This is a genomic window from Mesorhizobium sp. SEMIA396 (assembly GCF_024518615.1).
Classification (GTDB): Bacteria; Pseudomonadota; Alphaproteobacteria; order Rhizobiales; family Rhizobiaceae; genus Mesorhizobium.
Window position 1 is genome coordinate 55052 of sequence record NZ_JANIFC010000010.1, and the last position, 52835, is coordinate 107886.

Below are 52835 nucleotides of genomic sequence, written 5' to 3' on the forward strand. Positions count from 1 at the left end.
CACGATATCAAGCCCGGCGTGCTCTCCGACATGGGCGAGGGCGACGATTGGCCGAAACTCAGAGAAAAAATACTGGCGGCCGACATTTTCGTACTCGGCCTCCCGATCTGGCTTGGCCAGCCCTCGAGTGTGGCCAAGCGCGTCCTGGAGCGGATGGATGCGTTTCTCGAGGAGACCGATGACAAAGGGCGCATGCCGGCAGCAGGAAAGGTGGCCTTGGTGGCCATCGTCGGCAATGAGGACGGTGCGCATCACTGCCAGGCGGAATGCTTTCAGGCACTGAACGATGTTGGCTTCACCATCCCGGCCAATGGCGGGGTCTACTGGGTCGGCGAGGCCATGCAGGAGGTTAACTATGTCGATCTGCCGGCGACTCCGGAAAAGGTCTCGGGTGCGATCGAAATGGCAGCATCAAACGCCGCCCATCTCGCTGGATTGCTGAAAGACCGGGGCTACTTGGGCGTCTCGGGGTGACCTTTGTTCGCCTGACATCCTTGAACCTGGCAGCGTCGATGCGGTCTCAGTCGGGAACAGGAAGGCTTGTAGCGAGTTCATAATCACATCAGCCGGCGACCGCCGCTCCCTCTAAGGCGCGAAGCCGCAAACAGGAGAGCAAGTCACGGGTCTCGGCACAATTCTTATCATCATTCTGATCATTGCATTGCTTGGCGGTTTTAGTGGGCTTGGCGGCGGGCCATTCTACGGCACCGGCTATTACGGCGGCGGCGGCCTCGGTCTTCTGCTGCTTATAGTCATTATCCTGGTCGTGCTCGGGCGTCTCTAGCCCTCGCGATGCGGTGGCAGGGTGTATCACCTGCCGCTTGCAGTCCCTTTTGCGGGTTGCTTTGAATCCATAGCAGCCCAGCAATGGCGGTCCGCCCTCTGGAGGGCGGACCACTGCTCGGACATATCAGGTCAAAATCAGGACGATCTTGAACGTATCCGGATCAACGATCACGATCCGGCCGTCCGCAAGCACGAAATACTCGTAGCTTTCGTAAGCGGGAACGATCTTGACGATACGAGCCGGCAAACGATGCAGCCTGACCTTTTGCCGCGGAACTTCGACGCCGACGGTGATGTCAAAATCGACGTTGGACACAGGCTCCACTTTCGTCTCCCGGATGATCTGGGTGACTTCGGTTTTCTGCTCCACCGTCACGTTGTTGATGGAACCGGTCGACGTCGTATCCTGCGTCGAGGCCTTGCCCTGGACCTGCTCGTCGGTTTGCGTCTTGGTCTTGTCCTGAGCCTGCTGGTCGGTGGTGGTGCCGGCCTTGCCTTGAGCCTGCTCGTCGGTTTGCATCTTGGCCTTGTCCTGAGCCTGCTGGTCGGTGGTGGTGCCGGCCTTGCCCTGAGCCTGCTCGTCAGTCTTCAGCTTGGTCTTGTCCTGGGCCTGCTGATCGGTTGTGCCGGCCTTGCCCTGAGCCTGCTCGTCGGTCTTCAGCTTGGTCTTGTCCTGAGCCTGCTGGTCGGTGGTGGTGCCGGCCTTGCCCTGTGCCTGCTCGTCAGTCTTCAGCTTGGTCTTGTCCTGAGCCTGCTCGCCCATCTTGGAACCATTCTGGCAGCCAGCTTGCCCGGAAGCGCAATTGGCGTCTGCGCCAGACTGGCTTTCGGGCTGTTGTGTCTGAGCCATCGCCGTTCCACAGCCGAGCCCGATCGCCAGCATGCTGGTAATGAGAACATGTTTCATGGGGAAATCTCCCTGGGTAAGATTCGTCCCTTCAGTGCGTAGAACCAGCACCCAAAAAAAATGTTCCGAGATAGTTGAGTGAGGGCTAAAAAACGACCTCGCTTGAGATCATACGATCGCGGGCGAAAGCCGCCGCTAAAACGACCTTTTCAACTCTGCCGATTGCCCTAGCTCTCTCCTGAGAGGAGACCGGATATGGCAATTTATAGTCTGAGAGTGGTCAGCTTCATTTTCGTTGTATTGGCTTTCGTTCCGGCCGCCGCGCATTTCTTCACGATGTTCAACAAGATGAAGCTCGACGGGCCGAACTATCTGGCTGCGCAACGCGCCTATGATGGATGGAGCCTGTTCGGCATCGTAGTGCTGGGAGCATTGCTCTCTACGGCCGCCCTGGCGATCCTGCTCTACCGAGCGAGTGCATCTTTCGGCTTGGTTGTTGTCGCCTTTCTCAGCATCGGCGCCACGCAATTTGCCTTCTGGACGCTGACCTATCCAATCAATCAGGCGACCCGGAACTGGACTGTCCTGCCTGAAAACTGGGAGCTGCTGCGGCGGCAATGGGAGTATTCGCATGCCATCGCCGCCGGCCTCAACGCCTTGGCGTTGCTTGTGCTTTTCCTATCGGCGCTTCGCGCTGCGGTGCGTTGAACGACCACGTCTTCACCAGCACGGCCGCCGAGCGTGCAGGAACCACCAATGAACCGAAATCATTGACCCGCCAGATGTTTCCAGCGTGGCCCGAAAATGAAGCGGTATTATTTCGATCTTCAAAACGGTGACGGCGCGATACCCGATGATAACGGGCAGCTGTTCGAATCCCGGGAACAAGCCAGAGCGGAAGCAATTCGTATTTTGCAGGATGTTGCCCAAGACGAAATGCCCGACTGCGATTTCGTCAAGGTAACCGTCAAAGTACGCGATGAGGTCGGTGCGCAGATGTTTGAGGCATCGCTTGTCCTGACCTCCGGATGGAGCGTGTGATGCCGCAGTGCTAGCGGCTATACCGCACCGGGATTTGCACGACATTCTCCGATCCAGGCAGATCGAAGGCCATGGCCAGCTGACGTACGGAGGCCATCTCCACGATCAGTTCTTCGATCGAAAGATCCGGCAGACCGGTCTTCACCCTCTGCCTCACCCTGGCCGCAAGTTCATGAACCCGTACCGGGACGAAAAGCGGGCTGTCGTCCAGCAGCTTGCTGATTTCGATGACCACATCAGCGTCGATGTCTTTCGGCAATTCCCGCATGGGCGTCACCTCCAATCGAAGCAACAGCCCGCCATATCGGTGCGGCGGGCGATCAGGCATTGAGCGCCGGGCAGTGGGATCGGAGAGGGACGTGCTCGGCGCTGGCCGATAGCCAGATTCATAAAGCTGCGGGCATCGGTGTGTCACGAAAAAATATCAGTACGAAAATTACCAAGCGGTTTCGTCCCACGCAATCCACAAGCGCCTTCCCCGAAATCGCGGCTCCGGCAGCGGCTGTTCCCGACAGAGGAGGAACAAAAAATATGGCCCGGAATTGAGACTGACGAATTGGAGGATCTGGCCATGGACAGCAGGGAAGAAAAGATCAAACGGCGAGCCCATGAAATCTGGGAACAAGAGGGCCGGCCGGCTGGCCGCGAGCAGGAGCACTGGGACCAGGCCGTGCAGGAGATCGAGGCTGAGGGTTCGGAGACTGAACGTGGCCCGGTTTTGCCTGATCCGACAGTTGCAGCCGATTCCAATAGCTTGAAGCGTTGATCGTCAGATGCCGTGGCGTCTTGAGAGGACGATCAGGCAACCAAATTGGTGGAACCTCGTTTGCCGGACAGCAACCAGAGGAGGTTTCGATGAAGAGGTTCTTTTCACTCCTGATCCTGGCCGCTGGCCTTACGCTCGGCGCCTGCGACAACAATATCGAGCCGATGAAAGCCAACACCGGCCCCATCAACAAGAACCCACAGGTTGACCAGGCCGCCAGGCCAGAGTCCGCGACTGGTGATGATAAGCCAGCTATTGCGCCTCAGAGCCAATGAACTCCGTCTCACATTGCGACACACCTCTGCTGCGCGTCGCCTATCTCGATGGTGGACCGCAGGACGGCGCCCCGGTTATCCTGCTGCATGGCTGGCCCGACGACGCGACGACATACGCTCGGATTTCGCCGGTCCTTCATGAAGCTGGCTTCCGGACGTTTTCGCCTTGGTTGCGGGGCTTCGGGCCGACATCGTTCCTGTCAAAAGAAATCATGCGCTCGGGCGAGATTGCCGCGATGGCGCAGGATGTGCTGGATTTTGCCGATGCGCTTGGCCTCAGCCGCTTTGCAGTCGTCGGACACGATTGGGGCGCCCGGATATCCTATCTGCTCGCGTCGGTTTTCCCGGACCGCATCAAGTGCTGTGCTGCGCTGTCGCTCGGCTGGCAACCAGGCAAACCAGCAACGCCGGCGCCCGGACAAGCGAAAGCATTTTGGTATCAATGGTTCATGGCGACGGCACGGGGCGCCGAGTTCGTACGAAACAACGGCAAGGAATTCGCCAGATACCAGTGGGACAGCTGGGGTCCATCAGGCTGGTTCGACGACGCTATTTTCGATGGTGTCGCGAGTTCGTTCGAAAATCCTGACTGGGCGGATGTGACGTTGCATTCCTATCGGGTCCGATGGGAAGAGGCCGAGCCCGATCCCCGCTATGCCGAACTCGCCCGCCGGCAAGCAGCGGTCAAGATCATCACGGTGCCGATCCTGACGCTTCATGGTGGCGCCGACCGCGTTGTGTTTGCCCAGTCCTCAGAGGGGCTCGAAGAGCATTTCACCGCGTTCTACAGGCGGGTGGTGCTGGATGGCATCGGACACTTCCCGACGCGTGAGGCTTCTGATCAGGTTTCGCGATTGTTGGCTGCGTTTCTCGACAGCCATGGCAAACGCTGAAGTGGGGTCGTCATCCGACCTCATAGTAGAGGCCGGAACCTGACGCATCGCCGCGCATTTCGTCTCCATGCATGACGAACCGAAATGCGGCCTCGCAATCAATCGGCAGCCAGGGAGAATTTGAATGCAAGCTTCAGACGCAATCTCAGCACACCATGCTGGCCAGCTGGCCATAGTACCGTTTGTCGGCACGGTGACGGTACGATTTTCCGACGCCATAGTCGCTGCTACGGAACGGGCGAAAGTGCTTCAGGAAGAAGGACATGAGCCCGTGTTCTACATCCCTTTCGAAGACATCTATTTCGACCTTTTCGAAAAGACGAACACCACCAGCCGCTCCCCTTCGAAAGGCACCGCGAGCTACTGGCGCGTCCATGCGGTGGGCAGCTCGGCTGACGATTTCATGTGGGCATACGAGACGCCTGAAACCGCGGCGCGGCCCATTGCACGTCATGGTGCATTCGATCCGGAAAAGGCGCGCATCGATGCTGAGCCCGCGGAGGACAGACGGCACACGCCCCACGTCCCGGAGTAGATTGCCCGTTCGCAGCGGGGCGAGTTGATTCAAGGCTGGTGCTGACGGCGCGGAAACTCGTCATCAAGGATGCGTAGTGCCTCCTCATATTTGACAGTCGATGCCCCGACCTGTCGGGCTTGCCAGATATTGTCCGCCAGATCCGCGCGCTTCACCGGCAGCGCCAATGGATTCGATGCCGCTCGTCGCACGAACGCGAAGTAGTCCTCGCCATCCCTGCGCGACATGGCGTCGACGGCCGAAGCGATCGTCGGGCCAAAACCGGCCTCGTCCAACCTGGTCCGGTTCCAGCCTTCGCCCTTTTCCACGACGTCATGGAGATAGGCGACGACCTTCTGGTCCGTGGTTTCGACCGCGTCGACGACCCGGCGGCAGTGCTCGATATACGGTCGCCCGGTCTTGTCGCGCTGTGCTGCGTGGACCTCTTCGGCAATCTTGGCCGCCCGGTAAAACATGCTCATCTGGCTTGCCCTTCAGACATGGTTTCACCATCGCTCCTCGGTATCGTGGTGCGGCAGGTCTATTCCGCAGCAAACCCAGCCAAGTCGCTGCCTCGATCCATAATTGTAGCGCGGCTCCAGGCGAGCCGGATCGTCGAACGTTCCGACATGCAACGCGATCTCTCCGGGCGATGCGTCATAGGCAAGGCTGAGCGGCGATCCGCAGGCGGAGCAGAAGCCCCTCCGGGCAATCGGTGAAGATCTGCGATAGGCCGGCGTCGCATTGGTCCAGGTCACGCTTTGGGAAGGCACCCAGGCCACAACTGCGAAGGCACTGCCGGTCGTTCGCCGGCACATATCACAATGGCAATAATGCACTCTCGGTTCGCTTCCAACGCGGAAGCGGATCGTGCCGCAGAGACATCCTCCGCTTAGTTCCATTTTGGCGCCCCGGCTGACTTGCGGCTCCAACGCCTCTCGCGCGGTCTCATGCGAGCACCTCCATTCATCTCAGCGGAAACGCCAGCCATTTGCGTCGGTTCCTGTGGCTATTTCAGGAACCAGTGCTTGCGCGCGGCGTTGCGTGTCTTTGCCGACAAAGTGAGGAAACAGGGAAATGCATCGTCGGTCGGAGAAGCGCTGATGTCGATGCCGGGGCTGGCATACGGACCTCTCGGCGATCGATGCATGCATGTCTGCGTGGATATGCAGCGGCTGTTTGCCGAGCCGTCTCAATGGGCAACGCCCTGGATCACCCGGGTTCTCCCGCAGATCGAGAGGCTGGTCGAAAGACGCGCGCCACAGACGGTCTTTACACGCTTCCTGCCAGCCGAAAAGCCGGGGCAGGGCGTCGGCACATGGAAGCGCTATTATGAGCGCTGGGCTTCCCTGACGATCGAGACGATCGGGCCCGAAATGACCGAACTGTTGCCGTCTTTAGCCGGCTACTGCCCGCCAGCGGCGATCATCGACAAGCACATCTATTCGCCCTGGTTCGAAGGGCGCCTCAGAGCCCTTCTGGTGGAGCGCGGCATCGATACGCTGGTCATTACCGGTGGCGAAACAGATGTTTGCGTTCTCGCCACCGTGCTCGGGGCCATCGATTTCGGCTATCGCGTGGTTCTCGTCACGGACGCGCTGTGCAGTTCTTCTGACGCAACCCATGATGCACTGCTGACCGTTTACCACCAACGTTTCGCGCAGCAGGTCGAGACGGTTGAGATGGAAACGGTTCTCTCGAACTGGACTTGACGTCCGCTAACCCGGCCCGGGTGGAAGTGTCCATGCTTCCTTGCGCGGTTGGGCTGCCTATCTGTTAAGAGAATGACGGACACCAGAACAGGTAGCAGACGTGACGCAACGATCGGGAAGTGCTGACCTTCCACTCCATGGCGGGCGCGTGCCGAAATGGCTCGGCGACCGCATGACGCGTCTTGGCGCTGTGATGTGCGAGGCGATCATTCATCACTATGGTCGAGACGAGCTGCTGCGGCGGCTGGCGCATCCATTCTGGTTCCAGTCCTTTGGTGCTGTCATGGGCATGGATTGGCACTCGTCGGGGATCACGACCAGCGTCGTGGGCGCTTTGAAGCGTGGCCTCACGCCGCTCTCCGGCGAGCTCGGCATTCATGTCTGCGGTGGTCGCGGCGCGCATTCGCGCAAAACCCCGCATGAGCTGGAGGCCATCGGCCAACGCGTCGGCTTCGACGGGGCGGGCCTTGCCACCGTCAGCCGGCTTGTCGCCAAAGTCGACAGCGCCGCGGTCCAGGACGGTTTCGATCTTTACCTGCATGGTTTCATCGTCACCGATGACGGTCGCTGGGTCGTGGTGCAGCAAGGCATGAACGGTGACAGCAAGGTGGCGCGCCGCTACCATTGGCTCTCCGAGGGCCTCAAGAGTTTTGTCGAGCAGCCGCATGCCGCCATCGAGGGCGTCCATCAAGGTGAGATCGTCAACCTGACCGACAGGCGCGCCGACGCGTCGCGCCAAGGGCAACTGAACCTTTTGCAAGACCTCGGACCCGATCGCATCCTGGGCGAGCTTGCAGCATTGGAGCGTTGCGCGGAGCCGACGCGCCGGCAAGAACCGGAGCAGCCGCTGCTGCCGCATTTGGTCATGCCGGCCCACCATGATGTTCGCGAAAGCGATGTCGTCATGCATCGTCTTCACGGCAATATCGCAGCCGCCGCGAACCGCGGTCCCACCGATTTCGCCGAGCTCCTTCTGGTCCCCGGCGTCGGCGCGCGTACGGTGCGCGCGCTGGCCCTCGTTGCCGAGGTGGTGCATGGCGCGCCTTGCCGGTTTTCCGATCCCGGCCGCTTCTCGCTGGCGCATGGCGGCAAGGACAGGCATCCATTTCCGGTACCGCTGAAGGTCTATGACGAGACGATCGGGGTTCTGAAGTCGGCCGTGCAGAAGGCAAAGCTCGGTCGCGATGAAGAAATCGGTGCCTTGAGGCGGCTCGACGATCAGTCGCGGCAAGTCGAACGATACGTGACCGGCCCCAGCCTGAAGGAAATTGTCGCGGGAGAATTCGACCAGTCGCATCTGCTTGGCGGGCGCAGCGTGTTTGGCTGGGAAGCGCCGCCGGACACAGCATCAACTGAGCGGAACGAGAAAGCGTGAGCACGGGTGGAGGGGCTGGAGATCAATCGTCAAGATCGATGAGTGCGACACCGAGCTCCGGACGCTTGCTGCGACGTAGATGACCGGGTGCTTCCACCAGGGTGATTTCGAGCGTTGGCCGAACGATGCCGTCAAGCAGATGTCCACCCCGAGTGGTGCCGTCACTCGATCCAAGGACCGCATGGACGTGCAGGCTGGGCTTATCGTCGTCACCCAGTGCGACATCGCCGATCGCGCTCAGAACCTCGCACTGTTCGTCGACAGGGATCTTGCGGTAGGTCTTCGAGGCCGGATCGAACCAGCCCACCGTGGCTTTCTCGAAAGCCCCTATGGCGGTCAAGGACGCGCTGCCGATCTCCTGGTCGACCGCGAAGGCGGTCAGTGCCGCGAACGCTTCTTCGCCTGGGTCGAGCACCACGACGAATGTTCGTTGTCCGCCGATCTCATTGACGAGCTGCGATTTCATCCCTGTGCTCCCGCCGCATTCAGTGCCGGCCTCATATCAATGTGCGCGGTGTTCCGCATTGCGCTTGCGGGTCGCCGCAGCTTTCTTTGCCGATTCCGATCGGCTTGCGGCAGACCGTGATGCCGATGCCTTGCCGCCGCTTTTGCCGCCTTTGTGCGCCGCTGGATGGCCCGTGTGTTTGCCGCGGCCGGAACCGCCTTCCTTCTTGCCGCCGCCATCGTCCTTGTTGACGGTAGCCCATGCGCGCCGCTCTGCCTCCTTGTCGGAAACCCCGCGCTTCTCATAGCCTTCGGCAATGTGGTCGGCTTTGCGCTCCTGCTTGTCAGTGTATTTCGATTTCTCGCCTCGTGGCACGGCCTGTTCCTCCTGTTGAATAAGGGCTGAACGTCGACTCGACGCGCTGGTTCCAACAGAAGTCGCGTAGCCAATGGCGCATCGCGATGCATGGCCAAACACCGCCGCGCCGCGCAAGCTAGCGCCTTTCGGGCCGGGGAGAGTGCAGCAGCAAGGCGAGGGGGATTGGTTCAGCCGATTGCCAACCTCACGACGAGGGCCAGGATCACGACGCCGACCAAGCCGGCTATGAAGACGACCCGACGCGTGCGCGTTCGCAGGATGATATCGCCTTGTCTCGCCTGATCCGCAGAGAATACGGGTCCATTGTCACGGTCCTTGCCATGCCGACCATCGCTCATGATCGCCTCCTTCCCGCTGTTGGCACACAACCATCGCTTGACCGGGGAGGTTCCGATTGCGTCGATCCCGCCGACAGAAAAAAGGATCACAGGCTCGTGAGGAGGGAACTTTGCCCTCCGCGAGTGGTTTGGGCCGCTTGAGACCCAGCCAGCCCGGAGCCAGCCATGTCCGATGCCAAGACTTCCAGTGGCCTGAGCAGACGCATGTTCATGACGGCCTCTGTTTCGGCGGCGGCGGTGATGCCGCTTGTAAATTCCCCGACGAGAGCTGCCCAGCCCGCGTCCGCAAAACCGGCCGAACCGCGCGATTTGTCGGCGGTTTCGATGCGTATCAACAAGCAGACCTACAACCTCGCGCTCGACAATCGAACCAGCCTGCTTGACGCGCTGCGCGACCATGTCGGCCTGACCGGCACCAAGAAAGGTTGCGATCACGGTCAGTGTGGTGCCTGCACGGTGCTGATCGACGGAAAGCGGGTACTGTCCTGCCTGAGCTTTGCCGTCATGAACCAGGGCCGAGAGATCACAACGGTGGAAGGCCTGGCTTCGGCGGAAGGGGAATTGCATCCGGTCCAGCAGGCCTTCGTCGACCACGATGCCTTTCAATGCGGCTATTGCACACCGGGTCAGATCATGTCCGCCATCGGTTGCATCAACGAAGGCCATGCTGGGTCGGAAGACGATATTCGCGAATATATGAGCGGCAATCTATGTCGCTGCGCGGCCTATCCCAACATCGTTGCCGCGATCGTCCAGGCACGCGACGAGACCAGGAGGGCTTAGGATGCACCCATTCGTATATGAAAGACCAACCAGCGTCTCCGCGGCAATCGCCATGGCGTCCCGTCCCGATACCGTGCATGTTCCGCCAACCGGTGCCGACACGCAGTTCATCGCCGGCGGCACCAATCTGGCCGACTACATGAAGCTCGGTGTCGCGCGGCCGGAGCGACTGCTCGACCTCAACTCTCTTGCCGAGCCGGCCTTGCGGCAGATCAGGATAGACGATGATAAGATCCGGTTTGGTGCGCTGGTCCGTATGGGTGAAGCAGCCGACAACAATGATGTCAGGCGCCGTTGCCCGGTCCTCGCCGACAGCCTGAAATTCGCTGCCAGCGGTCAGCTTCGCAACATGGCGAGCCTGGGCGGCAATGTGCTGCAACGTACGCGCTGCGAGTATTTTCGAGAGATATCTTGGCCGTGCAACAAGCGCGAACCGGGCTCCGGCTGCGCTGCGATGGAAGGGTCCAATCGCCAGCATGCCGTGCTGGGTACGAGCGATGCCTGCATTGCCACGTATCATGGTGATTTCGCGCAGGCGCTGGTTGCGCTGGACGCCACCGTCGATGTCGAAGGTTCGCGGGGAAGGCGCACGCTCATTTTTGCCAAGCTGCATAGACGGCCGGGCGAGACGCCCGACATCGAGACGGATCTGGCCGCCGACGAGCTTATTACCGCCATCGAAGTGCCGCTCGCACGGTGGGCCAGCCGGTCGCGCTATCTGAAGATACGCGATCGCGAATCCTACGCGTTTGCGCTGGCGTCCGCGGCTGTCGCGCTCGACATGGATGGCGAGACGGTAAGGAGTGCGCGCATTGCGCTCGGCGGACTGGCGACGGTGCCGTGGCGTGCGCGCGAAGCAGAGGACACGCTACAGGGCAAAGTGCTTGACGAAGCCACGGCGCAGGAGGCCGCAGAGGCTGCTTTCGCCGATGCCAGACCGCGCGAGCATAACGCATTCAAGATACCGCTCGGCAAGCGCACGCTGGTGCGGGCGCTGCTCGAAACCCGGGATATGAAGGGCTGAGCCATGAACCAAGCTGCACCCGCTCCAAGGGAAAACCAGGGCGATCCCGTTGTTCGCATTGACGCCCGGCTAAAAGTTACCGGACAGGCCGGCTATCCCGCCGACATCGTCACCGCCAACGTCGCCCACGGTGCCCTTGCCACCAGCAGCATTGCGCGGGGCAAGGTTTCCGAACTTCACACGAAAGACGCCAGGGCCGTACCCGGTGTGCTGGACATCGTCACTTATGGCGATCTGGACAAGACCGACATGCCGAAATTCGGCAACACCGGCGCAAGTTCGATTGGGCCTTTGCACGACAAGACGGTTTTTCACGATGGTCAGATCATCGCTCTGGTGGTCGCCGAAAGCTTCGAGGCGGCGGAGGAGGCAGCGATGTTGATCCGCGCCGACTACGAGGACGAACGGCCCAGCGCCAGCTTTGATTCCAAGGGCGTGAAGATGGAACCGGCTGCCGGCAAAAGCCCGATGTTCAAGGAGGATGCGAAGGCCGGTGACTTCGACGCCGCCTGGGCGGATGCGACGGTGAAGATCGACGAAAAGTATTCGACGCCGACCCAGCATCATAATCCGATCGAGCTGTTTTCGACCACAGCCATATGGCAGGGCGACCAGTTGACGATCCACGAGCCCAGCCAGAATGTTACGGGCTGGAAGGTGGAACTGGCACGCCAATTGAAGCTCGATCCGGCCAATGTGCGGATCGTCAGTCCCTATATCGGCGGCGCCTTCGGCTCCAAGGGGCCGATGACGGCACGCACTGCGATCGTTGCCGTCGCGGCGCGGCGCATCGGCCGGCCGGTTCGCTGCGTCGTCAATCGCATGCAAGCCTTCGGTACGCAGACCTATCGAGCCGAAACGCGGCATCGGATCCGCATGGGCGCCGGCAAGGACGGCCGCATCACGGCGTTCGGACATGAGGCCTGGGAGGTGACGTCACGCCCTGACCCTTATGTCGTCGGCGGCACGTCAGCCACCGCGCGCATGTACAATTACGGCTCCGTTCTGACGCATGTTTCGCTGGTTCATGCCGACCGCAACACTCCTGGCTACATGCGATCGCCGCCGGAGACGCCTTATGTCTACGCGCTGGAAAACGCCATGGACGAAATGGCCGTGGCCCTCGGCATGGATCCTGTCGAGTTTCGTCGCATCAATGAACCGGAGAAGGAGCCGATCGGAGGCAAGCCATTTTCCAGCCGCTCACTCATCAAGTGCTATGACCAGGCGTCCGAGGCCTTTGGCTGGTCGAAACGCGATCCCACGGTCGGCTCGATGCGCGACGGCGATTGGCTGGTCGGGATGGGCTGTGCGACGGCAATCTATCCGACAGCCGCCGCGCCTTGCGCGGCCCGGGTTCGTCTCACCGCCGATGGCGAGGTTCGGGTCCAGTGCGGCTCGCATGAAATCGGCACCGGCGTTCGCACCATCGCCGGCCAGATGGCGGCCGAAAGGCTGGGGGTTGGCATGGACAAGATCAGCGTCGAGATGGGCGACAGTGCCTTGCCGCCGGCTCCGGTGTCAGGCGGATCGATCTCGACCGCCAGCGTCTGCTCCGCAGTCATGAAAGCCTGCGACGCGATACGCGAAAAACTGTTTGCCGCCGCTGCGGGCAAGGGGGCTCCGCTGGCAGGTTCGGCCAATGCGAAGCTGGATTTGAAGGACGAAGAGGTCGTTGCCGAGACCGGCAAGTCCGCCAAGCTGGCCGATGTGTTCAAGGCCATGCAGGTCGGCGCCATCGAAGAATATGCCGAGTTTGCGCCGAAGGGTTCTTCGCCTGAAGCCCTCAGCAAACTCTATGCCGGACAATCGGAGTTTCATGGTGGAGAGAACGACGAAGATTCGGTCAAATATGCCTTTGGCGCCGAGTTCGTCGAAGTGCGCATCAACAGCTATACACGCGAAATCCGGGTGCCACGCATTGTCGGAGCCTTCGCTGCCGGGCGCATCATGAACACGCGCACCGCGCGCAGCCAGTTGATGGGTGGCATGATCTGGGGCATCGGCCAGGCGTTGCACGAGGCCACGGAAATCGATCAGCGACACGCGCGCTACGTCAATCGCGACCTGCAGGACTATCTCGTGCCGGTCAACGCCGACATCAAACAGGTCGACGTTATCCTAGTCCCCGAAGTCGACCACCAGGTCAATCCTGCCGGCGTCAAGGGCTTGGGCGAACTCGGCAATGTCGGAACGGCTGCCGCCGTGGCGAGTGCCGTCTATCATGCCACCGGCAAGCGCATTCGCGATCTGCCGATCAGAATAGATGATTTGATAGGCTGAGGGTCAAGAGCTCTGAGAGGAGGGGCTTCACAAGCCGACATCGTCATCGAAATTGTCGCGGTGGCGGCGTTGTCCGACTGAAAAAGTTTTCGCATGCAGCGATAGCTTAATCGCCTTGGCTCTCGAGTGTCACTCCGGGGCTGTGGCCGGAGCCGTGTAACGGCGGCGTACAGCGTCAAGCACCCGCTTGCGACTATCCTGCGCCGACAGGGTCTTGTCCTCTTCCGCCTCGGCGGTTTCGCGCGCCAGGTCCTTGTCCCTGATCTGATGTCGGAACCATTTGGAATAGTCGCCGGTGCGCAAATGAAACTCCCAGGTCTTGTCGTCTATCCCCTCGGCGATCTGAGCGAAGATCATCAGATTGTGAGCCCTGAGGTTCATCGCATTGTCAGGGCCATGGAAATAGAAGCTGCCGGCTTCGTCGAGCTGGCCTTCGGCATATTTCCGGCTGTGCCGCTTGAGTGACTGACGTGGTTCAACCACCTTGACCGTCTTGACTTTCTTGCCCGACTGCGGCCGCCAGAACAGCACGCGCGCGCCTTTGGGCGTTGGAATGTCCTTTGGCGGCTCAATGCCAGTTTCCTTGCAGAAGACCTTCACCACGTCCTTCGCCTTGGGGCCAAGCGCAATGATGGCTGTGACAAGGCGCAAGGCGTCTGTCGAGATCGCCTCGGGGTGAACGGTGATCAGGATTGTGCCCGGCAATTCCAATGACAGGACCGCCCGCGTATCGTCGCGCCGCTTGGGCAGAAGATGGTGCGCTTCATCGATGACGAGCCAGTGCGGTCTCGCGGTGCGCCGGCGGAAACTGCTCAGGCCAGGCAGCAGGTCGGCAAAGAAATCCGGCCTCTCGTCGACGCGCAGGGCCAATCCATTGACGACAATGTTGCTGTCGGCCTTGGCGATCAGATCCAGCACCTGCGCCTTTGTCGGCGCGCTTGAGCCGTCGCCCAGGCGAACGGCGCCTTCGAGGCCGTCATAGTCGCCTTCGGGATCGAAGACGCAGAACTGAAAACCACTTTCGACGAAGCGTTCCGTCAGCGCGGTGGCCAAGGTGGATTTGCCAATGCCGGAACTCCCGGCAATGAGGATCGTGTCGCTCGGCGACAGGTAGACATCATCGCCGCCAGACGATCCAAGAACGATGCCGTCATGGCGCTTCGGCACTATCGCGTGATCACGCTTTATCAGCTTTGCGATTAATTGCTCCACGCCCTTGCCGCGGGCGCCACGCATGACCAGGTCGGCTGTATCCTTGACCGCCGGAATTGCATTGTCGACGGCGGCGCTGCAGCCACAGGCCTGCAGGAACGCGTGGTCGTTCTCGGCATCGCCGACGCCGACGACGTTGTGCGGCGAAAGTCGAAGGTCCTGAAGGGCCGCAGCGAGCCCGGTGGCTTTGTTGATGCCGCTCGGCAGGATCATCACCGCGCCCTTGTTGAAGATGATTTCCAGTTCGAGACCCATCTTCTTGATGATATCGAGCACGGTCGCCTGATGGGGTTCCCAAGTCGCGACGATCGATCGCCCGACCGAAAGCGGCTTGACGCCCTGCCGCTTCAATCTGGCGACGAATTTGGGCTCGGGCGATGGGGCGATCACCCGTTCTTCCTCGCTTGCCGGCGTGTAGATCATCGCGCCATTCTCAGCGACGACCTTGTCGAAGAGGCTAAGCTCGGGAAAGACGCGCTTGAGATCGGGCAGTTCACGCCCGGTGACGAGAACCAGCTTGCGGCCGCTTTTCTTGAACCGCTCAAGCGCGGCGAGCGTCTTCTTGGCGACGATCCCATCATGAGCCAGCGTGCCGTCATAGTCTGCCGCCAATGCAATGAAATACATTCCGCCGACCCTTCTCGTTCCGGTTACCCGGCTAGAACGTGCGATTGAGACAAAGGCTCCCCACCGACCGGATCGCAGGTCTGGAGAAGGGCGGTTCGCCCTCGGAAATCAGGAACTCCTTCGGTGCCGGTACGTTGACCAGACAAGCCGGGAACCGTCCCGGTCTTTGCTGGCGGCGTGCAAACCCCGTCGCCGAAATCCACACCAAGCGCAATGAAAGGTAAGGCCATGGGCTTCTTTTCGAAGGACATCAAGACACTCGACGATCTCTTCGTGCACACGCTGCGCGACATCTATTACGCCGAAAAGCAGATCGAGAAGGCGCTGCCGAAGATGATCGACAAGGCAACCGACCCGCAATTGAAAGCCGGATTTGAAAAACACCTCGATCAGACGAGAGGCCATATCGAGCGCGTCGAAGAGGTGTTTGAGTTGCATGGCGTCAAGGCCAAGGAGGTCAACTGTCCGGCAATCGACGGCATTCTCGAGGAGGCCGACGATGTGAGCGGTGACGTCGATGACAAGGAGGTTCTCGATGCGGCGCTGATTGCTTCGGCGCAGGCCGTCGAACACTATGAGATGACCCGCTACGGCACGCTCATCGCCTGGGCCAAGCAACTTGGCCGCACGGACTGCGCCAATGTGCTGACCAAGAACCTCAGGGAAGAACAGGCGACCGATCGCAAGCTCACCGAAATGGCGGAAAGCAAGATCAACCTGCAGGCAGCCGAATAAGGCTGCGATCCGGCCGGCTGGTAACTCGGCCGGCCGGATTGCCGGCAGGTTTCCACTCCGTCAGCGAGACGGGTCGACGCCCAAGGCCGCTGATTGCTGGCGCAGCGCCTCATCGTCATCCTGCGGCACATGCCGAGCAGATCCTGCTGTTTCCGTGTAGATGCGGTACGCTACGCAAGCGAGCGCCACCATGAAAAGTAGACGGCCCATCCATCCTACTCCTTGGTTACGGATTTCGTTTCGGCCATCCTCAGTACCCTCCGACGACCGGCAAGATCTCGCCGGTGATGTAGCTCGAGCAGTGCGGCGAAGCGAGGAACACATAGGCCGGCGCGAGTTCTTCCGGTTGCGCGGGTCGTTTCATTGGCGTGTCCGCGCCGAATTTCGAGACGTCGTCGGCTTCCTTGTCCGACGGATTGAGCGGCGTCCACACCGGCCCCGGTGCGACCGCATTCACCCTTATGCCCTTGCCGATGAGATTTCCCGACAAGGCCCGCGTGAAGGCATGGATGCCGCCCTTGGTCATCGAATAGTCGACCAGTTGTTTTGAACCGTCGATACCGGTTACCGAACCGGTGTTGATGATCGCCGAACCGGGTTTCATGTGCGGCACCGATTCCTGCGCCATATGAAAATAGCCGTAAAGATTGGTCTTCAGCGTCGTGTCGAAATGTTCTTCGGTCAGCTCGCCGAAATCGCTGGAATGAATTTGGAACGCGGCGTTGTTGACCAGCACGTCGATGCGGCCGAATTTTTCAACGGTCTCCATGACCGCCTTGTGGCAGTGGCTGCGTTCGCTGACATCGGCCTTGACCAGGATGCAGCGTCGTCCCTCCTTTTCCACCGCTGATTTGGTCTCTTCAGCATCCTTGTCCTCGGCCAGATAGACGATCGCGACGTCGGCGCCCTCGCGGGCGAACAACACCGCCACCGAGCGGCCGATGCCGGAATCGCCGCCCGTGATGAGTGCTACCTTTTGGTCGAGTTTTTTCGATCCGAGATAGTACGGCGCATCATACAAAGGCTCCGGCTCTAGTGCCCATTCGTGCCCCGGTTTGGGCTGATGTTGCTCGGGGAAGGGGGGCTCGGGATATTCACGGGCGCCAGCCTGCATGGCGCCTTGCTGCTTCCCATCGCCTTTCGATTTGTCCTTGGCATCGACGCCACGTTGGATATGGCGCTGCTTGGCCGCTTCACCGGCTATTTCCGACTTCATCTGCATGATCGTCTCCTTGGCTTGGAGAGGAAACAACGCATGTCAGGCAAAAAGGTTTGCGCAAAAGATCGAGAGATTCCGGCCAGCGTTTGGCAATGCGTAACAACGACATCGCCAGTTGCACCAATTCAGCTGCAATGCAGCCGCGCCAGCCACCGCCGCCGATGGGATCGAGCATCCGGGCTTGCCCGTTGCCTGTGCCGCCTTGGCAGCGAGCCAAATGTGATGATGTGGATTGGGGAAGCTATTGCGTCAAACTGGCGTGCGCAAAGCAGCGCCATCCGGTCTGCTCCAAGCGTAGCCGTCGGAATCTATCTTGGCGAGAGGCCATCGAGCAGGAAGTCCAGGCCTTTTCGGAAAGTGCCGTCCCAATCGTTGTCCAACAGCAGACGAGAGCGTTCGATTGTCGGGTAGTGTTCGCTGAGATGTGTAAGACGCGGCTGTGCGGCTGCTCTGTCTTCTTCCGAGAGGTCGAAGCTTGCCCGGGTGAGGGTGGCGCCCATCACATAGTTCCAGAGCGACCAAATCGCGGCGTTGAGATCCGCGTCCGCAACACCGGCTCTCGACAAGGTCTTGCTCAGCATTTCCAGGCGACTGAGGATGTTCGGGCCAAGCGCCCGTCGCGGCAACAGCGATGCCGACCAAGGATGGCGCAACATTCTGGCGCGCCAGCTTTCGAGCATATGAACGACGTCTCCGCGCCAGTCCGGAGACTCACCTGTTTCGGGCGATGCGCGATATTCGAGCACCGAATCGAGTGCTAGATCAAAGACATCCTCCTTGTTGTCGACGTGCCAGTATAGGCTCATCACACCCGAGCCGAGGCGATCGGCCAGCCGACGCATTGTCACTCCGTCTATGCCCTGGGCGTCCAGCAGTTCCACCGCGATCGCCACGATACGCTCTCGAGACAGCGGCGGCTCGCTGCTCGCTTCCTGCATAGGTGGAAGCTTTGTCCGTTGCGATCGTTTGCTGGCACTGCGGGGTTTGGCTGCCATCTGTCTTCCTTGCTGGCCGAACGTCGATTTTGGCAGGCACCGTCAGGAATGTCGACGCTGATCGCTTGACTAGTACGACGTACCATACGATGACTCGTACATCGCACGATTCATCGTATGGGCGATCTGGTTAAAGTTCATGCCGGCCGCGAGTGCGTTATTCGCAGTCAGCAGAGCCAGGAGAAATCATGTCACGCGCAATCAAGCATCTGCTTACCGGAGGGCTAATTATCATGACCATGGCAGTTTCCGCTGCGGCTACAGCGACTGGGAACGACCTCAAGCTGACCATCGTCAATCCACAGACGCTCTACGACCCGTCGCCGAATGGCTACAGCACCGACGTGATCGCACCGCGCGGAGCTCGGATTGCCTACATCTCCGGGCAGGGCGGCCAAGACAGCACAGGAGCCTTGTCACCCGATTTCGCCGTCCAGGTTAAGCAGGCCTACGCAAATTTGCATGCGGCGCTCGAGGGCATCGGCGCCAGGCCGGATCAGGTGGCGAAGCTCACGGTCTTCGTGGTCGACCACGACATGTCCAAGCTCGATGTGTTGACCAGGAACGTCAAGGACATGTTCGGCGAGGCGCTGCCGGCGCAGACACTGGTTCCCGTTCCCAAGCTTGCAATCGACCCCATGCTTTTCGAGGTGGAAGCCGTGGTCATTCTGGAGTAGGGGCGAGATCGCCCCACAAACTGAAACGGGTCGAGCGCGCCGCCGACAGCCGCACATCCGGAGCCATTATACGGAAGTAGAGCCGGCCAACGGTCGGTTGAGCTTCGCGTCAGCTCAGGTCTGTCCTTCGGTTTCGCTCGAAGCAAAGCCGCCAATTTCCCGACGCATTACAGTAGGTAGTGGCTCAGCGCGTTTTCCCTTCCGGCTACCGCGGCGGTATTTGCTCTGATACTCGCGTCGCTGTTTCGCGATTTCGTAGAGTACGATACCCGAACTGGTTCCGAGGTTTAGGCTCTCGATCATCCCGAACATTGGAATTGCTACGCACATCTCGCTGCGCTCGACCGCAAGGGTGCTGATGCCCCGTTTCTCATTGCCGAACCAGACAGCGAGTTTGGTGTGCTGGGTATAATCGCCCTCGTGCAGGAAAACGCTGGTCTTTCCCATTATATGCGGCGACGTGACGACGGACACAAAGCCATGTTTTTCCAGATGGCTGAGGCAGGCGTCAGTGCTGTCGAATCGTTTCACAAACGTCCATTTGACGGCTGATACAGACGTTTCCGAAAGCGATTTCCGTTGGCGCATTTGCTGCCAGTCATCAGGAAGTGCTTTGCGTGGATCGACGATATAGACTCTTTCAACGCCGAGGGCATTTGCGTTTCGAATTACCGTTCCGATGTTCCTGATATCATTCGGATCTTCGACAACGGCTACCAAGTTCTTGCAGCGAAACGATTTGACCGCAGCCGCACGCTTGCGAACCGATACTCTGGGTTTCTGAGCCTCAAGGGTTTCCATGAGAGAGGTTCTTACCAGAGGCGCATCTGAATCCAAGGCCCGTGGCGACTCTATCGCCGCCACATCAGGAAGTCGCATAAGATAGATTATGGAACTGACGCATGGGCCAGGAACTGTAAATTGCCGCTGATTCTCATAGGCTTGAGCGCTCGTGGCGTATTGCCTTGAGCGGATAGCCAACCCTAGGCTGTCGAAATGAAGATGGCAAACAGCGGGATCGAAGCGGCGATCGAAGTGTTCGTGCATGGCTTCAGTGCCGACAGAAGCCGCACCTTTCCTTACGTGGCCCGCCGTGTTGGGCCGTTGTGGCTGATGCGCGACGCCGAGCGCAAGAATCCTCGCGACTACCGCGGCGAAGAATGGGTCGTCCATGACGTCGCCGCTCAACAGGCCGATGCCATCGTGCGGCAGCATGCACGGCCGGGCTTTGCCATTTCCGTTATGATCGCGCACGAGGATCCGGACGGGCCGACACGAACTGCCTACAAAGCTCTCGGCTACCGGCTGCTTCGGACCGAAGGCTTTTTCGTCCACCGATTGCGCCGCATTCCCAGCCCGCCGGCGGTTGCTTCGATCGAACGCGTGCAGACAGCCGAACGGGCGGCGCAGTTGGGAAAGATCATCCGCAGGCAGCCGATCCCAGACGATTTGCTCGGCGACAGCGCGCCATTCCGTCAGTATGTGGCAGTCGATGGCGCCGATATCGTTGGGCGCGTACGCAGCCTTGATGCCCTGGGAGCCACATGGTGTTCGAGCATGTATGTCGAGCCGTCGCACCGGCGTCGCGGCATTGGCCAGGCTTTGATGTCGAGAATGTTGCACGACGATCGGGCGCGTGGGTCGAGGTACTCGGCGCTGGCTGCAACCCACGCCGGGGCGCTGCTTTATCCCCGGATGGGCTACGAGCGGATCGGAACGCTGCTGATATTTGCGTCAAGGAGCCGGAAGACCGTATGAGGGTTTATTCGCATCATGCTGATTTATAGTGGATTTCAGCTTGATCGGTGGTCAGAGCCCTCTCCTTTTACAACAGCTGGCCTAGCTTAACATCTTCGATGCCGATGAACTTCATCACAGCCCGCGATTTCACCAGGGAACGGTGCGGCCGAGATAGTCAAGATATTCCAGGCCGGGGTTTCCCCGTTTTGCGAGGAGCACGTTCACAAGGCTGGGAATGCTCTCTTGGATGGTGAGCCGTGCGCCCGGGCCGCCCAACTCCGTGCGAACCCAGCCCGGCGCCATCAGGACCATCGAACGGGCCTCGCCCGCGTGCCGGGCTGCGTAGCAGCGCATATACTGGTTCAAGGCGGCCTTGCTGCCGCGGTAGACCTCGCGCATGCCGGTCGTGTTGTTGCAGACGCTGCCCTGTCCAGACGACATCACGCCAATCAACCCGGACGCCTCGACAAAGTCATCGAGGCTCTCGATCACGCGCAGCGGGCTCAGCGCGTTCGTGAGCATGACCCGGATGAATTCGTCGGTCGTCACCTGCCCGACCGTATCCGTCTCGTTGTTCGTCGTTCCGGCGTTAACGAACAGCATGTCGAACATCTTGCCGGTCAGGCGTTGGCGCAGGCCCGCAACCTGGTCGGGCTCGCAGATGTCCAGGGTCTCTATCTCGACCCGGCCAGCATGCTCGTCTGCCAGATCGTGCAGCAAGGTCCGGGTTCCGCCGCCGCGAACTGTGCCGACGACATTCCATCCCTTTTTTAGGAACTCGGCCGCCATGGCATGGCCGAGGCCCCGCGATGCGCCAATGAGGAGGATTGTGCGAGCTGGGTCGCTCGGAATGTGTTTGGGCATGAGAGTTGGTAGCTTTCGATGTTGGTCCGACAGCCGATATAAGCGGCCGTGCGCAGGGCGCCAGACGCATCAAAGTCAAAGTATGGTTGCATCAAACGCTATGTCTGGCGACGCGGCTGGGATAGGCTCAGGTCATGACCAATGTTGATGTGGACCTGAACCTTCTCGTCGCACTGGATGTGCTGCTCGCCGAGGGCAGCGTGACAGGGGCAGCCCGTCGCCTCGGCTTGAGCGCATCGGCCATGAGCCGGACGCTCACGCGACTTCGGGCAGCAACAGGCGACCCGCTGCTCGTTCGCGCCGGGCGAGGCCTGGTGCCGACACCGCGCGCTGCCGAACTGCGCGAGCGCGTCCATGAGCTTGCGCGGGACGTGCAAGCAGTGCTCCGGCCGCAGATCACGCATATGGACGTCGCGTCGCTCGAACTGACATTTACCGTCCGAGTGAGCGAGGCATTTCTGGAATTTCTGTCTGGCCCCGTCGTGGCCGCGGTCACTCGGGCAGCCCCACGGATCTGCCTTCGCTTTGTCCCCAAACCTGACAAAGACGCGCGGCCGCTAAGGGAGGGGCTCATTGATCTGGAGATCGGCCTGCTTGGAACGTCCGCGCCGGAGATACGCACCCAGTTCCTGTTCCATGACAAGCTTGTCGGCGTGGCCCGAATTGGACATCCTCTTCTCGAGCGCGCGGCGGTGACCGCAGAAAGATATGCCGCCTGCGACCATGTCTTGGCGTCCAAGGATGGGGAGAGAATCGAGCCCGTCGATGCCGCCCTGGAGAAGCTGGGGCTTAAACGGGCGATAAGGGTCGTCGTGCCTGGATATCCGGATGCAATGCGGATTGCACGCCAATCGGATCTGGTCGCGCTGGTGCCGCATTCATGCCTGGGCAACAGCTTGACGAGCGATCTCCCTGTCACATCGGGTCTTGCGACCTTCGAAGTCCCGGTCCCCACGCCGGAGTTCAAGATATCGGCGATGTGGCATCCGCGAATGGACGCCGACCCGGCCCATCGCTGGCTTCGCGATACTGTGATGGCCGTGTGCCGGGCAGCGTATCCGAGACGGTGAGGTCACGTCGTCATGCATACCGGCATCGGCAGCGCTTTGGGTACGCGAGCCCTGGAGCCGGTCATGAAGTTCTGTTTCTTTCACGCTGATTCGTAAGGGATTTCAATCATCATCCCATCATAGGCTGGTTCGACATTGGCTGGTGTCTCGGCCACCACCGTTGCGTAGTCGAGCGGCACGTGCATATGCGTCAGCACCGCATGTATCGGCGCCAGCCGCTCGATCCAATCAAGCGCTTCGCCAAGGGACAGGTGACTAGGATGTGTCCGGTATTGCAGCGCGTCGATGATCAGCACGTCGAGGGCGCGCAGCCGTTCGGCGGTGGGTTCCGGAAAGTCGCTGATGTCGGGGCAATAGGCGAGGCCGCCGATGCGGAAACCGAGCGATACGATGTCGCCGTGGATCTGCGGCAGCGGCTCGAGGGTGAGGGTACCCCCCTCTCCTTCGATGACCACCGGCCTGGTGTGGTCGATGAGATGCGGCCTGACGATCGGCGGATAGGAACTGCCTTGCGGCGTCTCGAAACAGTATCCGAACGCTTCCCGCAGCCGAAGCATCGTCGCCCTGTCGGCATGAACGTCGATCAGCTGGCGCTGATCGAGAACGAAGCCGCGCAGATCGTCGATGCCATGGATATGGTCGGCATGCGGGTGGGTATAGACGACCGAATCGATACGTTTAACGCCGGCCAGCAGCATCTGCTGCCGAAAATCCGGCCCCGTGTCGATGACCACAGTCGTGCGGCCGCCATTCGACGCGATCCGCTCGACGAGTGCGGCGGCACGCGTGCGCCGGTTCTTCGGGTTGTCGGGGTCGCAATTGCCCCAGTCGCCGGTGATGCGCGGCGTACCCGGCGACGAGCCGCAGCCGAGAATGGTGAGGCGCAGCCGGTCGGTCATCGTTCAGGCGCTTTGCTCTACAGGCCGCGGCATCTTGCCGAACAGCCGGAAGAAATTATCCGTCGTCAGATCGGCGATTTCAGCTTCGCTGACGCCGATGGTTTCGGCCAGCACCTTGGCGGTATGGGCGACATAGGCCGGCTCGTTGCGTTTGCCGCGAAACGGCACGGGCGCCAGGTAGGGCGCGTCGGTTTCGACCAGCAGGCGGTCATGCGGCACATCGGCGGCAATGGCGCGCAACTCAGCCGAATTCTTGAAGGTCAGGATACCCGAGAACGACACGTAGCCGCCGAGAGCGACGCCAATTTCGGCGAGCCTATGTCCGGAAGAAAAGCAATGCAGGATGAAGGGGAAGGCGCCCTTCCCCGTTTCGGCCTCAAGAATATCAGCCATATCTGCATCGGCATCGCGCGAATGGATGACCAGCGGCAGCCCCGTTTCGCGTGCGGCGGCGATGTGATTGCGAAAGCCTTGTGCCTGCGCATCGCGTGGCGCCTTGTCGTAGAAATAGTCGAGACCGGCCTCGCCGATCGCAACCACTTTCGGGTGGGCGGCCAGCCGTACCAGATCGGCAGATGTTACGTCTAGCTCTTCCGCGGCATTGTGCGGATGGGTGCCGACCGAACAGTATATTTCGTCGAAAGTCTCTGCAATTTCAATAATTTGCTGAAATCTCTTCACGCGAGTTGAGATCGTCACCATGCGGCCTATACCGGCCGCCTTGGCGCGAGCGACAATGGAAGCCCGCTCCTCGGCGAAATCTGGAAAATCCAGATGGCAGTGGCTGTCGACGAGCATCAGACGTTCGCGTCCGGCTGGTCGACGTAACGTGGGAAAACCCCTTCCGGCACGGGTAACGCGGTGCCCGGCACCAGCGCATGGTCCGCGTGGACATGCGCGAAATCGCGGCTGTCCGCCGGCACCGCCAGCAGATCGAGCAGTTTGGCGGCTGATCCCGGAGTAAAGGGCAGACACAGCACCGCCACGCGGCGCACGACTTCGGCGGTCGTCCACAGCACCGTTTCCATGCGCACCGGGTTGGTCTTCTTCAACGCCCATGGCGCCTCTCCGGCAAAGTAGCGATCGGCTTCCGCCACCACGCCGAAGATCGACGCCAGCGCCAGATGGATGCCCTGCTCGGCCATCGCCTTGCGCGCGGTGTCGAGAGCGGCGACGGCCTGGTCCAGGATCGCGCTGTCGGCATCCGTCAGGTCGCCGCGCTGTGGCACCACGCCGCCGCAGTTCTTGGCGATCATCGACAGCGAGCGCTGCGCCAGGTTGCCGAGACCATTGGCAAGGTCGGCATTGGTGCGGTTGACGATCGCGTCATGGCTGTAGCTGCCGTCGTTGCCGAAGGGCACCTCGCGCAGGAAGAAGTAGCGCACCTGGTCGAGACCGTAGTGCTCGACCATCGCGAATGGATCCACGACGTTGCCAACCGATTTCGACATCTTCTCGCCGCGGTTGAACAGGAAGCCATGCGCGAAAACGCGCTTTGGCAACTCGATGCCCGCCGACATCAGAAAGGCCGGCCAATAGACCGCATGGAAGCGGACAATGTCCTTGCCGATGATGTGCGTAGCCGGCCAATAGCGCCATTGCTCGGCCTTTGTGTCGGGATAGCCGGCGGCGGTGATGTAGTTGGTCAAGGCATCGACCCAGACATACATCACATGCTTGTCGTCGCCCGGCACCGGCACGCCCCATTTGAAGGTCGTGCGCGAGATCGACAGATCCTTCAGCCCGGACTTGACGAAGCTGAGCACCTCGTTGCGGCGCTCGGTCGGACCGACAAAGTCGGGCTGGCTCTCATAAAGCGCCAGCAATTTGTCCTGATAGGCGGAAAGCCTGAAGAAGTAGCTTTCTTCCTCGTTCCATTCGACGGGCGATCCAAGCGGTTCGCGACGCACGCCGTCGTCGCCGACGATCGTCTCACCTTCGTCGAAATAGGCTTCCTGGCGCACCGAGTACCAGCCGCTATAGCGGTCGAGATAGATGTCGCCATTGGCGGCCATCGCCTTCCAGATTGCCTGGCAGGATTCGTAGTGGCGCGGTTCCGTCGTGCGGATGTAGTCGTCGTTCGAGCCACCCATCGCATCGGTCATGGCGCGGAAAATCGCCGAATTGCGGTCGGCCAGCGCCAGCGGCGTTATGTCTTCCTTCTCGGCCGTTTGCTGCATCTTCAGACCGTGTTCGTCGGTACCGGTCAGGAAGAATACGTCCTTGCCATCCAGGCGCTGGAAGCGCGCCAGGGCATCGGTTGCAATGACCGTATAGGCGTGGCCGATATGCGGCTTGCCGTTCGGATAAAAGATCGGGGTGGTGATGTAGAACTTGTCGCGTGACATGAATGAACCGTCATGAATGTCTGAATGGAAAGGCGTGGCGGTGGATATCGTATCGAGGCAGCATTTGCCATCCCGATGCCAATGCATGCCGCCCAAAAGTGGCCCCGGTTTTGGGGACAACGGCATGCATCGGGAAAACCGTCACATTCGCATTGCAGAATTCAGGCGGTCGATCATGATCAGGGCGTGCTGCTTCTTGTCGAGATTGTAGGTATCGGTCTCAGATATAGCGTCCAGCGCCTCATGCCAAGTGTCCGACAATTTTTTGGCCCGTGCGAGATCGCCCGCCAGTGCTGCCTGACTTGCCGCGTCCGACAACAGGTCCAGCGCCCGGCGGTTGAAGATATCGAACTGGATCGCCTGATCGCGGCCGGCCACGGCTTCGGCGAGGCGAAACGCGCCGCCGACATCGCTCTTTCTGCCGGTGACCAGAGCGTCGAGCGTGGAGGCGATCTCCAGCCCGCCATACTGCGTCAACAGGATCGCGTTGCGGGCGCTGCCCCCTGCCCGCCCGACCAGTGCCGCGCGAGCCGCCGGATCGCCAGGCGGCGCCGGCTCGGTCGTTTCCAGCACCGTCATCAGGTCGTCGGCGTCGAGCGGGTTCAATCGCACCACCTGACAGCGCGACCGGATCGTCGGCAGCAGGCTGCCCGGCGCGTGGACAATCAGGATGAACAGCGTCCGTGCCGGCGGCTCTTCAAGATTTTTCAGCAACGCATTGGCGGCATTGGTGTTCATGTCGTCGGCGGGATCGACGATGACCACCCGATAGCTGCCGTCGTGCGAGGTCAGCGACAGGAAGCGGCTGACCTTGCGGATCTCATCGACGGTGACGACTGTCTTGAAACTCTTGGTCTTGTCGTTCAACGGCCGGGTCAGATGCAGCACGGAAGGATGCGCCCCGGTTGCGATCTGGCGGAACAGCGACGACGCCGGATCGGGAGCGGCAAGGCTTTCCGGCGCGTTCGCAAAATCCGGGTGCTTCAACAGATGATGCGCAAGGTGGAAGGCGAGCGTCGCCTTGCCGATGCCGACCGGTCCGGAGAAGATCAGTGCATGAGGCAGCTTGCCCGCCCGATAGGCAGCGGTGAGCACGCCCGCAGCCTGGCCGTGCCCGACCAGAAGGGGCGTTTCGGAGGGCTCCGGCACGCCGTCGAGCGTGTCGTGCTGCTCGGGTGCAATGCGCTCGAAGATCATGCCGGCGTTGCCTGCCTGTCGCGTGCCGGCGTTCTCGCCGCCAGTGCCGCGAACACCGCCGCGGTGACGACGTTCTCGACCGCGTCGGGCTCGGCGGCTGCGTCGATGACGATGCAGCGCTCCGGCTCGGCCTTGGCGATCGCCAGAAACGCCTCGCGGCGGGCCTGATGGATCGCCAGCGTCTCCTTTTCGAAGCGGTCGGCGACTGCCTCGGTGCCGCGCCGCAGCGTTGCGCGCCTCAGGCCTTCCGCCGGATCGATGTCGAAGATCAGCGTCATGTCCGGCATCATGCCGTTGATGGCGACCTGCTCCAGCGCATCCATGAACGCCGGATCGATGCCGCCTGTGACGCCCTGGTAGACGCGTGAGGAATCGAGGAAGCGGTCGCAAAGCACGATGGAGCCACGCTCGACCGCCGGCCGGATGAGCTGCTCGACATGATCGGACCGCGCGGCGGCGAAAAGCAGCGCTTCCATCTTCGGTCCGAACGGTTCGGCCGCGCCCGAAAGCAGCACATGCCTGACGGCTTCGGCGCCCGGCGAGCCGCCAGGTTCGCGGGTAAGCAGCACATCGTATTTCTTGGCGCGCATCTTCCTGGCCAGCCGCTCGATCTGCGTCGACTTGCCTGCCCCCTCGCCGCCTTCGAAGGTGATGAAAAAACCGCGTGCCAACCGAGAGGCCTTCTTGTCCATGGCTGAATGGGATTGTAGCGCTCTAGATAGTCCGCGTTCGGCCAAACGTCCATGCCGTCATTTTTTGCTTTCATGCACGTCGTTCGCCAAAACCATGGTCAGATTTGAGCGACGTGCCTTAGCGCAGCCAGCCGACCGCCAGTTCCTTGACTGCATCGAGGGCGCGCTGCGGCAGCGTGCCGACGCCGATCGATTCGGCGGCGAAAAGCGGCGTCTCCTGGCTCAGCGTATCGCCGATCCAGACGCGCAGCGCGCCCACCGGCTGCCCCTCCTCCACCGGTGCTGCAATCGGGCCGTCATAGACGATCCTGGCCGTCAGCTTGTCGCGATTGGTGATCGGCAGGAAGATGTCGATCGGACCCTTGGCCTTCAGCATCACCCCGGGCTTGGCGCCGCCAAAAACCTGGGCTTCTCCAACCACCTCGTCCCTGGCGAAGATTTCGGTCTTCTCGAACGAGCGGACACCCCAGTCGAGCAGCTTTCGCGCCTCTTCGGCACGCTCCTTGTCCGAGGCCAGCCCGCTCATCGCCGCGATCACCCGTGTGCCGTTGTGACTGACCGTACCGACGATGCCGAAGCCGGCTGCCTCGCTCGCACCGACCGCCAGGCCGTCGGCGCCGATGTCCATCGCCAGCAGCGGATTGCGGTTCCTCTGCGAGATCTTGTTCCAGGTAAAATCCTTCTGGCCGTAGTAGCGGTAGAAATCCGGATAATCACGCCACAGGTGCAGGGCGAGCTGCGCCAGCTCGCGCACGGTCGTCTGTTGGCCATCCGCCGGCAGGCCGGTCGAATTGACGAAAGTCGACGTCTTGAGGCCGATCTGGCGGGCCCGTTCGGTCATCTGCGCGGCAAAATTGTCCTCGGATCCCGACATGCCTTCGGCGATGATGATGCAGCCGTCATTGGCCGCCTGCACGGTCACGCCCTGAATCAGGTCTTCGAGCCGGATCGACGACTTGAGCTTGGCGAACATCGTCGATGTCCCCGAAGGCGCGCCACCCTTGCGCCAGGCGTTTTCGCTGACGACGAACGTATCGTCGAGCTTCAGGCGACCAGACTTGATGGCGTTGAAAACCACTTCCATGGTCATCAGTTTGGCCATTGAGGCCGGCGGTATCGGCTTGTCGGCATCCTTGGAAAACAGCACCGTCCCGGTCTCGGCGTCGATCATGAAGGCCTGTGCGGCCTTGGTCTCGAACAGCTGCGCGCCGGCCGGAGCCTGGAAAAACAGCAGCAGGCCAAAAACCAGAAGCCCGGCGAGCGGGAGCAAGCGAAATTGCATGATGTTCGACCCGTTGGCCGGCACCGCCGGCAAGCCCGCAAAAAGTATCGGGCTTTTTGCACGGCGGATCAACCGCGTAGCCGAAATCCAGCCTGGCTTGTACTCAGTTGCGCACAGCCAGCGCATCGGGAGCGCCATGCGACCAGGCAGCCTGCAACATCTCGTCCAGATTGCGGTGGCCATCGGGATAGAGATTGACCGAATACCAATCCTCGCCGTCGAGTTCCGAACGCTGGATCTCGATCTTGCCGAAGGCGGCAAGCTGAGCGGCAATACGCTTGGCTTCTCCGGCATCCTCGAACGAACCGGCAGCGACGTAGTCGGTGGACGGACCGGCCGGTGGCGGCTGCCGCTTCCACGATTGAAGCACGTCGGCCGGCGACATCCCGTCGCCACCCATCGCGGCGAAGGCACTTGAGGCGCGTTCGACCCGCTCGTCGGCATAGGACAGCGAGGCCATGGCAAACGGTGATTGCGGCGGCAGATTGATCTGCGGGCGTTCCGGCACGATCGGGCCGAAATCCGGAAGCGCCAGATCGCCATACGCCGACGACTGCGCCGACATGACCGGCTGGACAGAACCGGAATCGGTCAACTGGCCCGGAAACGGCACGGCCGCGCTGCCCGCAGGCAGGCTTGGCGACGGCCCGTTCATGGCGACCATGACGCCGGTCGGCAGTCCGTCCGACGGGTCGGGCACCCTGTTGCCGGGATGGTAGGAAGCCATCAGATATTGGTCGTCATCGCCGTCAAGCGGCGCGCGGCCGACATATTCGACCTTCACCTGAGCGGTGCCGGTGTTGACATAGTCAAGCATCTGGGCAGCGCGCTCCGACACATCGATGATGCGGCCTTCGTGATATGGGCCGCGATCGTTGACGCGAACGATGACCGAACTGCCGGTCTTGAGATTGGTGACACGGGCATAGCTTGGCAGCGGCATGGTCGGGTGCGCTGCGGTCAGGTGGGTCATGTCGTAGACTTCGCCATTGGCGGTAAGCCGGCCATGGAAGGCATCGCCATACCAGGAGGCCAGGCCGACCTTGGCGTAGCGCTTGTCTTCCTTCGGGTAATACCACTTGCCGCGGACCTGATAGGGTTTGCCGAGCTGATCCCTGCCGCCGCCACGTTGGATGCGCCCATTCTGGGAGATCACACGCGGGCTTGCCTTCACGCCATATTCGGATTCGGCGAAATATTCCTTGGAGCGGGTCTTCTTGTAGACCATCGCTTTCGGCTCGGGCTGCGACGCACAAGCCGCCAGCAAGGCGGCCGACATGGCGAACAACGCGACTGTAGCAGCGCGACGAAGACGCGGTTGCGTCACAGCCTGCATTTTCCTGATGTCCCCTTCAGTCTTGCCTAGACGTCGTATCCAACCGTCGAAGAAGCCGAAACACTCACCCGACCAATACCAGCGACGCCTTCGAACCCCGATCCTTTGTGCGCAGGAATTGCTTATCACGGTATTAACCGATTGTGGCCGCAACCGGGCAAGATTGTGGCGTCTCCACCGCAAGAGCCCTCTGAAAAGTAACGATTTTCGCGCTTCCACGCGAGAGATGTGATGCCCTCTGCCACAGAGAGCCTGGCTTCGCTCCTGCCGGCCATACCTGCCCGTTGACAGGCTTTGTCGGGCAGCGGACCGATAGTCCGGAACAAAGAAATGCGCCGCTAGTTTCATCCGCAGGGCACTCGAACAGAAGGATGAGCATGATGAAAATGGCTTCATTGACAATCGCGATCGCAATGTCACTTTCTGCCGGGTCTGCGATCGCCGCATGCCCGGACAAGTCGGCTTCCAATGCCGGGACGGATGCCGAGCAGACCGCCGGCATTTCGAAAGATGGAACTCACGCGCCCTTAGAGGCCCCGAAAGCCACGGACAGCGCGGGCAAGCCAACCGCCAAGGATGGCGCCACAATGCCATTGGCGGGCGCTGAAGGCGGCGGGGACAAGAATCTCGCAACCTCGCAGCAGGACATTGAGGCGCAGCAGCATGGTGATAAGGCCGCGGCGGCAAAGGCCGATGAAAGCTGCAAAGACTGAGGACCGCTCAGGCCGGAGCCAAATTGCAGCTTCGGCCTTCCTCACCAGCAGCTGTTCCCTTGGCGAACTAAATTTTTGGGGAAATACCGCAGCCGTCCCAAGAGGTTGGCCCTGTGGGGATTAACCCGTCCGCCCGGTTGCTTGATGGTTCCGGTCGATAGCCGGATCGCGCCCTTGCCTGGGCCCCTGCATGCAAGCACTGCAGCGCCTCACATCTCGGGCAACGCCCGCGGCGGGCTTCTTCTTCATGCACCATTGGACCGCGATAGTCCCGGCGCTCGATCCCGACACGCTCAGAGTCTGCCCAGGAAAGCAGGAACCGACGCAGCGGTGGTTGACGCAGCCCTCAATGCCGCTTTACAGGAATGAGGCGTGAACCAGCCGGGAGCGCCTTCGGTGCCAATCCGGTGCCAACAGGCCAAACGAGCTGGCCTCGTGCTACCCAAGTGGTTGAAGAATCACGATGGAGGAATGGCCGAGCGGTTTAAGGCACCGGTCTTGAAAACCGGCGTGGGTGCAAGCTCACCGTGGGTTCGAATCCCACTTCCTCCGCCAGAATTCTAATTAACTAATTGAAAAAGCGGAGTAAATCGCTCTCGCCTTATTCGGTTCCTAACTCAGTTCCTAACTTTTTCGTTCAATGACGACTTATCGCCAGAGCGATTGCCCTCCCCTGAGCATGACCATGTCGTCATCCTCGTCGTCCTCGGGCTCATACGGCGCCGGTGCCTCAAGCAGGTCGATTCGCCTGAGATCAGTCCCTCCCATCGGCGCATCGAGCGAGAGCGTTTTGAACGTGTCGTATTCACGGTTGTAGCCGGTGACGTAATCCTTCATCCGCGCACCGACGTGCTCCAGCAGTAGCTTGCCTTCGAGCACAGCCAGGAGCATCGAGGCGATAACATCATCACGCATGAAGCGCGGAAGTCCTGAACTGACCGCCCGGCTCACCACCCGATAGACCGTGTCCGGGTCGTGGCGCATGGTGTTGATTGATTTCTTTCGCAGCATCCACGCGGCCTGCTTCTTATAGATTTCCTGGCGATGTTCGACAAAGTATTTTCGTTGGGAAATCCGGGTTTCATCCAGATGACCAGCTCTGTACGCATGGTAGTACGCAACCACTTTTTCCGGATTGGCTAGACGCCAAGCTTTCTTGGCCGCTGCACGTATCTCCTTATGTGTCTCACGATACCTTCGCCCGTAGTCCAAGTCTTTTTGACGGTTCTCAGCTCTCCATTTTTTCTTCTTTTCCCTAGCTTCTGGCGAACGTTTCCTTGCCAAGACTTTTTCGCGATTTTTGGTTAGGTATCGGTGTTGTGCTTCGAGGTGCTTTATCGGATCGCGGGCCATCCTGGCACGGTGGAGCTTGGAGACATGACCGCGCAAGATAGTGGGAAAGCTTGTGCCCGCTAATCCCGCTACGCTCCACCACCAAATGAAAAGCCCGCCATCTCTCGGCAGCGGGTCGCCGCCGGGGCTGCCTGTGCAACAAAGGCCTTCGATCCGCGTTGAGGCTGGTCTCAGTGGAGCTTCGACAATGGACCCCGCAACCGCAGCAGTATTGCTTTTACTCTCTTGCAGCCCAGGCCAGGCTGCCGTCTGCAAGCCCATTGAGGCCGCGCCGACGACATATGCGTCGTTCGACGCGTGTCGGGCATCTCTGAAAGACAGGCTCGCAGGTGCGCCAAACGGTGAAATCGTCGGACGATGCCATCCTGTCGACGAGACTGTCACCGGTTCACTGCCCGCCGGGTACACCACCGTTGTTGTCACGCGGGGCGTTGGGGGCAACGCCATCAGCAATAGCTACATCGTTCAACACAAAGAATAGAAAGGCCCGCCACCATGAGGCAGCGGGCTCTATGTCCACTATTTGACGATACGGGGGTCACCAGCCGTTGCGATGCCAATCCGACCCCTCTTGCGGCATGTCGGTATCGTTCGACCACGCGATATCGCCATAGTCTTCCGCACAGTACGCTTCGGCGTCGTGCTGCTCTTCGAGGTCGCAATCGTCGCGCTCTCGCTCGTCGTCCCCTTCCCTGTCATCGGCGCCGACGACTTCGATGCCGCCAGCCAGCCAAGGTTCTAGATCCGGGTCCGGCTCTACGAAGTCCAGCAGCGAAATCAGCCGCTCAATCTCGTCCTCGATCGAGCGGCGGACAGTCGGGTCGGAAAGGCGGGTGTGCGCGTTCATGACCGCACCGCCTTCCTGTTTGCCTTTCGCGTCGCCTGTTGACGGGAATGGAGTTCGATGCGACCCGCGAAGGCGGCTTCATCGCGGGCGACAGAGAGCGCGGTTTCCGGCGATCCGCCACCATTGCGGCGAAGCCAATCCTCTTTCCAGCGCAGATCACGGACGCACCGGGCCGGGATGAAGACCTGTTTGAGACATTGGATTTGCCAAGCCTTGAAGGCCTTGTCCGCTAGGTCGCGCTGGAAAACCGCTTCGGCGCTGTCCTTCCCATGTGTATCGGTGGCAAGGATGCGTCGAAAATCGGCGGTCATGCGGAAATGATATGCCAACTCGATTTGCATGCGGCCGGTGCGCCAGTCGGAGGCCGGCTTCAGCCATGCGATGAGCTCGTCCAGTTCCCCGGAAGGCGGCGGCTTCGGGCGAAAGTATACAACTTCGCCCATGGTCAGCCCTCACCACAGAAGGACGCAAGACAGGCGATAAACTCGACGTCATCGACCGCAACGCCGAGGGCTCCGTAGCCATGAATGAGCACGCGATATCGCCATAGTCTTCCGCACAGTACGCTTCGGCGTCGTGCTGCTCTTCGAGGTCGCAATCGTCGCGCTCTCGCTCGTCGTCCCCTTCCCTGTCATCGGCGCCGACGACTTCGATGCCGCCAGCCAGCCAAGGTTCTAGATCCGGGTCCGGCTCTACGAAGTCCAGCAGCGAAATCAGCCGCTCAATCTCGTCCTCGATCGAGCGGCGGACAGTCGGGTCGGAAAGGCGGGTGTGCGCGTTCATGACCGCACCGCCTTCCTGTTTGCCTTTCGCGTCGCCTGTTGACGGGAATGGAGTTCGATGCGACCCGCGAAGGCGGCTTCATCGCGGGCGACAGAGAGCGCGGTTTCCGGCGATCCGCCACCATTGCGGCGAAGCCAATCCTCTTTCCAGCGCAGATCACGGACGCACCGGGCCGGGATGAAGACCTGTTTGAGACATTGGATTTGCCAAGCCTTGAAGGCCTTGTCCGCTAGGTCGCGCTGGAAAACCGCTTCGGCGCTGTCCTTCCCATGTGTATCGGTGGCAAGGATGCGTCGAAAATCGGCGGTCATGCGGAAATGATATGCCAACTCGATTTGCATGCGGCCGGTGCGCCAGTCGGAGGCCGGCTTCAGCCATGCGATGAGCTCGTCCAGTTCCCCGGAAGGCGGCGGCTTCGGGCGAAAGTATACAACTTCGCCCATGGTCAGCCCTCACCACAGAAGGACGCAAGACAGGCGATAAACTCGACGTCATCGACCGCAACGCCGAGGGCTCCGTAGCCATGAATGAGAGCTGCCGCCTTCGCCCTCACTTCGACCATCGTCACGCAGGGATGCCTGATTAAAGCTTGAAACGCCGTGTTCCAGACAGCGATTGCGTCGTCTGCTTGCTGCATGGCGTCGTGGTGACCGCTGGCGTGGGTCACGGCTTCCTGTTTGCGCAGCGAGGTTAGGCCCTCGGTTTCTGCGGACGTGATGCCTGCCATCCACCGATTGTAGCCGGCGCGATCCATGCAACTCGACGCCCACGACTCATCAACCTGTGCCTTCTTGCGGGCAATCTCGGCTTCGAGGTCGCCGGACGACCGGAAGGCTTTCGGATGGTGCGACCAGATGGACGAGAGCCCACCGGGAGGCGTCCACTTCGGAAAGAGCTTATCGCCAAGCGCGTCAGCGATGGCATTTTCCCGAGCCGCTGTTGACACATAGGTCTGTTCGGCCCGCTGGCAGGCGGCGATTGCCTCTTCTAGGCTGGTCGGCGCGGCGTGAGCCGCAGGAGAGACCGCAACAACGGCGGCAGCGGTTGAGAAAGCAGCCGCACCAAGCAAGAGGTTGCGGCGGTTGACATTGGGCATGCCTTCGGCGGCAGCCCGAACAGATGTGCTCGGCATGTGTTTGGTTCCCTATGAACTAGTTACATTTACTAGTTAACCATGAACCGCAATTCGCTTGCCGTCAACAGCAAACTATGAAATATTCCTAGTCTACCGATATGGGGACACAACATGCTCACTACAGGAAACCAGCTTCGCGCTGCTCGGGCGCTTGCTGACATGGATCAAGGGACGCTTGCCAAGCGGGCAGGAATCAACATCAACACGATAAGCGCGATGGAAAAGAAGGGCGCCGAAGGACTGACCAGCGGTTTGGACAAGGTGCGCGCCGTGATGACCGTTCTTGAGGAAGCCGGCATCGAGTTTCTGAACCATGGGAGCCCAGGCGTCAGGCTGAAGGCAAGGCCATGACCCGCCTTTCTATCGTAGAAGAGCTTGAGAACGCCGCCGATAGCATCGCCGACATGTCGCGAGCGGATCTTCAGATCATGCTTCGGCGGGCTGCTTTGATGCTCCGGAACGTCGCCGGCCTACCGCTGGAGCCAGCCACGGAGGACGCGCTGAACTCCATCGCCGCCGAGATGAAGATCAGGCCGGGCGGATCTCATTCAGATCATCTTGCGTGAGTGGCTGGAAACGAATGCCTATTTGCCGGTCCGGACGATCGATGAGGAAAGCGAGACCGACGGCAGCGCCTAACCTTGCCGTTCCGCTGCAGAATAAACTCCGTCACTCATTTCGATGAGCCCGTCGCGATCAACCACCGAGATTTTTCCTCGACCCGCACGAATGTAGCCCATGCCTTCCAACGTCTGCAACGCGAGAGTGACGCCTGGTCGTCGGGTACCCAGCATCAGCGCCAGTTGCGCATGCGTAATCGGCAAAGGTTGTGGCAAGCGGTCCTGAAGCATCAGGAGCATTCGGGCGATTTTAGCGTCCGCTGTCTGTCGCGCGTTAGCGAAAGCCGATCCGGCAAACTGTGCCGCCAAGTCGTAGAAGTAGCGGATGACCAGCAGTCGCATGTTCGGGGAGCGCGCAAAAGCCTCAGTGAGCCGTCCCGCTTCTAGGGCATAGGCATCACAAGAGGTGAGAGCCACATAGTCATGTGCGGAAACCCCAACCCCGAAGGCGAGCGCGGCCCCGGTCATTCCTTCCTGTCCAACTAATGCGATGCCGGCGGCCCCGCTATTGTTATTTCTGGCAATTACACCTGCCACCCCGCTGCAAATGAAGTAAACAGATGAACTCACAGCGTCGGCAGTTTCGAAATGGTAGCCTGGGGGATAGGTCTGAAGCTTCAATTCGGGAATCAGGGCACTTTGGTCATCATGGAAGACCAAGGCGCTCAAAAGCCGGTTGAAAAACTCCGTCACCCGCTCCCCAATTCATTCTGGTGAACCTGCATCGTAATGCACAATCGCATCAAGGATCGTTCTATACAGGCTGTCAACTTCCCCGTCGATCTCATCGCGTTTTATGCCAACCGCTTTGGCGTCAGCGTCCATGGCGGATTCTCCAAGAAGGTAGCCAAAGCCGCCGTGAGTTCCGGCCGCGGGAGAAGGGCTAGTTCTCCTCATCGGAGTCGTGGCGCAGGTCCTCCTCGTCACGCATGGACTGAATGCTATTCTGCGTGTTCCTCGCATCCAACGCCGCTTGCAGTCTCGCCGCTGCGATTAGGATCCTATCGGGTACTGCTTCCGGTGGAGTAGGCATTTCCATAGGCGCATTAACATTTGTTAGTCGAAAATGTTCCCCCGGCGGGCATAGGGACCACCGGCCGCAGGAACCTTAGACGATCCTGATTGCCACTGGGTGCGTGATCTTTTGCACCGCCCCTAGAACAGGTCCTCGAAGTCAGCAGGGCTGCCCCTGGTGCGCCGACGAACGACAATTTCCAGACCGAGGGAAGAAAGCGTTACCATCAAGGTTCGCAGCTGCACTGCAGGCTTTCCGGCCTCAAGGTGCGATATTGTGCCCTGGCGGAGGTGCACTCGATCTCCAAGCGCCTCTTGCGTAAGCCCTGCTTTCCGACGGGCGCGCCGCAGGATTGCGCCGATCTGCTTTTCATTGCGCGCTATCGCGTCAAGCATCATGGTCCTCCGAATACGCGAATGCGTATAAAATGGTGATATACGCGATGGCGTATAAAATGCCAAATTAGAGAAAAGGCGTCCAAGGTGTCGATCGGACCGGCATTGATGACGGGTGCCAGTTCCTCGACGAACTCCGGCAAGCTGCACGGCGGCGACCTGATCGTGTGCACTACAGTGTACTAAATGATTTGAGACAATGGATATCGCCCGTTTTCTTTAATCAGCAAATTCGCCCCGTGTTACTCTCCCTTAATACCGTCGGACGGTATTAAGGAGCGCCGGCGATGCCCGAACTCTCGACTGCTCTTCGCGTCCCGGCAGCGCAATACCTTCGCATGTCAACCGACCATCAGCGGTATTCACTCGATAATCAAAGAGCGGCCATTTCGGAGTATGCCGAGATGAGAGGCTTTGCCGTTGTCCGCACGTATGCCGACGCAGGCAAGAGCGGCCTAAGTCTGAAAGGGAGGGACGGACTACAGCAACTGCTCGCGGATGTCGTGACTGGTCAGGGCGGCTTTTCCGTGATCCTCGTCCTGGATGTCAGCCGGTGGGGACGATTCCAGGATACGGACCAGGCCGCGCACTATGAATTTATCTGCCGCGATGCAGGCATCAATGTCCACTACTGCGGGGAACCGTTCGACAATGACGGCAGCATGGTCGCCAGCATCGTAAAGAACCTGAAGCGGGTAATGGCGGCCGAGTACAGCCGCGAACTTTCCGCCAAAATCTACAGAGCGCAAATTCAGCAAGCTTGCCTCGGATTTAAACAGGGCGGCCCCGTGCCTTATGGCATCAGACGCTTTTTGGTTAGCCATGACGGAACGCCGCGATTGTTCCTCGGGCCGGGCGACCGCAAGGGGCTCAAATCAGACCGCGTAGTTTTTATGCCTGGACCTGACGAGGAGCTCAAAATAGTACGGCGAATTTTTCGCATGTTTCTCGCGCAGAAACAAAGCATTGCGAACATCGCCAAGACATTGAATGACGAAAAGATACCGTCGACGGATGGCGACTTATGGCGTTGGGGACGGGTCAAAGGCGTGTTGCGAAACGAGTTGATGACAGGATACTACGTCTTCAACCGGACCAACCACAAAATGAAAAATCCGGTGCGCCGCAACCCTCCTGATCTTTGGGTCCGGACCAGGGTGATGGAGCCTATTATTGAACCTAAAACATTTGCCCGAGTGCAGCGGGAATTCAGCTTGGGACGGGTCTTTGCCCTCCGAGACCCCGACATGATCAGAAATCTGAAGTGCCTCTTACGAGAGAAAAAGAAGCTCTCGCAGGCGATAATCAACAATTGCCCCTACACACCCTCGGCGCATGCATATTGGGTGCACTTCGGGAGCCTACAGGCCGCCTATAAGGCGGCTGGGTTCATATGTCCGCCAACCGGCCAACGAGGTAAATACTACTCGGATGACGATCTGCTAGATGGCATCCGCCGATTGCACGCAAAGTTCGGCTACATCACAATCGCTTTGATCGACAAGGACCGCCACCTCCCAAATCACAAACTTTTCATCAAGCGTTTCGGGTCGGTTGTGAACGCCTATGGCCTAGCTGGCTTTCCTACGACAACGAGCGAAAGTATCTCGGCAGCCCGACAGCGAACTGCCGCTCGGCGCCGGAACGCGCATGCTGCTCGGCCGACAGCATCCTCAGAGTGATCGAAGCCTTGAGGAAGCAGTGACGGGCCGGCCAAGGCTGTACGTCCATGGCCAACATCCCCTCCATTAGTTGCCTCCTAGCGGCCGAGCGGTTGCCGGGAGAGCGAGACCAGCTCGGCCTCATCGGTCACGCCGGCCATGAAGTTCGCAATGATCCGGGATGCGATGGAGTCGCGGGCATCCGTCGACTGGCCATCAAGCTTCAACTGCTCAAAGACGCGGCCCAACAGCGCCAGTTCCGACGGCTGCAAGACACCGGCTTCAGTCGCTTTCCGTCGAATCGGCATTGATCGCACCTCCCCGAAGTCCGTGTAGAATGCCGCAGACGCCCTTTAAACGCAAAATGCGCGACCTACGCCAAGTCATTTGGCACGAACAGCCAAAGCACAGGCCTCTGCTCGTTGTGGTGGAGTAGACCTTTATACCAAACATTGGCCGGAACGGACACTGCGGCCTGTCCGTCAACCTGACATCCAAGATGCCAGCAGCAGGGCGCACAAGGATGACACCAAAGCAGCGGCCGCAATAAGCACCCCTGCGCGCTGCCACCCCGTCGGTAGCTCGTGTCCCAATCCATTGGGCCGCCGATTATCATTCATGGGCAGCAGAAAAATAGGTTCCGCTAGTTCTTGCCGCTGGGGCCAGGACCGCGACCAACGCCGTTTCGAAGGCGTTGCGATGATCTCACCAGTTTGCATGCGCTCTCCGTGATGAATACCCGCCACGCCAAGCGAGCCGTGGCGGGTAATCAACCAACCGACGATGAGGGGACTGTTGAACGTCGGCTGCATCAAACGTGTAAAGAACTCCAATGTTTCACGGGTCAGACCTTTGCGCTTCGGCATTGGGCTTTGGTCGGGTTCTTGCCCTCGGAAATGAAAAAGCCCGCCGGCCGTGAGGCCAGCGGGCTTGCTTGACCGCCCTTGAGCGGCGATTCGCTACTTCCCCGGATTTGGTTAGGTCGGATCCAACGGGGGAAGAGATGATGGGGTTGGCGAAGCCGTCACGGACGACAGTCGCTCACGCTTCGTGAAAACGGGCTTCTGATAGATCTTCTTCATCGACATTCCCCTTTGCCAATCCGCAATGTGTCACTCTTTGGCTTAGGCCGGGCAGCGTGTCAATCGCGCGACAAAAAGCCCGCCACCTCTCGGTAGCGGGCAAGGTCTGTAGTAGCTGGGATCAACCAGCATAGGTCAACTTGCGGCGTCGGGGATAGTTGCGATGGTCGGGCGGATTCCAACTCTTGCCGCCCTAACCTGATGCTAAATCGGCCGCCTGCCCCGCATCTTTCAATACAGGCTGTTTCCGCATATGTTCCGCCACATGTCCCGGAACACCGTCCTTCAGATAATTGCCGCCTTGATTACGATTGCGGTGCTGGCGGTACTGCATCAGGGGCTTGACTGGTTTCTTAGCAGTCTTGAACCAAAATTCATGATGGGGCTGGTCGTCGGCTTTATGGCGGGGACAGTCCTGGTTCTGCTTATCTGGTACTATGAGGACCGCAAAGTGCGGTATTCAAGGGCGGTTGGCCCCGGCGGGGCCGCTGAGCAAAAGCGCTCGCGCAACGCGATCGACCTGTGACTGCTGAATCTGAGATCCCCGGCCGGCCTTCATAAGCGCTTCCAATACTGCGCTCTGTTGCGGGCCGCCTATCAGCGTGCGAGCCATGTCGGCTATAGCCTTTTCGTTTCCGCCATTGTTCAAGGCGTCAATGACCTTATCCACCGTCCGCATGCCGGCCGCTCGGGCCGCGCCGCGGGCACCGCCGGCAATGAAGCCTTCGCGTAAGCCAAACCCGGGGGCGTTGGCGGGATCAATTGCTTCGCGAGCAGCGACACGCGCCGCCGTCTCCGAATTGCGCGTGACGATGTTCGACGTGTCGGCAAACAGCTTTTCCCGGTCAAGCAGATCGATGATGGAGCGGGCCTTGTCGGACCCGAAAAGCGTCGACAGACGAGCCCTGTTCCAATCGCCTTCGCCCTTGATGAGCCGCTGAAGCGCTACACGGTCGTTTGCGTTGGTACCGACGATGCGCTCTATCTCCGCCCGAGCGCCTTCACGCAACCGAAGCGGCACAGCGGACGGCCCGACTTGCAGCCCCTGCGGCAATGCACCTTGCCGGACTTCTGCGGCGAGTTCGTCGGGGCGCGGCGCTTCCCGGCCGCTTGAAAGGACGGATTGGCCACGCCCAACAGCCTCTTTCTGCCGGGCCAGCTCTGCATATTTCGCGTCAACTTCCTTGATCCCGGGAACCGATGCCCGAAGCTCGTCGTCAACAGTCTGCCGCGCCGTGGTCAGGGCGTTGACGGCGTTCGTTCCCTGGGTTGTCTCCAACATGTCGTCTATAGCGTGCCGCGTGTTCAGCAATTCGCCCGCGTCCGAAACTAGAGACGTGCCGGGGGGCGGTTGGCCATCGGCCCGAGCCCGAGCAATGTCAGCCGGCGTTGGCTGATGGTCCAGCATCGAGCGGACACGCTGCACAAGGCGCTGCGGCTCGCCGCGCAACGTCTGGGCTTCGGTTTCGAGATAGCGGGCAATCGGTAAAGTGTCGACCGGGCCAGCATCGCGCAATGCCTCTTGATATTCAGGCGCGAGGCGCTGTTGGTTGGTATTGGCTCGATCGATGATGCGCGAGGGCGTGGGAGCTTCGCCAAGCGTTTCATCAAGGGCCGACCGGATACGCCAGTTAGCATTAGCATCGCGTGCGCCGATTGCGTTTCGAACGATTGCCTTGCCCTCGCCTGGGGTGGCGGCAATAGCGCCGGCGGTATGCCGCATGTTCGCGCCAAGGTCCATCAACATGCCGTTGTCGCCGAGCTGCGACAGTGCAGCGGGATCTACGGCATCCTGACGAACAGCCCCCGCCAAGACCTTGGCGGCGGTCTTGTCGAGCCCGAGGGCGCGCGCGACCGCGCCGATGTGGAGGTTGTCGGCGACGGCCTTGACGCCCTTGCCGATCAGCGGCGCCAAGAATGGCGCAGCCAAACCAGTCGCAAACCCGATCCCGGCGCCTTTGCCGGTTTCTTTGATATCTCCCCCCGAACGCACAGCAGAATCCGCACCGTTGATCGCGGCTCCAGAAAGCGCGCTAAGGCCATATTGCAGAGGCTTCGACGCAGCTCCAATGCCAAACACCTCTGGCGCAGCCATCATCGCCGGCAATGTTCCGGCAACCGCACCCGTCACGTTGCCAAGCGTCCGCGCGACAGGGTGGGCCTCGCGGCTCGCCTCGTTCATGCGGGTCATCTCCGCATTGACTTTGGAATAGAGTTCGCCAGTGAGAAGCGAGCCTATGGCAGCGGACGCGGCTGTAAGACCCTTATCGATGTAGGGACCGGCGATCGGCACGCCCTCGCCTGTCGATGTCAGGTAGGTTCCCATGGCGCCCATGTCAGGACTCGGAACAAACGTGGGTGCCTCGTGGCCGCCTTCCGGCTCGGGGCCGCCGCCGGCTATGATCTGTTGCGCCTTCGCGATCCCTGCTTTCGCGCGAGCGTCAGCATCCGTTGCGGCTGCGTTGGGAGGCGCGGCCGGGAGCGACTTGGCAATCTCGTCCACTGCCGCGTTCTGCTGCTCGGGCGTCATCGACAGAAAGGCGTCGTCGACCTTGACCTTTTGGCCCTGGATGTTGAGCGTTGCCATCAGGGTTCAATGCTCCATTTCAAGCCGTTGCTCGTCGTGCCGGCGCCGGTCGGCTCCCCAGCCGGAGCATCGCCGCCGCCGCGACTGCTCCTGATGGCGTCGACCATCGCACGGACGCGCGCCAGCTTGTCGTTGACCGATTCCTTTGCCTCGCCCGGCTTGGGCGTCAGGATGGAGGCCTGGTTTTCCACTTCGGCCGGCGCCGCCGTGGCTCCGGACACGCTGTAGAGATAGGATGCGATTATTGTTTTCAGCGAGTTCGAAGCGCGCTGGTAGTCCGACGATTTCAGGTAATCCGCCCCGTAGTCCGATCCGTGCGGCACGGCTGAAAGCGCCTGATCCGAGAGATTAGACAAAGCGGAGAAATTATCTTCGACAATCTTCAGCTCGGGCGCGACCACTGAATACAGCTTGGCGTCTCGCTGCTGCTGCTCGTTCGGCGGCTTCGACTTCGGACCGGTCAGCGGGACGATTCCCGCATTCTGGTTGGGAACCGGGTTGGCGGCGCGCGGGCTCATCGGTGCGATCGGCGCCGGAGGTGTTTGCACGGGCGCCGGAGAGGCCGGCGGTGAAGCGGGACCAGGCGCGGCGGCGGGCGGTGCGATGGGCTGGGGAGCCTGTCCAGGCATCTGTGCGACGATGCCGGAAGGCGTCAGGAACATCATTTCTCCATTCGGGCCGGTGATGGTCTTGCCGGCCGCGATCTGGGCCGCCTGTTCCTGTGTGACCTTGTTGTTGTTTACCAGCCAGTTGAGCGCCTGGGCGTCGACTGCATTTCCCTTGAACATGTTTGCTTGGCCGCCGCCGGGCGATGCGGCGACAGCTTTCGTTTCACCTGTGCGCTTGTTGTACAGCGTGCCGTCGTCAAGCTTCTCCCAATCGGTCTGCTGACCCGTATAGACGGCCTGATGGGTCTTCGGATCGACAAGAGAACCGCCAACCTCAATGAGCTTGTCCTGGTCGGCTTGCATCTTGCGCTCGTCGAGATCGAGCCTCGCCTTTTCGGCCGGCGTCATCTGCGGATTGCGCAGCCGTTCCGTCTCGATGCGGGTTTTCTCCATGTCGAGCCGGTTCTTTTCCATCTCCATTTGCGTGGCCGGGTCGGCTGCGGCCATCTTCTGTTTCAACAGAATGCCAACCACGCCGCGCTGTTGTTCGGACAGCCGGGGATCTGTCGCCGCCTGCATGAGCTGCTGAACGGTTGGGCCACCGCCCGCAACCTGCACGCCCTGCGGGCCTGGCGCCGCACCAGGACCGCCGGCAAGCACAGCGCCCCTCTGCGGGATGCCGCCACTATCAACCGCACGCGGCGACTGGACGCCAGCTTGTTGCGGCGCGCCAGACAAGGCTTGCGCGGGTGTCTGCTGCGGTGCGGAGGCTGCGGGAGAAGCAAGGGCGTTGGCGACGGCGGTGCCTGCGGGTGCCATGCCCGAGGCTGGGTCAAGGCTCGCCACTTGCACCGGGTCCGAAGTGGAACCGCTGAACCGCGATGCGAACGAGTTGGCCTGTGCGATACGCCGCGCGGCCTCGCCGCCTGGTCGATCGTAGCCCGCGAACTTCCATGCATTGTTCATGATCTGCTGGGCTTCGGTCGGCGACTTTGCTGCGTTCAGCCGATCGATCAGCGTCGGATCTTCCTGAAGGAAGAACTGCGCTTGGAGCTGTGGCGAAGGATTGCTGGGATCGCCGCCGTTCTTGGCCGCGAATTGTCGCATCGCCTCGAAACGTGGGCCGCGCCAAGACAGGATTCCGCCTGCCGTGCCAGCCTCACCGCTTTCGCTCGGGTCCGACCAAGAACCGAAGGCGTTCTTCGGATTGAACCGGCTTTCAGCGTTCGCAGTTGACGCGACGGCGGCGAGGCCATTGGGATTGGTGACCTTGCTTTTCACCGTGTCCATGAAACCGGAATAAATGCCGTTTCCCGAAAGGTCCGGAGTTGGACCAGCCGCCCCTCCCATGCCAGAGGACGCAACATTGCCGCTTTCGGCCACGGGAGCCCCACCGGCAGCAGCGGAGGTCGAACCGGCCCCCGAGCCAAAGAGCGCCGAAAACACGCTGTCACCGCTCTTGCGCCAGTCCGCTTCCGCCCTGTTTGCCCTGCCGTTGGCCATACGGTAGCCAAGAGCCTCGCCGATGGCAGAAAGGCCCTGCCCGACCGTCTTCGGTGCCGCCGGACCGCGAAGGGCGTCCGCGATGGCGCGAAGTCGCGCGAGTTCTTCAGGCGTCTGGACGCCAGTATCTCCGCCGAAGATGAAAGCCGGCTGTGCGGTCATGCGAATGCCCTCCCGTAGTCGACGGCATCGAAGCCGTTGACCGTCGTCACCGCATAAGGCCGATAGGCGCGCACCTCGTCGGCCATGACGCCGACCTGTTCACCGCCGCCCCAGAGATATTCGAACACGTACTTCGTCAGGCCGTTGGCAAAGGTGCCGATTGCGCGGATGTTCTTCTTCAGGCGGCGGTCCGAAAACTTGATCAGGTTCGCGCCCAATCCGAACAGACCGCCCATCAAATCGCTGCTACTGCTGGCGTCCTGCTGCCACTTCTGGAGCTGCTGATTGTAGTTGGTGTTGATCAGCCCCGCCGTGTCGGTCGTCGGGATGGTCGGCATGTTCGCGTTGACGAAGTTCGGCTGGCTGACCTGTGAGCCCGAGAGCAGCGCCGTCAGGTTGTTGATCGGGGCCGAATTCTGGGCCAAGGCCTCCTGCACCGCCTGCCCGCGACCGGACAGCAGCAACGAATTGTAGGCGTCGTTTTCTCCCTGGTCCTGGATGTTCTGCGCCTGGGCGTAGTTATCCGAACCGGGACGGATGCCGCGATTGATCAAGTCGGCTTCGTTCGCCTGTCGGCGAGCATCGAGCGCCGGCTGAAGGCGCTTCATGCCGAGATCCATCAACCGGCCTTCGGTTGCGTCGTTGGACAGGTCGACCGGCTTGGCGAGCCAATCCTTCAGAAACGACGATTGGCCGGCCGCCAGTTCGCCCAGGTTCAGCTTTGCCTGGTCGGTCTGGTCTTTAATCGCCTGACCGGTTCCCGACAACGTTTGCGTGGCCGTGTAGGTCGGGATGTCATAGGACTTGCCCGTGTAGGGATCATTCCATTTGTACGTTCCCGTCTGGGAATAGTTCAGCGAGCCATCGGGCGTCACCTGATTGACGTTGCCGAGGTTGGCATTCGCAATCGCGGTGCCGACGTTCGTTGCGGTCGACGCTGCTGATGTCTCTTTCGGGTCGGGCGGCGCGGGAGCGTCTGGGGCACACATGGTCAGGGTCTCCTAGAGAAAATAGGTCATGGCGATTGCCGACCGCTTGAAGCCCACGCGCTCGCACATCTTTGCAACGCGTAGATCGGTGGCGATGGTGACGTGCGCCCTGACGCAGCCGCGCGCTTTCAGTTCAGTCAGAATATGCTTGGTGAAGCGGCGGCCGATGCCGTTGCGATGGTCCGGCCGCATGTAAATCGTGTCTTCTTGGGCGATCATCTCGGAATTGTGCATGTCCTGGGTGATCCAGATGAAGGCGTACCCCACGGCCTCGCCATCGCCGGTCCTGACCAGAAAGCAGAGCAGATGCCCGGCGGCGCCGTAGACGTTCAGGCGCGGCTTGAATTCGCCGATCGTCATCCCTTCGCCAGCCATCCGAGCTTGCATCTCGCCATAGTGAGTCCGGCACATGGGTTCCAGCTCGGGCCATGCGGCGTTGAAATTCTCGATACTGATGGCGTAGTCAGACAACGACGCCTCCCGTTTCAAAAGTGACATCGAGCTGAACGAATTCGGTGACTGGGCGCTGGTTCAGAAATCCGGTGATTTGCAGTTGCGGCTGCATGACATATCCGGTCTTGCCGATCGAAATCCATTGCCCGCCGCCTACCGATGCAACAGGCTGCGCCTGGTCCCACTTCGCGACATCCCACTGGCCCGAATCCCACAGGTCCGCCGTGCCGCCATCCGCCGCCGGAGGGGCTGGCGGCAGACTGACGGAATAGTTGACCGAGAAAGAGATTTTCGGGCTGTAGGGCGTGGCGCTGAGAAAGGTCGGGCGCGCCTGGTGAACGGTCTTCAAGCCGCCCAGAGACTTCATGTGATCCGGGTTGCCGACATAGGTATAGTAAATCGGCAAGCCGTTATCATTGCCCGCAATCTCGGCCTCGAAAACCGTGCCGTCATTGGTACCGAAATAGAGGCGGCTGTCATGCAGTTCGATGCAGCGCGTGGCCCATCCGACGAACTTACACCAAGCCCCGGTTTCGAGATTGACGACGAACGACCATGCTTCCTGTCCGGCCGCCGTCACCGGCAACGCGACAATCGCATAGTTCATGTCCGGCCACTTGATGATCTCCCACGGCAGGGAAAGCCGGCGAGCAGCCTCACGCTTCCAATCCGGTTCGATATTGCGGGAGATAGCCGCAAGCGACAGCGCCGCCGCGTCTTTGTTGATGGCGGCTGAGATCGGCACCAGGCCTTCTTTGGTGGCCACGATCAGATCGCCGCCGGCTCGCATCGTACCACGCTTGCCCATCGGGTCCGTCAGATCGTAGCGGCCGACCAAGTTCCATTCCGCCGCAGTCGCACCAGCGGGGTTTGATCCTTCAAAGATTGCTGCCTCGCCTTCCGTGGTGACGAACACGCATTTGTCGTCGATGCCGTCGCCGGCATCGAGGGACCACGTAGCGCCGAACAGCAGCGAGCCGCCGCGCTGGAAGATGCCCGACAGGTTCAGCGAGCCCAGGGCGCCCGTCACGCTGTCCACCCCGAGATAGCGCGCGCGCATCGTGCCGCCTTCAATGAAGAACAGCCGATTGCGATAAAGCCAGACATGCGACAGGACAGAGGTCGCCACACCGGTAATCGCGGCGGAGATCTGCACCACGCCGCCCGGAATGTCAGCCTTCGCGGAGCCGGCAATCGAGCCGGTGACGGTCTCGTTGTCCTGAAACGTTCCGGTGATGCTCTGAATGTAGAGCGAACCCGTAGTGCCGTTGTCGATCGACTTGACGACAGTCGCGGTCGCGCCGCTGGTGCCGCCCGTGATCGTCTGGCCAGTCACATAGTTGACCGTCTGGGTATCGAAGTTCAGCCGATAGGTGGCCAAGCCATTGACGGCCGACCAATCGAAGGTGGTGCTGTAGAGCTGAAGGAAGTCCGTTCCGTTGACCGCCACCACGAACGAGCCGCCAGACGTGGTGAAATTCACATAGGAATAGTAGCCGGAAGTCTGGCCCGAAACGGACGCGGCCGGCGGCACAGTCGGCGAGGCCGGCGCTGTGACATCACGGATGGTGGTCGCATCGCAAGCCCAAATCTTCTTCGTGCCGCCAGCATTGTACGTGATGAAGCTTTCAACCGGGACGGAGCCGATCGTGGCACGCTTTACCGAGCCGCCGCGCATGCTGATGCCGGTAGAGGTCGGAAGGAAGTTTTCGAGGGTCTGGGCCGAAAACGGCTTGGATTTCACAAGGCTCTGATTGGTCACCCAGCCGGCGACAGGCGCGCCGAAAGTGTACGGCTGGGCCTTAGCCGCAGCCGGGACCGGAACAGCCTTGCGGCGGCCGGGGAAACGCTCGCCAAGCCTCACGGGGCACCTGTGACAGTCCCAGGCCACGCGACATTGCGACCGCGCCAGCTAAGGGGCGGCTGGCCCGACACGACCGGCTTTGAACCTGGATCTTTGTCGATCATGCGAAGCTTCAGCGTTTCAAAGTCGTCCTGGGCTTGCTGATAGGCAAGGCCCTTATTCTGCTTCCACCGGTAGATGATGGCGAGCTTCAGCAGCCGCTCGGAGAGCCTGAACGTGTCGGCATCTTCCGTGAAAGCCGGCTTCAGGGAATTGTTGCTCGCCTTCACAATCTCGTTTGAGACATAAAAGAACTTCACCGTCTCGGTGCTGGCCATGACCGGCCATTGGTGAAACTGGTCACCGAAAATAATCCAGTAGCCGTTCACCGTGGCGATCGGCGTCACCTGAAGCTCAATCCACTGATCCGGGCTGGTCAGATGGTTCGTTGCCCACAACCACCGGGACGACCAGAGCGAAGACGTTTGCTGCATTCGCTCATAGTCGTCCGGGAGGTCAAAATCGGCCGTGGTGCCGTCACCGATGAAGGTCTTCAGGACCAGCAGTTTTTGCCAGTCGTAGGCGTCGACGATTTCCGACGCCATCACGTTGGCAAGTTCCTGCATCTCAACCATTTCTCGATTGGTGGCGCCATAGACCAGCGTCGGCACGTCCATGCCGAGTACGGTCGCTGCACCCTTCACCACATCGAGAATGGACATCAGGCGGCGTCCCTCGCCCCGCCCTTGCCCTTGGGCTGGGTCCGCTCTTCAAGCAGCGCTTCCATGGCGGCCATTCGTTCGACCATGGCCGCGTTCTGCTCCGCCATCTGTTCAATGATGGCGTCCTTCTGGGCTTCGCGCTCGGATGCCTTGGCCGCGTCCGTGTTCTCGAGGAACAGTTTTGCCTGCTTGCGCATCTCGCGCATGTTGGGCAGGCGAACCTTATCCATCTGGCCTTCCTGAAGGTCGCGGACTTCTTCCACCGTACGGATGCCGCACTGACGAAGCACTTCGGCCTGTTCGGGCGAGACGCCAGGCCACGCCGCCAGCGCCATGCCATTGACCGGGATATCCTGACCCTTCTTGAAAGCATCATAGGCCGGCTCAATCTGCATCCAGCGCGCCGTCATGAACTTCAGCTTCTCGCCGTCCTGGTCCTCGCCCATCTTCGACGGGTCGGGCAGCATCAGGCGAACGCGTTCGGTGGTCTTGGTGTTCATCGGCGAGTGCGAGGGGGAATAGGTCACCCAGTCCTCCGCCTGCCGCTCCAGCAAGCGCCGGCCGCTGGCGTCGAGCTTGTAGCCCTTCAGGTCGCATTTCTCCGTCACCGGATCGCCTTTGACCGCCAACATCTCGTAGCTCGTCTTGAACCCCATCACGCGGATCATCGGGGCTTGGTTTTCGGACATGTGCATTGCTCCTGAAACGTAGCGGGCGCCGAAGCGCCCTTATTCGCTGATGAGGTCGCGGAGGTCGGGAAGCTCCGCCAAGATGGCGTCTGCCTGGTCCTCGTCGAATTCTGCTGCCTTGAAGGCTTCGGCTGCGCGAAGGCGCTCGCCACCGTTCCAAAGCTTCCTGATGTTCGTTACCGCGCCGGTATCGGCTGACGCGGCCTTTGCTTTCACTTTTGGCATTCCGTACTCCTGCGGTTGAAAGGGGGACGGGCGGAGCCGAAGCCCCGCCCGGAAGCCGGATCAGTACGGGAAGGCGCACATGACAATCTTCGCCGAAGCGTCGATTGCGTAGGCGCAGACCGTATCAGTCACGGCGGCGGCAACCTTCAGGGTGCCATCCGTGGTGGCCGACAAAACAAGGCCGTTGCCGTCCGCACCGGAGACCAGCGCGGTCGTAAGCGTTGCCACGCCCTTGACCTGTATCCAGGCATATTCGCCATTGCCGGGGGCAGCAGCGAGAACGCCGGCACCGTTTGCGGCGGTGTCGGACACGTCAGAGGTGACTTCGTTCGTCTGACCGGCAGAGACGCCGGCCGGCGCGTAGAAGCCAACCACGTTGTTGGCGACGGCGGCGATAGCGCCGGCACCTTGGTTGTATTTCACGAACCGATAGACCTTGCCGTCATAGGATTCGTAGGTGTCGCCAAGGCGGGGAGCCTTGCCGCTTTCCGCGCCCGTGAGATCAGCCGCGGTGTAGGTCTTGGTGATGTTGGCGCCAACAAAAGAGGTCATGGTTTCCGCTCCTTATGCCGCGTCGAAGAGGACGCCCTGAAGCGACCGGTTCGAGGTGACGAGGTTGCCCATCCAGTAGAACGGGATGACAACGGCGTCCTGGTTGACGGGCTTCTTCTCGTCGTCCTGCGTCCACTGAGCTTCCTTGTGCTGGTCGACGTAGACGTAATCCGTGTTGAGGAAATAGCCCTTCTCTGCCGTGGTCGTGAAATTCGTGTTGTCGTCGAAAATCACGTCTGCGGTCTTGTACTTCAGGCCGATGAAGCCCGACTGGGCCATGTCGGCGTCCATGTACCGCTGAAGCTGCTGCTCGCCGAGTTCGTACAGCGAATAGAAGTCATGGCTGAAGGTGATGATGTCCGGCTTGTCGGCGCCGCGCGTCAGAGCAAGCCAGAGTTTGTTCATGTCGGCCTTGAACGATGCGGCGTTTGCTGCCGAAGGCGAGGCGGCAAGGTTGGTGCCGGTGGCCTCCAGAAACTTGTTGCGCCAGAACGTCCAGGTTGCGGAATCGATGCCGCCGACCGTGCCCTGACCATTGGTCTGGAGAATGTTGGCCAGGCCGCCGATCTGGTTGGACAGCGAACCATCCGAGTACAGATCGACCGAGAAGTTATTCGCGGCGGTCTTCAGCGCGTTGCCCTTCTTGGTCTTGACGAGGTTGATCATCGCGAACTTGCCGCTGTTCTGGCGAAGCTCCTTGCCGCTGGAAACGACATGCAGCGCGACCTGCGCCCAGTCGAATTTCGCGGACGTGACGACATCCGAGCCGTTGGTGTTCAGCGTGTCGAGGCCGGCATAGCGTTGATAGGTGTTGTTTTCCGCGTATTCGAGCTGCACCTGAATTTCGGTGCCGCCATCGAGGTTGCGGATCTTGTTCTTCTTCTTCAGCCGGTTGAGGAAGGCGTTGTTCTTCGAAACGTTGTCCGCCACCTCGTTCGCGCTGTTGCGAAGCGTGGTGGACACCATTTCAGTGAAGGTGGTCGACGGACCAGCCATGGTGTTTAACCCTTTTGATTGCGATCATAGACAGCGGCCAACTCTTCCTCTTCGGTGAGAGCCCGACCCTTGCCTGATGCGGTTGATGGGATGTTGACGGCGGCGGCTCGACGAGCGCCTTCGACCTTGGCGGCGCCATTCGAAGCGGCTGGCTTTCCAGCGGCTGCTTTGGCCCGAAGATCGGGATCGGCGTTCACGGCCATGTCGTAAGCCAGACCGAACACGGCCTCTTTCGAGGCGGCATCGCCAAGCTTCCTTCGCGCCTTGTGGATTGCTTCAACCATGTCGACTTCAGGGATTTCCGAGTAGAGCGGCTTGTCGGCTGACAAGCGGGTCAACTCAGTTTCGGCCGATGTCTGGTCGGCGCGTTCCTGAAGCTTCTGGTTTATGCGGTCGTCGATACTTGCGGGGTTTCCGACCGTTGCGAGCAACGTTTTCAACCCGGCAATCTCTTGCCGCAATTCGCTTTCGCCCTGCTGGACGGTCTGGCCAAATGCTGCTGCGATTTTGTCGCGCACGCCGTAGCTGTCGATGATGGCCATGATGGATTCGACGGGAGCCCGGTCCAGATTGGCCTGGGCATTGAACAGAAAATCGATTGCCTTCGCAGGCGTTACCACCGACCCATCAGCGAGCTTGCGGCCCTTCTGCGGGTCGAAGTAGTGGGAATGCCGATCGATGACTTCCTGAATTGGCTTGACGGTCGAAAGCTGCCGGCCATGATCGGACAGGCGGCCTTGCAACTCCTGTTCGCGAGCGGCGACGAAGGCGCGAATTTCGGCGGGCGTCTTCTCCCAGGCACCTTTGACGACATCAGCGCCCTGAAGACCTTTCCAGTTGTCAGGCAGGGGAACCGTGCCGGCGCCAGGCGTCAGACCATCGCCAGCCGGTTCCCCGCCATCACCGCCTTTCGGCGATATCGTATCGGCCGCTTCGGACCGGTCCCCGCTTGCAAACCTGCCGTTCTCACGCTCCGCCCCGTTATCGCGTTCGTTCTTGTTCCAGATGGCTTCCAGAGCCGTATCATCGGCGGCAGCATTGTCGTTGATCGCGCCGGCATCGACGACGACCGGTGCGGCTTCAGCCACGGCAGCAAGTTGAGCGCTCATCGAAATTCCTCTGACACCTGAAGGCCCCGCTTCTGGCAGAAGTCGGGATTGCGAAATTTGCCCTTGGTCGGGGAAAGGCTGGGCTCGTACTCGACGCAATTGTGTTTCTTCAGATCATCGCGCCGCTGAGAGCGTGAGCCGATTACCGCGCCGTTGATCGGCGAGCGGTACTCCGGAATGTCGGAGATGACATTCGGCATGCTGATCTGGCCGGCGAATGGCTTCTCCATGGGAGCGCCCGTTTGCCGGTCAACGAAGATGCCGTTTCGAAACACGTACCGAGCCATTTCAAGTCCCGCTTGGAGGCAGGATGAAGGGTGCGGTCTGTCGGTGCGAAAAGATAAGCCGTTTGGAATTCAGGAGAGAAGCAGGACCATCAGCGTGTCGTCGTCGACCATGGCGTCGAGTTCGCGGGAGATCATCAGTTGGCCCATCTTGGC

General features: G+C 60.6%; 63 protein-coding genes, 1 tRNA gene and 1 pseudogene (2 of these 65 running past the window's edge). 23 read left to right on the forward strand and 42 right to left on the reverse strand.

Annotated features, from left to right (window positions below):
* Both NP503_RS22820 and NP503_RS22825 read left to right on the forward strand, forming a co-directional pair.
* Positions 1 to 474, forward strand: the 3' portion of a protein-coding gene (locus tag NP503_RS22820) for a flavodoxin family protein (RefSeq protein ID WP_127267424.1). Its footprint begins 144 nt before the window's first position; the window shows 474 of its 618 coding nt (coding positions 145-618); its start codon lies off the left edge, out of view; the stop codon is at positions 472 to 474.
* A 160-nt stretch (positions 475 to 634) separates the two neighbouring features.
* Positions 635 to 784 (forward strand): DUF3309 family protein, encoded by a 150-nt coding sequence (locus NP503_RS22825; RefSeq protein ID WP_127267413.1) that lies wholly within the window; start codon positions 635 to 637, stop codon positions 782 to 784.
* 126 nt (positions 785 to 910) lie between these two features.
* Here NP503_RS22825 and NP503_RS22830 read toward each other — a convergent pair whose 3' ends face one another.
* Positions 911 to 1693, reverse strand: coding sequence for a DUF1236 domain-containing protein (locus NP503_RS22830; RefSeq protein ID WP_127272419.1), 783 nt, complete (start codon positions 1691 to 1693; stop codon positions 911 to 913).
* A gap of 195 nt (positions 1694 to 1888) precedes the next feature.
* Between NP503_RS22830 and NP503_RS22835 the strand changes: the two genes are divergently transcribed.
* Positions 1889 to 2341 carry a hypothetical protein gene (locus NP503_RS22835; RefSeq protein ID WP_127272420.1) on the forward strand — a complete coding sequence of 151 codons (453 nt, stop codon included), beginning with the start codon at positions 1889 to 1891 and terminating at the stop codon, positions 2339 to 2341.
* Positions 2342 to 2437: 96 nt separating this feature from the next.
* The gene (locus NP503_RS22840; protein ID WP_127267548.1) at positions 2438 to 2674 is read left to right on the forward strand and encodes a hypothetical protein; all 237 of its coding nucleotides are present in this window, start codon (positions 2438 to 2440) and stop codon (positions 2672 to 2674) included.
* 10 nt (positions 2675 to 2684) lie between these two features.
* On the opposite strand, the gene NP503_RS22845 is transcribed toward NP503_RS22840, so the two are convergent.
* Entirely contained in the window at positions 2685 to 2942 is a 258-nt protein-coding gene (locus NP503_RS22845; RefSeq protein WP_127267547.1) for a hypothetical protein, read from the reverse strand.
* 303 nt (positions 2943 to 3245) lie between these two features.
* On the opposite strand from NP503_RS22845, the gene NP503_RS22850 reads away from it, so the two are divergent.
* From NP503_RS22850 to NP503_RS22865, 4 genes are all read left to right on the forward strand, one after another.
* A complete protein-coding gene (locus NP503_RS22850; protein WP_127267550.1) occupies positions 3246 to 3440 on the forward strand; it encodes a DUF2934 domain-containing protein in 195 nt (64 codons plus the stop codon).
* Between the two features lie 89 nt (positions 3441 to 3529).
* Positions 3530 to 3715 carry a hypothetical protein gene (locus NP503_RS22855; RefSeq protein ID WP_127267546.1) on the forward strand — a complete coding sequence of 62 codons (186 nt, stop codon included), beginning with the start codon at positions 3530 to 3532 and terminating at the stop codon, positions 3713 to 3715.
* The gene (locus NP503_RS22860) at positions 3712 to 4608 is read left to right on the forward strand and encodes an alpha/beta fold hydrolase (protein ID WP_127267545.1); all 897 of its coding nucleotides are present in this window, start codon (positions 3712 to 3714) and stop codon (positions 4606 to 4608) included. The genes NP503_RS22855 and NP503_RS22860 overlap by 4 nt, the downstream gene beginning before the upstream one ends.
* Positions 4609 to 4732: 124 nt before the next feature.
* Positions 4733 to 5143 carry a DUF427 domain-containing protein gene (locus tag NP503_RS22865; protein ID WP_127267544.1) on the forward strand — a complete coding sequence of 137 codons (411 nt, stop codon included), beginning with the start codon at positions 4733 to 4735 and terminating at the stop codon, positions 5141 to 5143.
* Between the two features lie 29 nt (positions 5144 to 5172).
* Here the strand turns inward: NP503_RS22865 and NP503_RS22870 are convergent, their stop codons facing one another.
* The gene (locus tag NP503_RS22870) at positions 5173 to 5604 is read right to left on the reverse strand and encodes an HD domain-containing protein (RefSeq protein WP_127267543.1); all 432 of its coding nucleotides are present in this window, start codon (positions 5602 to 5604) and stop codon (positions 5173 to 5175) included.
* A gap of 24 nt (positions 5605 to 5628) precedes the next feature.
* Positions 5629 to 6024 (reverse strand): GFA family protein, encoded by a 396-nt coding sequence (locus tag NP503_RS33415; RefSeq protein WP_127267542.1) that lies wholly within the window; start codon positions 6022 to 6024, stop codon positions 5629 to 5631.
* A 201-nt stretch (positions 6025 to 6225) separates the two neighbouring features.
* On the opposite strand from NP503_RS33415, the gene NP503_RS22875 reads away from it, so the two are divergent.
* Both NP503_RS22875 and NP503_RS22880 read left to right on the forward strand, forming a co-directional pair.
* Positions 6226 to 6834 (forward strand): cysteine hydrolase family protein, encoded by a 609-nt coding sequence (locus tag NP503_RS22875; protein WP_127267549.1) that lies wholly within the window; start codon positions 6226 to 6228, stop codon positions 6832 to 6834.
* Between the two features lie 100 nt (positions 6835 to 6934).
* A complete protein-coding gene (locus NP503_RS22880) occupies positions 6935 to 8209 on the forward strand; it encodes a DUF763 domain-containing protein (protein WP_127267541.1) in 1275 nt (424 codons plus the stop codon).
* Between the two features lie 22 nt (positions 8210 to 8231).
* Here the strand turns inward: NP503_RS22880 and NP503_RS22885 are convergent, their stop codons facing one another.
* The 3 genes from NP503_RS22885 to NP503_RS22895 form a co-directional block, all read right to left on the reverse strand.
* Positions 8232 to 8675: a PPC domain-containing DNA-binding protein gene (locus NP503_RS22885; protein WP_127267540.1), complete on the reverse strand. Its 444-nt coding sequence runs from the start codon at positions 8673 to 8675 to the stop codon at positions 8232 to 8234.
* Between the two features lie 36 nt (positions 8676 to 8711).
* Positions 8712 to 9029 carry a plasmid stabilization protein gene (locus tag NP503_RS22890; protein ID WP_127267539.1) on the reverse strand — a complete coding sequence of 106 codons (318 nt, stop codon included), beginning with the start codon at positions 9027 to 9029 and terminating at the stop codon, positions 8712 to 8714.
* 170 nt (positions 9030 to 9199) lie between these two features.
* Complete coding sequence (locus NP503_RS22895; protein WP_127267538.1) at positions 9200 to 9370, reverse strand: hypothetical protein; 171 nt, start codon at positions 9368 to 9370, stop codon at positions 9200 to 9202.
* A 165-nt stretch (positions 9371 to 9535) separates the two neighbouring features.
* Between NP503_RS22895 and NP503_RS22900 the strand changes: the two genes are divergently transcribed.
* From NP503_RS22900 to NP503_RS22910, 3 genes are read left to right on the forward strand one after another with little or no spacing between them, the layout of a single operon-like run.
* On the forward strand, positions 9536 to 10153 hold the full coding sequence (locus NP503_RS22900) for a (2Fe-2S)-binding protein (protein WP_127267537.1): 618 nt from the start codon (positions 9536 to 9538) through the stop codon (positions 10151 to 10153).
* Position 10154: 1 nt separating this feature from the next.
* On the forward strand, positions 10155 to 11177 hold the full coding sequence (locus tag NP503_RS22905) for a xanthine dehydrogenase family protein subunit M (RefSeq protein ID WP_127267536.1): 1023 nt from the start codon (positions 10155 to 10157) through the stop codon (positions 11175 to 11177).
* 3 nt (positions 11178 to 11180) lie between these two features.
* A complete protein-coding gene (locus tag NP503_RS22910) occupies positions 11181 to 13460 on the forward strand; it encodes a xanthine dehydrogenase family protein molybdopterin-binding subunit (RefSeq protein ID WP_127267535.1) in 2280 nt (759 codons plus the stop codon).
* 129 nt (positions 13461 to 13589) lie between these two features.
* Here NP503_RS22910 and NP503_RS22915 read toward each other — a convergent pair whose 3' ends face one another.
* Positions 13590 to 15299, reverse strand: a complete 1710-nt coding sequence (locus NP503_RS22915) for an HAD-IIB family hydrolase (RefSeq protein ID WP_127272262.1) — start codon at positions 15297 to 15299, stop codon at positions 13590 to 13592.
* Between the two features lie 228 nt (positions 15300 to 15527).
* Here NP503_RS22915 and NP503_RS22920 point away from each other — a divergent pair, with 228 nt between their 5' ends.
* Entirely contained in the window at positions 15528 to 16034 is a 507-nt protein-coding gene (locus tag NP503_RS22920) for a ferritin-like domain-containing protein (RefSeq protein WP_127272261.1), read from the forward strand.
* A gap of 250 nt (positions 16035 to 16284) precedes the next feature.
* On the opposite strand, the gene NP503_RS22925 is transcribed toward NP503_RS22920, so the two are convergent.
* The 3 genes from NP503_RS22925 to NP503_RS22935 form a co-directional block, all read right to left on the reverse strand.
* Complete coding sequence (locus tag NP503_RS22925; RefSeq protein WP_127268842.1) at positions 16285 to 17256, reverse strand: SDR family oxidoreductase; 972 nt, start codon at positions 17254 to 17256, stop codon at positions 16285 to 16287.
* Entirely contained in the window at positions 17228 to 17428 is a 201-nt protein-coding gene (locus NP503_RS22930; RefSeq protein WP_127268843.1) for a hypothetical protein, read from the reverse strand. Before NP503_RS22930 ends, NP503_RS22925 begins: the two co-directional genes overlap by 29 nt.
* A gap of 133 nt (positions 17429 to 17561) precedes the next feature.
* Positions 17562 to 18248, reverse strand: coding sequence for a TetR/AcrR family transcriptional regulator (locus tag NP503_RS22935; RefSeq protein WP_127268844.1), 687 nt, complete (start codon positions 18246 to 18248; stop codon positions 17562 to 17564).
* Positions 18249 to 18436: 188 nt separating this feature from the next.
* Here NP503_RS22935 and NP503_RS22940 point away from each other — a divergent pair, with 188 nt between their 5' ends.
* Positions 18437 to 18925: a RidA family protein gene (locus NP503_RS22940; protein ID WP_127268845.1), complete on the forward strand. Its 489-nt coding sequence runs from the start codon at positions 18437 to 18439 to the stop codon at positions 18923 to 18925.
* Between the two features lie 114 nt (positions 18926 to 19039).
* Here NP503_RS22940 and NP503_RS22945 read toward each other — a convergent pair whose 3' ends face one another.
* A complete protein-coding gene (locus NP503_RS22945; RefSeq protein ID WP_127268846.1) occupies positions 19040 to 19726 on the reverse strand; it encodes an RNA methyltransferase in 687 nt (228 codons plus the stop codon).
* A gap of 195 nt (positions 19727 to 19921) precedes the next feature.
* Here NP503_RS22945 and NP503_RS22950 point away from each other — a divergent pair, with 195 nt between their 5' ends.
* Entirely contained in the window at positions 19922 to 20683 is a 762-nt protein-coding gene (locus NP503_RS22950; RefSeq protein WP_127268847.1) for a GNAT family N-acetyltransferase, read from the forward strand.
* A 129-nt stretch (positions 20684 to 20812) separates the two neighbouring features.
* Here NP503_RS22950 and NP503_RS22955 read toward each other — a convergent pair whose 3' ends face one another.
* Positions 20813 to 21529: an SDR family NAD(P)-dependent oxidoreductase gene (locus tag NP503_RS22955; RefSeq protein ID WP_127268848.1), complete on the reverse strand. Its 717-nt coding sequence runs from the start codon at positions 21527 to 21529 to the stop codon at positions 20813 to 20815.
* Positions 21530 to 21663: 134 nt separating this feature from the next.
* Here NP503_RS22955 and NP503_RS22960 point away from each other — a divergent pair, with 134 nt between their 5' ends.
* On the forward strand, positions 21664 to 22599 hold the full coding sequence (locus tag NP503_RS22960) for a LysR family transcriptional regulator (protein ID WP_127272260.1): 936 nt from the start codon (positions 21664 to 21666) through the stop codon (positions 22597 to 22599).
* 80 nt (positions 22600 to 22679) lie between these two features.
* Here the strand turns inward: NP503_RS22960 and NP503_RS22965 are convergent, their stop codons facing one another.
* From NP503_RS22965 to NP503_RS22995, 7 genes are all read right to left on the reverse strand, one after another.
* Complete coding sequence (locus NP503_RS22965) at positions 22680 to 23498, reverse strand: MBL fold metallo-hydrolase (protein WP_127269112.1); 819 nt, start codon at positions 23496 to 23498, stop codon at positions 22680 to 22682.
* A 3-nt stretch (positions 23499 to 23501) separates the two neighbouring features.
* A complete protein-coding gene (locus NP503_RS22970; protein WP_127269113.1) occupies positions 23502 to 24296 on the reverse strand; it encodes a TatD family hydrolase in 795 nt (264 codons plus the stop codon).
* Positions 24296 to 25846, reverse strand: a complete 1551-nt coding sequence (gene metG, locus NP503_RS22975) for a methionine--tRNA ligase (protein WP_127269114.1) — start codon at positions 25844 to 25846, stop codon at positions 24296 to 24298. The genes NP503_RS22970 and metG overlap by 1 nt, the downstream gene beginning before the upstream one ends.
* A 141-nt stretch (positions 25847 to 25987) precedes the next feature.
* Entirely contained in the window at positions 25988 to 27043 is a 1056-nt protein-coding gene (locus tag NP503_RS22980; RefSeq protein ID WP_127269115.1) for a DNA polymerase III subunit delta', read from the reverse strand.
* Positions 27040 to 27714, reverse strand: a complete 675-nt coding sequence (gene tmk, locus NP503_RS22985; protein WP_164748920.1) for a dTMP kinase — start codon at positions 27712 to 27714, stop codon at positions 27040 to 27042. Before tmk ends, NP503_RS22980 begins: the two co-directional genes overlap by 4 nt.
* Before the next feature lie 139 nt (positions 27715 to 27853).
* Positions 27854 to 29017 (reverse strand): D-alanyl-D-alanine carboxypeptidase family protein, encoded by a 1164-nt coding sequence (locus NP503_RS22990; RefSeq protein ID WP_174800326.1) that lies wholly within the window; start codon positions 29015 to 29017, stop codon positions 27854 to 27856.
* Between the two features lie 103 nt (positions 29018 to 29120).
* Complete coding sequence (locus tag NP503_RS22995) at positions 29121 to 30353, reverse strand: septal ring lytic transglycosylase RlpA family protein (protein ID WP_127273444.1); 1233 nt, start codon at positions 30351 to 30353, stop codon at positions 29121 to 29123.
* Between the two features lie 380 nt (positions 30354 to 30733).
* Here NP503_RS22995 and NP503_RS23000 point away from each other — a divergent pair, with 380 nt between their 5' ends.
* Together NP503_RS23000 and NP503_RS23005 are read left to right on the forward strand one after the other, a co-directional pair.
* A complete protein-coding gene (locus tag NP503_RS23000; RefSeq protein ID WP_245456865.1) occupies positions 30734 to 31066 on the forward strand; it encodes a hypothetical protein in 333 nt (110 codons plus the stop codon).
* A 465-nt stretch (positions 31067 to 31531) separates the two neighbouring features.
* Positions 31532 to 31621: transfer RNA gene (locus NP503_RS23005), tRNA-Ser, on the forward strand.
* Between the two features lie 93 nt (positions 31622 to 31714).
* On the opposite strand, the gene NP503_RS23010 is transcribed toward NP503_RS23005, so the two are convergent.
* The 5 genes from NP503_RS23010 to NP503_RS23030 all read right to left on the reverse strand — a co-directional run bounded on the left by NP503_RS23010 (position 31715) and on the right by NP503_RS23030 (position 35181).
* Positions 31715 to 32872, reverse strand: coding sequence for a hypothetical protein (locus NP503_RS23010; RefSeq protein WP_164748983.1), 1158 nt, complete (start codon positions 32870 to 32872; stop codon positions 31715 to 31717).
* A gap of 85 nt (positions 32873 to 32957) precedes the next feature.
* Positions 32958 to 33266 (reverse strand): hypothetical protein, encoded by a 309-nt coding sequence (locus tag NP503_RS23015; protein WP_127269312.1) that lies wholly within the window; start codon positions 33264 to 33266, stop codon positions 32958 to 32960.
* A complete protein-coding gene (locus tag NP503_RS23020; RefSeq protein WP_127272606.1) occupies positions 33263 to 33607 on the reverse strand; it encodes a hypothetical protein in 345 nt (114 codons plus the stop codon). Before NP503_RS23020 ends, NP503_RS23015 begins: the two co-directional genes overlap by 4 nt.
* Before the next feature lie 438 nt (positions 33608 to 34045).
* On the reverse strand, positions 34046 to 34390 hold the full coding sequence (locus tag NP503_RS23025; RefSeq protein ID WP_127272606.1) for a hypothetical protein: 345 nt from the start codon (positions 34388 to 34390) through the stop codon (positions 34046 to 34048).
* A gap of 104 nt (positions 34391 to 34494) precedes the next feature.
* Positions 34495 to 35181, reverse strand: a complete 687-nt coding sequence (locus tag NP503_RS23030; RefSeq protein ID WP_127269310.1) for a hypothetical protein — start codon at positions 35179 to 35181, stop codon at positions 34495 to 34497.
* A gap of 114 nt (positions 35182 to 35295) precedes the next feature.
* On the opposite strand from NP503_RS23030, the gene NP503_RS23035 reads away from it, so the two are divergent.
* A complete protein-coding gene (locus NP503_RS23035) occupies positions 35296 to 35535 on the forward strand; it encodes a helix-turn-helix transcriptional regulator (protein WP_127269309.1) in 240 nt (79 codons plus the stop codon).
* Positions 35532 to 35823, forward strand: a pseudogene (locus NP503_RS23040) (hypothetical protein). The gene NP503_RS23035 and the pseudogene NP503_RS23040 overlap by 4 nt, the downstream one beginning before the upstream one ends.
* Here NP503_RS23040 and NP503_RS23045 read toward each other — a convergent pair.
* Together NP503_RS23045 and NP503_RS23050 are read right to left on the reverse strand one after the other, a co-directional pair.
* Positions 35820 to 36497 (reverse strand): Crp/Fnr family transcriptional regulator, encoded by a 678-nt coding sequence (locus NP503_RS23045; protein ID WP_127270273.1) that lies wholly within the window; start codon positions 36495 to 36497, stop codon positions 35820 to 35822. The pseudogene NP503_RS23040 and the gene NP503_RS23045 sit on opposite strands and share 4 nt — an antisense overlap.
* A 462-nt stretch (positions 36498 to 36959) precedes the next feature.
* The gene (locus tag NP503_RS23050) at positions 36960 to 37217 is read right to left on the reverse strand and encodes a helix-turn-helix domain-containing protein (RefSeq protein WP_306255447.1); all 258 of its coding nucleotides are present in this window, start codon (positions 37215 to 37217) and stop codon (positions 36960 to 36962) included.
* Positions 37218 to 37501: 284 nt separating this feature from the next.
* Here NP503_RS23050 and NP503_RS23055 point away from each other — a divergent pair, with 284 nt between their 5' ends.
* Positions 37502 to 38896 (forward strand): recombinase family protein, encoded by a 1395-nt coding sequence (locus NP503_RS23055; protein WP_127270278.1) that lies wholly within the window; start codon positions 37502 to 37504, stop codon positions 38894 to 38896.
* Positions 38897 to 38973: 77 nt separating this feature from the next.
* On the opposite strand, the gene NP503_RS23060 is transcribed toward NP503_RS23055, so the two are convergent.
* From NP503_RS23060 to NP503_RS23120, 13 genes are all read right to left on the reverse strand, one after another.
* Positions 38974 to 39183 (reverse strand): hypothetical protein, encoded by a 210-nt coding sequence (locus tag NP503_RS23060; protein WP_127270279.1) that lies wholly within the window; start codon positions 39181 to 39183, stop codon positions 38974 to 38976.
* Positions 39184 to 39357: 174 nt separating this feature from the next.
* A complete protein-coding gene (locus NP503_RS23065; protein WP_127273274.1) occupies positions 39358 to 39741 on the reverse strand; it encodes a hypothetical protein in 384 nt (127 codons plus the stop codon).
* 676 nt (positions 39742 to 40417) lie between these two features.
* A complete protein-coding gene (locus NP503_RS23070) occupies positions 40418 to 42544 on the reverse strand; it encodes a hypothetical protein (RefSeq protein WP_127272556.1) in 2127 nt (708 codons plus the stop codon).
* Positions 42544 to 44817, reverse strand: a complete 2274-nt coding sequence (locus NP503_RS23075) for a phage tail tip lysozyme (RefSeq protein ID WP_127272555.1) — start codon at positions 44815 to 44817, stop codon at positions 42544 to 42546. The genes NP503_RS23070 and NP503_RS23075 overlap by 1 nt, the downstream gene beginning before the upstream one ends.
* On the reverse strand, positions 44814 to 45806 hold the full coding sequence (locus NP503_RS23080) for a tail fiber domain-containing protein (RefSeq protein ID WP_013531595.1): 993 nt from the start codon (positions 45804 to 45806) through the stop codon (positions 44814 to 44816). Before NP503_RS23080 ends, NP503_RS23075 begins: the two co-directional genes overlap by 4 nt.
* Positions 45807 to 45818: 12 nt before the next feature.
* A complete protein-coding gene (locus NP503_RS23085) occupies positions 45819 to 46304 on the reverse strand; it encodes a GNAT family N-acetyltransferase (RefSeq protein WP_164748982.1) in 486 nt (161 codons plus the stop codon).
* A complete protein-coding gene (locus NP503_RS23090; RefSeq protein ID WP_127272554.1) occupies positions 46270 to 48123 on the reverse strand; it encodes a hypothetical protein in 1854 nt (617 codons plus the stop codon). The genes NP503_RS23085 and NP503_RS23090 overlap by 35 nt, the downstream gene beginning before the upstream one ends.
* Entirely contained in the window at positions 48120 to 48824 is a 705-nt protein-coding gene (locus NP503_RS23095) for a hypothetical protein (protein WP_127276398.1), read from the reverse strand. Before NP503_RS23095 ends, NP503_RS23090 begins: the two co-directional genes overlap by 4 nt.
* Positions 48824 to 49513 (reverse strand): hypothetical protein, encoded by a 690-nt coding sequence (locus NP503_RS23100; protein ID WP_127271037.1) that lies wholly within the window; start codon positions 49511 to 49513, stop codon positions 48824 to 48826. Before NP503_RS23100 ends, NP503_RS23095 begins: the two co-directional genes overlap by 1 nt.
* Positions 49514 to 49552: 39 nt before the next feature.
* Positions 49553 to 49738, reverse strand: a complete 186-nt coding sequence (locus NP503_RS23105) for a hypothetical protein (RefSeq protein ID WP_027036502.1) — start codon at positions 49736 to 49738, stop codon at positions 49553 to 49555.
* A gap of 60 nt (positions 49739 to 49798) precedes the next feature.
* Positions 49799 to 50290 carry a hypothetical protein gene (locus NP503_RS23110; RefSeq protein WP_127271039.1) on the reverse strand — a complete coding sequence of 164 codons (492 nt, stop codon included), beginning with the start codon at positions 50288 to 50290 and terminating at the stop codon, positions 49799 to 49801.
* A gap of 12 nt (positions 50291 to 50302) precedes the next feature.
* On the reverse strand, positions 50303 to 51286 hold the full coding sequence (locus NP503_RS23115; protein WP_013531602.1) for a phage major capsid protein: 984 nt from the start codon (positions 51284 to 51286) through the stop codon (positions 50303 to 50305).
* A 5-nt stretch (positions 51287 to 51291) separates the two neighbouring features.
* Positions 51292 to 51828, reverse strand: a complete 537-nt coding sequence (locus NP503_RS23120) for a hypothetical protein (protein WP_164764445.1) — start codon at positions 51826 to 51828, stop codon at positions 51292 to 51294.
* A 126-nt stretch (positions 51829 to 51954) separates the two neighbouring features.
* Between NP503_RS23120 and NP503_RS23125 the strand changes: the two genes are divergently transcribed.
* Positions 51955 to 52416, forward strand: a complete 462-nt coding sequence (locus NP503_RS23125; RefSeq protein ID WP_164764446.1) for a hypothetical protein — start codon at positions 51955 to 51957, stop codon at positions 52414 to 52416.
* Here the strand turns inward: NP503_RS23125 and NP503_RS23130 are convergent.
* Complete coding sequence (locus NP503_RS23130) at positions 52392 to 52595, reverse strand: hypothetical protein (RefSeq protein WP_236383072.1); 204 nt, start codon at positions 52593 to 52595, stop codon at positions 52392 to 52394. The genes NP503_RS23125 and NP503_RS23130 overlap by 25 nt on opposite strands.
* A 156-nt stretch (positions 52596 to 52751) precedes the next feature.
* Positions 52752 to 52835, reverse strand: partial view of a hypothetical protein gene (locus tag NP503_RS23135; protein ID WP_127270717.1) — the 3' end only. It continues 282 nt past the right edge of the window; only the last 84 of its 366 coding nucleotides appear in the window; its start codon lies off the right edge, out of view — the gene reads right to left on this strand; its stop codon occupies positions 52752 to 52754.

Excerpts from the sequence above, each read along its gene's own strand:
- NP503_RS23035 (WP_127269309.1), top strand. The coding sequence starts at position 35,296 with ATGCTCACTACAGGAAACCAGCTTCGCGCTGCTCGGGCGCTTGCTGAC.
- NP503_RS22935 (WP_127268844.1), bottom strand. The coding sequence starts at position 18,248 with ATGGCAGCCAAACCCCGCAGTGCCAGCAAACGATCGCAACGGACAAAG.
- NP503_RS22990 (WP_174800326.1), bottom strand. The coding sequence starts at position 29,017 with ATGCAATTTCGCTTGCTCCCGCTCGCCGGGCTTCTGGTTTTTGGCCTG.
- NP503_RS22870 (WP_127267543.1), bottom strand. The coding sequence starts at position 5,604 with ATGAGCATGTTTTACCGGGCGGCCAAGATTGCCGAAGAGGTCCACGCA.
- NP503_RS23075 (WP_127272555.1), bottom strand. The coding sequence starts at position 44,817 with ATGACCGCACAGCCGGCTTTCATCTTCGGCGGAGATACTGGCGTCCAG.
- NP503_RS22980 (WP_127269115.1), bottom strand. The coding sequence starts at position 27,043 with ATGATCTTCGAGCGCATTGCACCCGAGCAGCACGACACGCTCGACGGC.
- NP503_RS22850 (WP_127267550.1), top strand. The coding sequence starts at position 3,246 with ATGGACAGCAGGGAAGAAAAGATCAAACGGCGAGCCCATGAAATCTGG.
- NP503_RS22970 (WP_127269113.1), bottom strand. The coding sequence starts at position 24,296 with ATGCTCGTCGACAGCCACTGCCATCTGGATTTTCCAGATTTCGCCGAG.
- NP503_RS23025 (WP_127272606.1), bottom strand. The coding sequence starts at position 34,390 with ATGCAAATCGAGTTGGCATATCATTTCCGCATGACCGCCGATTTTCGA.
- NP503_RS23110 (WP_127271039.1), bottom strand. The coding sequence starts at position 50,290 with ATGACCTCTTTTGTTGGCGCCAACATCACCAAGACCTACACCGCGGCT.
- NP503_RS23000 (WP_245456865.1), top strand. The coding sequence starts at position 30,734 with ATGAAAATGGCTTCATTGACAATCGCGATCGCAATGTCACTTTCTGCC.
- NP503_RS23130 (WP_236383072.1), bottom strand. The coding sequence starts at position 52,595 with ATGCCGAATGTCATCTCCGACATTCCGGAGTACCGCTCGCCGATCAAC.
- NP503_RS23060 (WP_127270279.1), bottom strand. The coding sequence starts at position 39,183 with ATGCCGATTCGACGGAAAGCGACTGAAGCCGGTGTCTTGCAGCCGTCG.
- NP503_RS22875 (WP_127267549.1), top strand. The coding sequence starts at position 6,226 with ATGTCGATGCCGGGGCTGGCATACGGACCTCTCGGCGATCGATGCATG.
- NP503_RS23030 (WP_127269310.1), bottom strand. The coding sequence starts at position 35,181 with ATGCCGAGCACATCTGTTCGGGCTGCCGCCGAAGGCATGCCCAATGTC.
- NP503_RS22905 (WP_127267536.1), top strand. The coding sequence starts at position 10,155 with ATGCACCCATTCGTATATGAAAGACCAACCAGCGTCTCCGCGGCAATC.
- NP503_RS23120 (WP_164764445.1), bottom strand. The coding sequence starts at position 51,828 with ATGGCCATCATCGACAGCTACGGCGTGCGCGACAAAATCGCAGCAGCA.
- NP503_RS22940 (WP_127268845.1), top strand. The coding sequence starts at position 18,437 with ATGTCACGCGCAATCAAGCATCTGCTTACCGGAGGGCTAATTATCATG.
- NP503_RS23105 (WP_027036502.1), bottom strand. The coding sequence starts at position 49,738 with ATGCCAAAAGTGAAAGCAAAGGCCGCGTCAGCCGATACCGGCGCGGTA.
- NP503_RS22860 (WP_127267545.1), top strand. The coding sequence starts at position 3,712 with ATGAACTCCGTCTCACATTGCGACACACCTCTGCTGCGCGTCGCCTAT.
- NP503_RS23125 (WP_164764446.1), top strand. The coding sequence starts at position 51,955 with ATGCCGATCGATGACTTCCTGAATTGGCTTGACGGTCGAAAGCTGCCG.
- NP503_RS22915 (WP_127272262.1), bottom strand. The coding sequence starts at position 15,299 with ATGTATTTCATTGCATTGGCGGCAGACTATGACGGCACGCTGGCTCAT.
- NP503_RS23080 (WP_013531595.1), bottom strand. The coding sequence starts at position 45,806 with ATGTGTGCCCCAGACGCTCCCGCGCCGCCCGACCCGAAAGAGACATCA.
- NP503_RS22840 (WP_127267548.1), top strand. The coding sequence starts at position 2,438 with ATGAAGCGGTATTATTTCGATCTTCAAAACGGTGACGGCGCGATACCC.
- NP503_RS22995 (WP_127273444.1), bottom strand. The coding sequence starts at position 30,353 with ATGCAGGCTGTGACGCAACCGCGTCTTCGTCGCGCTGCTACAGTCGCG.
- NP503_RS22865 (WP_127267544.1), top strand. The coding sequence starts at position 4,733 with ATGCAAGCTTCAGACGCAATCTCAGCACACCATGCTGGCCAGCTGGCC.
- NP503_RS22855 (WP_127267546.1), top strand. The coding sequence starts at position 3,530 with ATGAAGAGGTTCTTTTCACTCCTGATCCTGGCCGCTGGCCTTACGCTC.
- NP503_RS23055 (WP_127270278.1), top strand. The coding sequence starts at position 37,502 with ATGCCCGAACTCTCGACTGCTCTTCGCGTCCCGGCAGCGCAATACCTT.
- NP503_RS23020 (WP_127272606.1), bottom strand. The coding sequence starts at position 33,607 with ATGCAAATCGAGTTGGCATATCATTTCCGCATGACCGCCGATTTTCGA.
- NP503_RS22965 (WP_127269112.1), bottom strand. The coding sequence starts at position 23,498 with ATGACCGACCGGCTGCGCCTCACCATTCTCGGCTGCGGCTCGTCGCCG.
- NP503_RS22955 (WP_127268848.1), bottom strand. The coding sequence starts at position 21,529 with ATGCCCAAACACATTCCGAGCGACCCAGCTCGCACAATCCTCCTCATT.
- NP503_RS22920 (WP_127272261.1), top strand. The coding sequence starts at position 15,528 with ATGGGCTTCTTTTCGAAGGACATCAAGACACTCGACGATCTCTTCGTG.
- NP503_RS23050 (WP_306255447.1), bottom strand. The coding sequence starts at position 37,217 with ATGATGCTTGACGCGATAGCGCGCAATGAAAAGCAGATCGGCGCAATC.
- NP503_RS22925 (WP_127268842.1), bottom strand. The coding sequence starts at position 17,256 with ATGCAGATGAAGTCGGAAATAGCCGGTGAAGCGGCCAAGCAGCGCCAT.
- NP503_RS22900 (WP_127267537.1), top strand. The coding sequence starts at position 9,536 with ATGTCCGATGCCAAGACTTCCAGTGGCCTGAGCAGACGCATGTTCATG.
- NP503_RS23095 (WP_127276398.1), bottom strand. The coding sequence starts at position 48,824 with ATGTCCATTCTCGATGTGGTGAAGGGTGCAGCGACCGTACTCGGCATG.
- NP503_RS22930 (WP_127268843.1), bottom strand. The coding sequence starts at position 17,428 with ATGCTCGATCCCATCGGCGGCGGTGGCTGGCGCGGCTGCATTGCAGCT.
- NP503_RS23115 (WP_013531602.1), bottom strand. The coding sequence starts at position 51,286 with ATGGCTGGTCCGTCGACCACCTTCACTGAAATGGTGTCCACCACGCTT.
- NP503_RS22950 (WP_127268847.1), top strand. The coding sequence starts at position 19,922 with ATGAAGATGGCAAACAGCGGGATCGAAGCGGCGATCGAAGTGTTCGTG.
- NP503_RS23065 (WP_127273274.1), bottom strand. The coding sequence starts at position 39,741 with ATGCCGAAGCGCAAAGGTCTGACCCGTGAAACATTGGAGTTCTTTACA.
- NP503_RS22885 (WP_127267540.1), bottom strand. The coding sequence starts at position 8,675 with ATGAAATCGCAGCTCGTCAATGAGATCGGCGGACAACGAACATTCGTC.
- metG (WP_127269114.1), bottom strand. The coding sequence starts at position 25,846 with ATGTCACGCGACAAGTTCTACATCACCACCCCGATCTTTTATCCGAAC.
- NP503_RS22845 (WP_127267547.1), bottom strand. The coding sequence starts at position 2,942 with ATGCGGGAATTGCCGAAAGACATCGACGCTGATGTGGTCATCGAAATC.
- NP503_RS22835 (WP_127272420.1), top strand. The coding sequence starts at position 1,889 with ATGGCAATTTATAGTCTGAGAGTGGTCAGCTTCATTTTCGTTGTATTG.
- NP503_RS22945 (WP_127268846.1), bottom strand. The coding sequence starts at position 19,726 with ATGGAAACCCTTGAGGCTCAGAAACCCAGAGTATCGGTTCGCAAGCGT.
- NP503_RS23070 (WP_127272556.1), bottom strand. The coding sequence starts at position 42,544 with ATGGCAACGCTCAACATCCAGGGCCAAAAGGTCAAGGTCGACGACGCC.
- NP503_RS23015 (WP_127269312.1), bottom strand. The coding sequence starts at position 33,266 with ATGAACGCGCACACCCGCCTTTCCGACCCGACTGTCCGCCGCTCGATC.
- NP503_RS33415 (WP_127267542.1), bottom strand. The coding sequence starts at position 6,024 with ATGGAACTAAGCGGAGGATGTCTCTGCGGCACGATCCGCTTCCGCGTT.
- NP503_RS23100 (WP_127271037.1), bottom strand. The coding sequence starts at position 49,513 with ATGTCCGAAAACCAAGCCCCGATGATCCGCGTGATGGGGTTCAAGACG.
- NP503_RS22960 (WP_127272260.1), top strand. The coding sequence starts at position 21,664 with ATGACCAATGTTGATGTGGACCTGAACCTTCTCGTCGCACTGGATGTG.
- NP503_RS22910 (WP_127267535.1), top strand. The coding sequence starts at position 11,181 with ATGAACCAAGCTGCACCCGCTCCAAGGGAAAACCAGGGCGATCCCGTT.
- NP503_RS23085 (WP_164748982.1), bottom strand. The coding sequence starts at position 46,304 with ATGTCACTTTTGAAACGGGAGGCGTCGTTGTCTGACTACGCCATCAGT.
- NP503_RS22830 (WP_127272419.1), bottom strand. The coding sequence starts at position 1,693 with ATGAAACATGTTCTCATTACCAGCATGCTGGCGATCGGGCTCGGCTGT.
- NP503_RS22895 (WP_127267538.1), bottom strand. The coding sequence starts at position 9,370 with ATGAGCGATGGTCGGCATGGCAAGGACCGTGACAATGGACCCGTATTC.